Annotated in this window: 55 protein-coding genes, 1 tRNA gene and 1 riboswitch (2 of these 57 running past the window's edge); of the genes, 31 read left to right on the forward strand and 25 right to left on the reverse strand. The window is 64.7% G+C overall.

Annotation, left to right across the window (positions count from 1 at the left end; all coding sequences use genetic code 11):
* The 4 genes from OU999_09640 to pal all read left to right on the forward strand — a co-directional run.
* Positions 1-93, forward strand: partial view of an ExbD/TolR family protein gene (locus OU999_09640; GenBank protein ID WAC22032.1) — the 3' portion only. 366 nt of this gene lie to the left of the window's left edge; 93 of the gene's 459 nt are visible here — the last part of the coding sequence; its start codon lies off the left edge, out of view; its stop codon occupies positions 91-93.
* 33 nt (positions 94-126) lie between these two features.
* The gene (locus tag OU999_09645) at positions 127-1,074 is read left to right on the forward strand and encodes a cell envelope biogenesis protein TolA (GenBank protein ID WAC22033.1); all 948 of its coding nucleotides are present in this window, start codon (positions 127-129) and stop codon (positions 1,072-1,074) included.
* A gap of 3 nt (positions 1,075-1,077) precedes the next feature.
* On the forward strand, positions 1,078-2,409 hold the full coding sequence (gene tolB / locus OU999_09650; protein WAC22034.1) for a Tol-Pal system beta propeller repeat protein TolB: 1,332 nt from the start codon (positions 1,078-1,080) through the stop codon (positions 2,407-2,409).
* A gap of 184 nt (positions 2,410-2,593) precedes the next feature.
* Positions 2,594-3,112, forward strand: coding sequence for a peptidoglycan-associated lipoprotein Pal (pal, locus tag OU999_09655; GenBank protein WAC22035.1), 519 nt, complete (start codon positions 2,594-2,596; stop codon positions 3,110-3,112).
* 80 nt (positions 3,113-3,192) lie between these two features.
* Here the strand turns inward: pal and OU999_09660 are convergent, their stop codons facing one another.
* Positions 3,193-4,509, reverse strand: a complete 1,317-nt coding sequence (locus OU999_09660; GenBank protein ID WAC22036.1) for a dicarboxylate/amino acid:cation symporter — start codon at positions 4,507-4,509, stop codon at positions 3,193-3,195.
* Positions 4,510-4,699: 190 nt separating this feature from the next.
* On the opposite strand from OU999_09660, the gene OU999_09665 reads away from it, so the two are divergent.
* Positions 4,700-5,323, forward strand: coding sequence for a hypothetical protein (locus OU999_09665; GenBank protein WAC22037.1), 624 nt, complete (start codon positions 4,700-4,702; stop codon positions 5,321-5,323).
* 12 nt (positions 5,324-5,335) lie between these two features.
* Here OU999_09665 and OU999_09670 read toward each other — a convergent pair whose 3' ends face one another.
* The 3 genes from OU999_09670 to OU999_09680 all read right to left on the reverse strand — a co-directional run bounded on the left by OU999_09670 (position 5,336) and on the right by OU999_09680 (position 8,607).
* Positions 5,336-5,812: a DUF3828 domain-containing protein gene (locus tag OU999_09670; GenBank protein ID WAC22038.1), complete on the reverse strand. Its 477-nt coding sequence runs from the start codon at positions 5,810-5,812 to the stop codon at positions 5,336-5,338.
* Between the two features lie 1,103 nt (positions 5,813-6,915).
* Entirely contained in the window at positions 6,916-7,380 is a 465-nt protein-coding gene (locus OU999_09675; protein ID WAC22039.1) for a DUF3429 domain-containing protein, read from the reverse strand.
* A gap of 9 nt (positions 7,381-7,389) precedes the next feature.
* Positions 7,390-8,607, reverse strand: a complete 1,218-nt coding sequence (locus OU999_09680; protein WAC22040.1) for an argininosuccinate synthase — start codon at positions 8,605-8,607, stop codon at positions 7,390-7,392.
* A gap of 203 nt (positions 8,608-8,810) precedes the next feature.
* On the opposite strand from OU999_09680, the gene OU999_09685 reads away from it, so the two are divergent.
* Entirely contained in the window at positions 8,811-9,887 is a 1,077-nt protein-coding gene (locus OU999_09685; GenBank protein ID WAC22041.1) for a tetratricopeptide repeat protein, read from the forward strand.
* On the opposite strand, the gene OU999_09690 is transcribed toward OU999_09685, so the two are convergent.
* Positions 9,888-10,460, reverse strand: a complete 573-nt coding sequence (locus OU999_09690; GenBank protein WAC22042.1) for a TMEM165/GDT1 family protein — start codon at positions 10,458-10,460, stop codon at positions 9,888-9,890.
* Positions 10,461-10,485: 25 nt separating this feature from the next.
* Positions 10,486-10,666: riboswitch (yybP-ykoY riboswitch) on the reverse strand.
* 38 nt (positions 10,667-10,704) lie between these two features.
* Between OU999_09690 and OU999_09695 the strand changes: the two genes are divergently transcribed.
* Entirely contained in the window at positions 10,705-11,151 is a 447-nt protein-coding gene (locus OU999_09695) for a DUF1801 domain-containing protein (protein WAC22043.1), read from the forward strand.
* Positions 11,148-11,423 (forward strand): ribbon-helix-helix domain-containing protein, encoded by a 276-nt coding sequence (locus tag OU999_09700; GenBank protein ID WAC22044.1) that lies wholly within the window; start codon positions 11,148-11,150, stop codon positions 11,421-11,423. Before OU999_09695 ends, OU999_09700 begins: the two co-directional genes overlap by 4 nt.
* A gap of 112 nt (positions 11,424-11,535) precedes the next feature.
* Here OU999_09700 and murA read toward each other — a convergent pair whose 3' ends face one another.
* Entirely contained in the window at positions 11,536-12,819 is a 1,284-nt protein-coding gene (murA, locus tag OU999_09705; protein WAC22045.1) for a UDP-N-acetylglucosamine 1-carboxyvinyltransferase, read from the reverse strand.
* Between the two features lie 28 nt (positions 12,820-12,847).
* Between murA and OU999_09710 the strand changes: the two genes are divergently transcribed.
* Entirely contained in the window at positions 12,848-14,530 is a 1,683-nt protein-coding gene (locus OU999_09710; protein ID WAC22046.1) for a patatin-like phospholipase family protein, read from the forward strand.
* Here the strand turns inward: OU999_09710 and clpS are convergent.
* Positions 14,527-14,931 carry an ATP-dependent Clp protease adapter ClpS gene (gene clpS, locus OU999_09715; GenBank protein WAC22047.1) on the reverse strand — a complete coding sequence of 135 codons (405 nt, stop codon included), beginning with the start codon at positions 14,929-14,931 and terminating at the stop codon, positions 14,527-14,529. The genes OU999_09710 and clpS overlap by 4 nt on opposite strands.
* Before the next feature lie 148 nt (positions 14,932-15,079).
* On the opposite strand from clpS, the gene obgE reads away from it, so the two are divergent.
* The 3 genes from obgE (at position 15,080) to OU999_09730 (ending at position 18,318) form a co-directional block, all read left to right on the forward strand.
* Positions 15,080-16,138 carry a GTPase ObgE gene (gene obgE, locus OU999_09720; GenBank protein ID WAC22048.1) on the forward strand — a complete coding sequence of 353 codons (1,059 nt, stop codon included), beginning with the start codon at positions 15,080-15,082 and terminating at the stop codon, positions 16,136-16,138.
* Positions 16,139-16,267: 129 nt separating this feature from the next.
* Positions 16,268-17,407: a glutamate 5-kinase gene (proB, locus tag OU999_09725; GenBank protein ID WAC22049.1), complete on the forward strand. Its 1,140-nt coding sequence runs from the start codon at positions 16,268-16,270 to the stop codon at positions 17,405-17,407.
* Positions 17,404-18,318 (forward strand): NAD(P)H-binding protein, encoded by a 915-nt coding sequence (locus OU999_09730; protein WAC22050.1) that lies wholly within the window; start codon positions 17,404-17,406, stop codon positions 18,316-18,318. The genes proB and OU999_09730 overlap by 4 nt, the downstream gene beginning before the upstream one ends.
* Here the strand turns inward: OU999_09730 and OU999_09735 are convergent.
* Positions 18,308-18,895, reverse strand: coding sequence for a DUF5706 domain-containing protein (locus OU999_09735; GenBank protein WAC22051.1), 588 nt, complete (start codon positions 18,893-18,895; stop codon positions 18,308-18,310). The two genes, OU999_09730 and OU999_09735, sit on opposite strands and share 11 nt — an antisense overlap.
* A gap of 155 nt (positions 18,896-19,050) precedes the next feature.
* Here OU999_09735 and OU999_09740 point away from each other — a divergent pair, with 155 nt between their 5' ends.
* A complete protein-coding gene (locus OU999_09740) occupies positions 19,051-19,290 on the forward strand; it encodes an acyl carrier protein (GenBank protein WAC22052.1) in 240 nt (79 codons plus the stop codon).
* Positions 19,291-19,336: 46 nt separating this feature from the next.
* A complete protein-coding gene (locus tag OU999_09745) occupies positions 19,337-20,536 on the forward strand; it encodes an aminotransferase class I/II-fold pyridoxal phosphate-dependent enzyme (GenBank protein WAC22053.1) in 1,200 nt (399 codons plus the stop codon).
* 19 nt (positions 20,537-20,555) lie between these two features.
* Here OU999_09745 and OU999_09750 read toward each other — a convergent pair whose 3' ends face one another.
* On the reverse strand, positions 20,556-21,563 hold the full coding sequence (locus OU999_09750; protein ID WAC22054.1) for an inorganic phosphate transporter: 1,008 nt from the start codon (positions 21,561-21,563) through the stop codon (positions 20,556-20,558).
* A gap of 18 nt (positions 21,564-21,581) precedes the next feature.
* On the reverse strand, positions 21,582-22,706 hold the full coding sequence (locus OU999_09755; protein WAC25399.1) for a DUF47 family protein: 1,125 nt from the start codon (positions 22,704-22,706) through the stop codon (positions 21,582-21,584).
* A gap of 191 nt (positions 22,707-22,897) precedes the next feature.
* Between OU999_09755 and putA the strand changes: the two genes are divergently transcribed.
* Positions 22,898-26,383, forward strand: coding sequence for a bifunctional proline dehydrogenase/L-glutamate gamma-semialdehyde dehydrogenase PutA (gene putA / locus OU999_09760; protein ID WAC22055.1), 3,486 nt, complete (start codon positions 22,898-22,900; stop codon positions 26,381-26,383).
* Positions 26,384-26,419: 36 nt separating this feature from the next.
* On the opposite strand, the gene OU999_09765 is transcribed toward putA, so the two are convergent.
* Entirely contained in the window at positions 26,420-27,067 is a 648-nt protein-coding gene (locus OU999_09765; protein WAC25400.1) for a PadR family transcriptional regulator, read from the reverse strand.
* A gap of 128 nt (positions 27,068-27,195) precedes the next feature.
* Here OU999_09765 and OU999_09770 point away from each other — a divergent pair, with 128 nt between their 5' ends.
* Positions 27,196-28,518: a replication-associated recombination protein A gene (locus tag OU999_09770; protein WAC22056.1), complete on the forward strand. Its 1,323-nt coding sequence runs from the start codon at positions 27,196-27,198 to the stop codon at positions 28,516-28,518.
* Here OU999_09770 and OU999_09775 read toward each other — a convergent pair.
* Positions 28,515-28,838, reverse strand: coding sequence for a hypothetical protein (locus OU999_09775; protein WAC22057.1), 324 nt, complete (start codon positions 28,836-28,838; stop codon positions 28,515-28,517). The two genes, OU999_09770 and OU999_09775, sit on opposite strands and share 4 nt — an antisense overlap.
* 394 nt (positions 28,839-29,232) lie before the next feature.
* On the opposite strand from OU999_09775, the gene OU999_09780 reads away from it, so the two are divergent.
* The 4 genes from OU999_09780 to OU999_09795 all read left to right on the forward strand — a co-directional run bounded on the left by OU999_09780 (position 29,233) and on the right by OU999_09795 (position 32,379).
* Complete coding sequence (locus OU999_09780) at positions 29,233-30,510, forward strand: serine hydrolase (GenBank protein ID WAC22058.1); 1,278 nt, start codon at positions 29,233-29,235, stop codon at positions 30,508-30,510.
* Between the two features lie 5 nt (positions 30,511-30,515).
* Complete coding sequence (locus OU999_09785) at positions 30,516-31,409, forward strand: hypothetical protein (GenBank protein ID WAC22059.1); 894 nt, start codon at positions 30,516-30,518, stop codon at positions 31,407-31,409.
* A 32-nt stretch (positions 31,410-31,441) separates the two neighbouring features.
* Positions 31,442-31,517 (forward strand) — tRNA-Thr (locus tag OU999_09790).
* A gap of 58 nt (positions 31,518-31,575) precedes the next feature.
* Positions 31,576-32,379 carry a hypothetical protein gene (locus tag OU999_09795; protein ID WAC22060.1) on the forward strand — a complete coding sequence of 268 codons (804 nt, stop codon included), beginning with the start codon at positions 31,576-31,578 and terminating at the stop codon, positions 32,377-32,379.
* Here the strand turns inward: OU999_09795 and OU999_09800 are convergent, their stop codons facing one another.
* A complete protein-coding gene (locus tag OU999_09800; protein ID WAC22061.1) occupies positions 32,380-32,955 on the reverse strand; it encodes a superoxide dismutase family protein in 576 nt (191 codons plus the stop codon).
* Positions 32,956-33,090: 135 nt separating this feature from the next.
* Between OU999_09800 and OU999_09805 the strand changes: the two genes are divergently transcribed.
* A complete protein-coding gene (locus tag OU999_09805; GenBank protein ID WAC22062.1) occupies positions 33,091-33,549 on the forward strand; it encodes a PaaI family thioesterase in 459 nt (152 codons plus the stop codon).
* A 5-nt stretch (positions 33,550-33,554) separates the two neighbouring features.
* Here OU999_09805 and OU999_09810 read toward each other — a convergent pair whose 3' ends face one another.
* Complete coding sequence (locus OU999_09810; GenBank protein ID WAC22063.1) at positions 33,555-34,346, reverse strand: DUF1499 domain-containing protein; 792 nt, start codon at positions 34,344-34,346, stop codon at positions 33,555-33,557.
* Between the two features lie 160 nt (positions 34,347-34,506).
* Between OU999_09810 and OU999_09815 the strand changes: the two genes are divergently transcribed.
* Genes OU999_09815 through OU999_09830 form a run of 4 tightly spaced genes read left to right on the forward strand, consistent with a single transcriptional unit; the run spans position 34,507 to position 37,450 of the window.
* A complete protein-coding gene (locus tag OU999_09815; GenBank protein ID WAC22064.1) occupies positions 34,507-35,025 on the forward strand; it encodes an N-acetyltransferase in 519 nt (172 codons plus the stop codon).
* A 60-nt stretch (positions 35,026-35,085) separates the two neighbouring features.
* A complete protein-coding gene (locus OU999_09820; protein WAC22065.1) occupies positions 35,086-35,667 on the forward strand; it encodes a DUF1285 domain-containing protein in 582 nt (193 codons plus the stop codon).
* Positions 35,664-36,254 (forward strand): CoA pyrophosphatase, encoded by a 591-nt coding sequence (locus OU999_09825; protein WAC22066.1) that lies wholly within the window; start codon positions 35,664-35,666, stop codon positions 36,252-36,254. The genes OU999_09820 and OU999_09825 overlap by 4 nt, the downstream gene beginning before the upstream one ends.
* A complete protein-coding gene (locus tag OU999_09830; protein WAC22067.1) occupies positions 36,251-37,450 on the forward strand; it encodes a CCA tRNA nucleotidyltransferase in 1,200 nt (399 codons plus the stop codon). The genes OU999_09825 and OU999_09830 overlap by 4 nt, the downstream gene beginning before the upstream one ends.
* On the opposite strand, the gene OU999_09835 is transcribed toward OU999_09830, so the two are convergent.
* The 3 genes from OU999_09835 to OU999_09845 all read right to left on the reverse strand — a co-directional run bounded on the left by OU999_09835 (position 37,451) and on the right by OU999_09845 (position 42,425).
* Positions 37,451-39,097 carry a bifunctional diguanylate cyclase/phosphodiesterase gene (locus OU999_09835; protein ID WAC22068.1) on the reverse strand — a complete coding sequence of 549 codons (1,647 nt, stop codon included), beginning with the start codon at positions 39,095-39,097 and terminating at the stop codon, positions 37,451-37,453.
* Positions 39,098-39,264: 167 nt separating this feature from the next.
* Positions 39,265-41,568, reverse strand: a complete 2,304-nt coding sequence (gene parC, locus OU999_09840) for a DNA topoisomerase IV subunit A (GenBank protein ID WAC22069.1) — start codon at positions 41,566-41,568, stop codon at positions 39,265-39,267.
* A 95-nt stretch (positions 41,569-41,663) separates the two neighbouring features.
* Positions 41,664-42,425: a crotonase/enoyl-CoA hydratase family protein gene (locus OU999_09845; protein WAC22070.1), complete on the reverse strand. Its 762-nt coding sequence runs from the start codon at positions 42,423-42,425 to the stop codon at positions 41,664-41,666.
* Between the two features lie 196 nt (positions 42,426-42,621).
* Between OU999_09845 and OU999_09850 the strand changes: the two genes are divergently transcribed.
* Both OU999_09850 and OU999_09855 read left to right on the forward strand, forming a co-directional pair.
* Entirely contained in the window at positions 42,622-43,401 is a 780-nt protein-coding gene (locus tag OU999_09850) for a phosphoribosylaminoimidazolesuccinocarboxamide synthase (protein WAC22071.1), read from the forward strand.
* 129 nt (positions 43,402-43,530) lie between these two features.
* On the forward strand, positions 43,531-46,515 hold the full coding sequence (locus tag OU999_09855; protein WAC22072.1) for an insulinase family protein: 2,985 nt from the start codon (positions 43,531-43,533) through the stop codon (positions 46,513-46,515).
* A 10-nt stretch (positions 46,516-46,525) separates the two neighbouring features.
* Here the strand turns inward: OU999_09855 and OU999_09860 are convergent, their stop codons facing one another.
* Positions 46,526-46,675, reverse strand: a complete 150-nt coding sequence (locus OU999_09860; GenBank protein WAC22073.1) for a hypothetical protein — start codon at positions 46,673-46,675, stop codon at positions 46,526-46,528.
* 175 nt (positions 46,676-46,850) lie between these two features.
* Between OU999_09860 and purS the strand changes: the two genes are divergently transcribed.
* Complete coding sequence (gene purS, locus OU999_09865; protein WAC22074.1) at positions 46,851-47,084, forward strand: phosphoribosylformylglycinamidine synthase subunit PurS; 234 nt, start codon at positions 46,851-46,853, stop codon at positions 47,082-47,084.
* The gene (gene purQ / locus OU999_09870; protein WAC22075.1) at positions 47,081-47,755 is read left to right on the forward strand and encodes a phosphoribosylformylglycinamidine synthase subunit PurQ; all 675 of its coding nucleotides are present in this window, start codon (positions 47,081-47,083) and stop codon (positions 47,753-47,755) included. Before purS ends, purQ begins: the two co-directional genes overlap by 4 nt.
* A gap of 16 nt (positions 47,756-47,771) precedes the next feature.
* Here purQ and OU999_09875 read toward each other — a convergent pair whose 3' ends face one another.
* From OU999_09875 to glmU, 6 genes are all read right to left on the reverse strand, one after another.
* A complete protein-coding gene (locus OU999_09875; protein WAC25401.1) occupies positions 47,772-50,075 on the reverse strand; it encodes an EAL domain-containing protein in 2,304 nt (767 codons plus the stop codon).
* Positions 50,076-50,488: 413 nt separating this feature from the next.
* Positions 50,489-50,884, reverse strand: a complete 396-nt coding sequence (locus OU999_09880) for a GFA family protein (GenBank protein ID WAC22076.1) — start codon at positions 50,882-50,884, stop codon at positions 50,489-50,491.
* A gap of 10 nt (positions 50,885-50,894) precedes the next feature.
* Positions 50,895-52,718 (reverse strand): glutamine--fructose-6-phosphate transaminase (isomerizing), encoded by a 1,824-nt coding sequence (gene glmS, locus OU999_09885; protein WAC22077.1) that lies wholly within the window; start codon positions 52,716-52,718, stop codon positions 50,895-50,897.
* A 14-nt stretch (positions 52,719-52,732) separates the two neighbouring features.
* The gene (locus tag OU999_09890; protein ID WAC22078.1) at positions 52,733-53,098 is read right to left on the reverse strand and encodes a type II toxin-antitoxin system VapC family toxin; all 366 of its coding nucleotides are present in this window, start codon (positions 53,096-53,098) and stop codon (positions 52,733-52,735) included.
* Between the two features lie 3 nt (positions 53,099-53,101).
* A complete protein-coding gene (locus tag OU999_09895; GenBank protein WAC22079.1) occupies positions 53,102-53,347 on the reverse strand; it encodes a ribbon-helix-helix protein, CopG family in 246 nt (81 codons plus the stop codon).
* A gap of 202 nt (positions 53,348-53,549) precedes the next feature.
* Complete coding sequence (gene glmU, locus OU999_09900; GenBank protein WAC22080.1) at positions 53,550-54,908, reverse strand: bifunctional UDP-N-acetylglucosamine diphosphorylase/glucosamine-1-phosphate N-acetyltransferase GlmU; 1,359 nt, start codon at positions 54,906-54,908, stop codon at positions 53,550-53,552.
* Between the two features lie 95 nt (positions 54,909-55,003).
* On the opposite strand from glmU, the gene OU999_09905 reads away from it, so the two are divergent.
* Together OU999_09905 and OU999_09910 are read left to right on the forward strand one after the other, a co-directional pair.
* Positions 55,004-55,693, forward strand: coding sequence for an HAD hydrolase-like protein (locus OU999_09905; protein WAC22081.1), 690 nt, complete (start codon positions 55,004-55,006; stop codon positions 55,691-55,693).
* Positions 55,684-56,100, forward strand: a complete 417-nt coding sequence (locus tag OU999_09910; protein ID WAC22082.1) for a GNAT family acetyltransferase — start codon at positions 55,684-55,686, stop codon at positions 56,098-56,100. The genes OU999_09905 and OU999_09910 overlap by 10 nt, the downstream gene beginning before the upstream one ends.
* Here OU999_09910 and OU999_09915 read toward each other — a convergent pair.
* Positions 56,097-56,531, reverse strand: the 3' end of a protein-coding gene (locus OU999_09915) for a nucleotidyltransferase family protein (GenBank protein ID WAC22083.1). 591 nt of this gene lie beyond the right edge of the window; only the last 435 of its 1,026 coding nucleotides appear in the window; its start codon lies off the right edge, out of view — the gene reads right to left on this strand; its stop codon occupies positions 56,097-56,099. The two genes, OU999_09910 and OU999_09915, sit on opposite strands and share 4 nt — an antisense overlap.

A 56,531-nucleotide genomic window follows, 5' to 3' on the forward strand; every position in this document is an offset into this window, starting at 1 on the left:
TACGGCAAGGTGGCGCTGGTGATGGGCGAGCTGAACCGCGCAGGCCTGAACCGCATATCGCTGGTCACTACCGGTTCATCCGACCGCCCATAACCGGTTGAAGACGAAAGGCTTACGAGCAAGAGAATGGAGAAAAGCGAGCGTCTTGGGCTTTCGGTGGCGGTGGTCGGCCATGTCGCGCTGTTCGCTGCGCTGTCGCTTGGCATTGCCAGCCGCAGCGAGCTGAAGATGCCGGTCAAGCCGATCGAGGTCCAGCTGACCGATGAGGTAGGGCTGGAATCGGAATCGCCCACACCCAATGTCGAAGCGGCAACCGCGACCGCGCCCGAGATCGCGCCCAAGGTCGAAAAGGCCGCGCCCGCCGCGACGAGCGAGCCCGAGCCTGCCCCGACGCCGCCGGTCAAGCGGCCCGAGCCGCCTGCGCCCAAGGCGATCGAGCGCCCCTCGCCGCCCAAGCCCAAAGCTGCCGAAAAGCCACGTCCCGCGCCGGTGCCCAAGCCCGCACGCAGCACGCCGCCGCCGCCCGCCAAGCCTCAGCCCAAGACGGCCGAAAAGCCCAGGCCCAAGGCCCCCGCCGACACCTCCGAGCGTCGTCGCCCGGATCGCCCCAAGGCGAGCCCGGCGGCCAAGCCGTCGACATCCTCGCCCGCCAAGGCCAGCCCCAACACCACCGCGCGCGCGCCGCGCATCGGCAAGGATTTTCTGGATGGCGTGACCGACAAGCCTTCTACCAGCCGCGCCCAGACCCCGCCCGCCGCAACCATCGGCCCTGCCGTCGTCGCATCGCTTCAGCGCGAGTTGCTCCGCCAGGTCAAACCGCACTGGGTGCCGCCCACCGGCGCCGATGCGGAACTTTTGCGCACCAAGGTCGTCGTCCGACTGGATGAGAGCGGCAATATCGTCGGCAGCCCTCAGGCGACCACTACCGGGGTCAATGCCAGCAACCGCGCACAGGAGGCGCTGCACAAGGAACGCGCGATTGCCGCTGTCCGCCGCGCCGCCCCGTTCAAGTTCCCCGCGCAATATTATGCGGAATGGCAGACCATCGAGCCAACCTTCTATCTGGGATTGTAAGACATGCGGAAGACAACGCTTTCCAAAATCGCCCTGATCGCCGCCGCTGGCTGGGTGTTGACCACCCCCGCGCACGCCCAGCTGGCGGTGGATGTGGACAATGCCGGCAGCGCGGACCTGATCATCGCGGTCCCTGCGCTGCCCACCCCGCAGAGCGAATCCACGCTGGCGGGCACCACCGAGGATCTGGGCAACCGCATCAGCGATGTGATCGCCTCCGACCTCGACCGCTCAGGCCTGTTCAAGCCGATCGGCCGCAACGCGGTAAAGCGCATCACCGTCGACGAGGTTACCGCGCCGACCTTCCCCTATTGGCAGGGTCGCAGTGCCGCAGCGCTCATCCAGGGCTTTGTCCGCTCCAATGGCGACGGCAAGATCACCGTGGGCTGCTATCTCTACGATGTCGCGCTGGGCAGCGAGCTGACGCGCCAGGGCTTTGTCGTCGAACCGGCAGACTGGCGCCGCGCCGCGCACAAATGCGCCGACAGCATCTATTCGCGCCTGTCGGGCGAAAGCCCGTTCTTCGACAGCCGTATCGCCTACATTGCCGAGACCGGACCCAAGGGCAACCGCACCAAGCGGCTGGCAATCATGGATTCGGATGGCGCCAACCACCGCTTCATCACCAACGGCCAGTCGACCGCCCTCACCCCGCGCTTTTCGCCCGACTACAAGCAGATCGCGTATCTGAGCTATGTCGACGGCAACCCGCGCATCTATGTCTATGATGTCGGCACCGGGCGGCAGCGGCTGGTGACGCAGAGCCGCAACCCCACCTTCGCGCCGCGCTGGTCGCCCGATGGCAAGTATCTGCTCTATTCGATGGCGATCGGCGGCAATACCGACATCTACAAGATCCCCGCCGAGGGTGGCACCCCGGTCCGGCTGACCGACGGCCCCGGCATCGATGTCGGCGGCAGCTTCTCCCCCGATGGCAGCCAGATCGTGTTCGAAAGCGATCGCAGCGGCGGCCAGCAGCTCTATGTGATGAACGCCGATGGCTCGAACCAGCGCCGCATCAGCTTTGGCGGCGGCCGCTATGCGACGCCCGAATGGAGCCCGCGCGGCGATCTGATCGCGTTCACCAAGATGCAGGGCAATTTCCGCGTCGGCGTGATGAGCCCATCGGGCGGCGGCGAGCGGCTGCTGACCAACAGCTGGCAGGACGAGGCCCCGACCTGGGCGCCCAATGGCCGCGTCATCCAGTTCTTCCGCACCGGGCGCGGCGCGGTCAGCTCGACCGTGTGGCAGGTGGACCTTACCGGCGCGAACGAACGCCGCCTGCCGACCCCGGTCGATGGATCCGACCCCGCCTGGGGTCCGATTCTGCCGTGATGGAGCCTTTTGCTGCGCTCAAGGGTTTACCCTGTCGATGAATGGAGTCAGACTTCCTTCAGGTTAACATTGGTTATGTTTCATTGCGGGGCGTTGACGGCACGATGCCAGAAATCCCGCACTTCCCCCACGGGGCCTAGTCTGTGTCGTCTGTATGGCCCCAACAACAAGAAGGAGACGCTCGATGAGAACTGTCCGCAACACGCTTGTCCTGGCCACGGCCGTCATCGCATTGGGCGCCTGCGCCAAAAAGGCCCCGCCCGAGCTGCCGCCCGCGCCGGGTCCGGCGGTCGACAATTCGACCGGACAGGACAATTCGGGCGTCGGCAATGTCGCCGTACCCGGCAGCCAGGCCGATTTCCTCGCCAAGGTCCGCTCCGACCGCATCCTGTTCGATCTGGATCGCTATAATGTCGATGCCGACGACCAGATCACGCTGCAGAGCCAGGCGCAGTGGCTGTCGCAATATCCCAACAAGCAGGCGATCATCGAAGGCCATGCCGACGAACGCGGCACACGCGACTACAACCTGGCGCTGGGCGAGCGCCGCGCCAATGCCGCGAAGAATTATCTCGTCTCGCTCGGCGTCAGCGAACAGCGCCTGCGCGTCGTCAGCTATGGCAAGGAACGCCCCGCTGCCATGGGATCGGACGAAGCCAGCTGGGCCCAGAACCGCCGCGCGGTGACCGTGACCATCGACTGATCGGCGACATCATCGCCTGAAACACAAAAGGCCAGCCGTGCAGTACGGCTGGCCTTTTTCGTGTTTATCTGCAGCAGGGCTTATTCGCCCGCGGCCAAATCCAGTCCACGCTTGCCATGTTCGGGCGTGTCGTGCGGTGCGGGGGGCAGGTCCATTTCCGCGGGCTCCTCCACCTCCAGCATGCCTTCCCATTTGGTGATGACGCTGGTGGCGACGGCGTTGCCGACGACATTGGTGGCGGTGCGGCCCATGTCGAGGAACTGGTCGATGGCCAGGATGATCGCCACGCCCTCCACCGGCAGGCCGAACTGCGCCAATGTACCGGTGATGACCACCAGGCTGGCGCGCGGTACCGCAGCGATGCCCTTGGAGCTGACCATCAGCGTCAGCAGGATGAGGATCTGCGTGCTGATCGACAGATCGATGCCATAAGCCTGCGCGATGAACAGCGTGGCAAAGCTCATGTACATCATCGACCCGTCAAGGTTGAAGCTGTAGCCCAAGGGCAGCATGAAGCCCGAAATGCGGCGCGGCACGCCGAAGCGGTCGAGCTGTTCGAACATCTTGGGCAGCGCGGCCTCGGACGAGGCGGTCGAGAAGGCGATCAGCAGCGGCTCACGGATATAGCGGATGAGCTGCCAGATCTTCCCGCGCAGGAATATCCAGCCCATGGTGAGCAGGATGATCCACAGCAGCACCAGCGAGGCGTAGAATTCGACCAGCAGCTCGAAATAGGTGCCCAGGATGGCAAGGCCGCTGCCCGCGACGACCTTGGCGATCGCGCCGAACACGGCAAAGGGGGCAAAGCGCATCACATAGCCGGTGATCTGCAGCATCATCTCGGCCAGCGCTTCCGATCCGCGCACCAGCGCCGCGCCCTTCTCGCCGATGGCCGACAGGGCCACCCCTGCGAAGATCGAGAAGACCAGGATCTGCAGGATGTTGTTGGTGGCAAGCGCCTCCAGCGCGTTCTTGGGGAAGATCGACAGCGTGAATTCCCACGCGTCGAGCTTCTTCACCTCGCCGACCATCTTGGCCGCTTCCGCCGCCTCGGGGATCGGCGCGCCGACGCCGGGCTGGAACAGGTTGACCATCAGCAGGCCAAGACCGATCGAAATGAAGCTGGCGGTGATGAACCAGGTCAGCGCGCGCACGCCGATGCGGCCCAGCGCGCTGCTGTCCCCCATATGCGCGATGCCGACGACGATGGTAGACAGGACCAGCGGCGCGACCAGCAGCTTGATGAGGTTGAGGAAGATATCGGACAGCAGCTTGAACGTCTTGGTGAGATATTCGAAGGCCGGGCTGTCCGCCGGAACCCCGACATGGACGCCGTACCCGACCGCAACACCCAGCACCATGCCGGCGAAGATATACCAGGTAAGCTTGCGATCCATGTTCCTGCCCTTTTGTCCCTTTCCAGTGTCCTACCGGGCCGCCGGAAATGCGCAACCCTGCGCGTTACGGGCGCAGCCACGGCTCAACCGGAAAAGCGGCAAAGGCGATCGCCTGCGCCGCGCTGGACGAGGCCCATCGCGCTGGCTAGCGTGGGGCGCCGGACCAGACAGAACCACGTGAAAGGGCCGCATGAGCGCCTTTGAATTCTTCTTCAGCTTTTATGGCCTGCTGCTGGGCCTGTCGGTGGCGGAGCTGGTCGGAGGCTTTGCCCGCGTGCTGCACGAACGCCAACGCGTGCGATTCGGCTGGCTGACGCCGTTGCTCGCTCTGTTCGTCGCGGTGGATCTGGTGACGTTCTGGAACCAGGCCTGGGTCTTCTTCCGGGGCGCACCATTCAACCCGGTGCTGCTGCTGCTCGGCCTGCTGGTCGCCGCAACCTTCTACATCGCCGCCAGCGTGACCTTTCCGCGCGTCACCGCTGAAGGAGTCGAGACACGGATCGATCTGGACGACCATTTCTGGGCGCATCGCGGCGTGGTCTTTGGCTGCGTGCTGGCGGCCAATGCGATGGTCTGGCTGTTGCTGGGCGCGCTCGCCATGGCCGACGCTGCCTGGGCTGCGGTCTGGACGATCCGGCTGATCTTCGGCGTGCTATTGTTTGCATCCTGCACCTTCGCGGCCGCCTTTGCGCGCCAGCGCGGTATCGTCATCGCTGCGCTGCTGGTGGTGCTGGGCTATGCTTTGTGGAACATGGCCCGCGCCGCGATGGGGCTGCTGGCGGCAGGAGCATGGGCCCCTGCCACCGGCGGATGACCAGCCGATCGGCTATTTCAGCCCCTTTCGCAGCTTTGCGGCAAAGCTCGGCGTGGTCGGCGTGACAATATCGCTGACGAACCATGTGCCCTTGATCAGCACCAGATCGACCGAATAGCGCACCGGTCCGCCATTGCGCATCTGGACGGTGACGCGCGCTCCGGTCTTGCCCTGGGCGACGACAGCGCTGCTGACCAGCCTGTAATCGCTGCCGGTATCCTGGCAGTCGCAGAACGGCACGGTGTCGATCACGCAGATGCCGCCCTCGGCCGCCGCGCAGGCATCGTCCCTGGCGATCAGCGCCTTGAGCGCAGGCGCATAGCGGGCGGAGCGATAGTCGAAGTCGCCCGGCAGCTTTGCATAGATGCCTTCGACATAGCGCTTTGCGGCCGTGAGTTCGGCAGCAGTCGCGGCGATGGCAGGCGCAGGCATGATCATCGGCATCGCCGCCAAAGCGGCCGCCATCATGACAGGTTTACGGTTGAGCATCGGTCATATCCCCCCAGTCCAGCTTACGGTCTTGATCAGTCGAGCTGGGCACATTGGATCGTGGCTGCCCTCCGCTGACACGGGCACGAGCCTAGACCGCTTGCTGAGATGCATCAATGCATGTCGCCCGCACAGAAGGCCGGCTGGAACATGGAGCGGCGAGTTCGATCGGCCGGACGCAAAACGGGGGCCGACATTGCTGTCGGCCCCCACTGCGCCTGATCCGATCATCGGGAAGCTTTATCCGAAGCCCGTGAAAGCGGTTTCCCGCTTCAAGATGGTCTGTCTGCCGCGCCGCGAGCGGTGGGGCTGACATATCCGTTCCAGGCTTTCGGTGGTCTTGCGCCCGCATCGCTGCTTCGGCTCCACCCTTGCTCCTGATCAACCTTTCCAGGCGTCCGGCTTCGCGCGAGGCTTGGGTCTCGTGGTCCAAAAACCGTCCGTCCCAAGTCCGCGCTCTGCCTGACACTCCTTCCCTTGCGCATCCGGCTCAGTTCATCCGGCCCCTGCAGCACCGTCCAGAAGGACCATGCGCGTTAACCGGTTGTCCTGACCACGATGGCCTGTTCCGGGGCGTCGCACCGGCTGGCTGCTCCATCCAGGTCTTGCGACCCGCATCTTGCCTGCCTGCCGATCATCATCCGTCCATCCGAACCTTTCGAACCGCCCCATCCGCGCCTTCGCATCGCTGCTCGGGTGCCTCGGGACCATCCTTTCCGGCCTGTGCATAACACCTGCCTTCATTCCGTGCCGTTTGCCGTTGCCAGCGCCCGGTGCGGGCGGTCTCTCTGGCCTTCGAAACCCTGCCCCGCATTGCTGCAAGACCTTGTTTTTGTTGGCTTTCAGTCCGCTTTCCGTCTGTCCTTCCGACCTCTTGAAGGTGTCACGAAGCCCGAGTCGCAGCCAGCGAAAACCGCCAAGTTATCCACAGGCAGCGCCGCTTCGCTGTGGATAAAATGGTGGATAGCAATGGATTAAACTGCGCCGGTTCGATTGTTTCATCAGCGCGTAACAAAACCGGTTTTCGGCCAGGGCAGCCGCCGATCGATTCGCGTCCCCCTTCCGTTTCAGGGCGGGGATTCAGGAGCGCGAGCGCGCGACCGTCAGAAAATCGGGATCGCCCCCATTGGCACCACGGCCAGCGCGACCAGGCACGCCACCACGATTCCCGTGACCCGGCTGCGCATGGTGCCATAGGCGCTGTCGGTCGCGCCTGCGCGCACCGCCTGGCGATCGAGCCACCACAGCACGCCAAAGCCCAGCGCGAACAGCAGCGCCGCCTCGTTGAAGGGCACGAACCACAAGGCCGCGCAAGTGCCCAGCACCACCGCATTGCTGGCGATGAACAGATTTGGGGCTACCCGCTGCGGCGCGACCACCTGGATGCCCCACAGCGTCCCCGCCATGAACATCAGGATGGTGAACGCCCAATAGCAGGTGAGGTTCGCCGCGTTGACATCGCCAAAGCCGATGACATGGCTCACCGCACCCGCGATGAATGGCAGCGCGCCCGAATAGGTCAGGCCCTGCATCAGCAGGCGATTGTTTCCGTCTGCCCGCTCCGCCATTGGCCGCGCTCAGCCCTGCCGACGGCCCAGCAGCCGCAGGCGCAGCGCGTTGAGCTTGATAAAGCCTTCCGCATCCTTCTGGTCATAGGCACCGGCATCATCCTCGAACGTCACCACCTTCTCGCTGTACAGCGAGTAAGGCGACTTGCGGCCGACGACCCAGGCATTGCCCTTGTACAGCTTCAGCCGCACCGTGCCGGTGACATGGCTCTGGCTGTGGTCGATCGCCGCCTGCAGCATCTCGCGCTCGGGGCTGAACCACAGGCCGTTATAGATCAGCTCGGCATAGCGCGGGGCGAGTTCGTCCTTGAGGTGGGCAGCGCCACGATCCAGCGTCAGCTGCTCGATGCCGCGATGCGCGATGTGATAGATCGTGCCGCCGGGCGTTTCGTACATGCCGCGCGACTTCATGCCGACGAAGCGGTTTTCCACCAGATCGAGCCGTCCGATGCCGTGCGTCTTGCCGAGCTCATTGAGCTTGGCGAGCAACGTTGCGGGGCTCATGCCCTCGCCGTTCAGCGCGACGCCATCGCCGCGTTCGAAATCGATCGTGATATACTCGGGGGTATCCGGCCCCTCTTCGGGGTGGTTGGTGCGCGAATAGACATAATCGGGGACCTCATCCCACGGATCCTCGAGCACCTTGCCCTCGGACGAGGTGTGCAGCAGATTGGCATCGGTCGAGAACGGCGCCTCGCCGCGCTTGTCCTTCGCGACCGGGATCTGGTGCGCCTCGGCGAATTCGATCAGCCGGGTGCGGCTGGTCAGGTCCCATTCGCGCCAGGGTGCGATCACCTTCACATCGGGGTCGAGCGCATAATAGCCGAGCTCGAAGCGTACCTGATCGTTGCCCTTGCCAGTCGCGCCATGGCTGACGGCATCGGCACCGACCATCTTCGCGATCTCGATCTGGCGCTTGGCGATCAAGGGCCGCGCGATCGAGGTGCCGAGCAGATAGGTGCCTTCGTACAGCGCATTGGCGCGCATCATCGGGAAGACATAGTCGCGCACGAACTCTTCGCGAAGGTCGTCGATGAAGATATGCTCGGGCTTCACGCCCATCATCTGCGCCTTGGCGCGCGCCGGCTCCAGCTCTTCGCCTTGTCCCAGGTCTGCGGTGAAGGTGACGACCTCGCAGCCATAGGTCTGCTGCAGCCATTTCAGGATGACGCTGGTATCCAGACCGCCCGAAAAGGCCAGAACGACACGGTTTACGGATTGAGTCATGCGCGCGGACTTTCTGCAAGAAAGGGTGTTCGCGCGCCGCCTATCAGTGCGACCCCGCAGGGGCAAGTGGGCTGTGCGTCCTGGATGCGCGAATGCGCCCGTGTTGACTTGGTCAGGCGGCACGAATAGTCTTGCCCCCAAGTCGCGGACCACCACCCAGCCTTGTTGCTGGCGTTCAGGATACCGCGCCCATGCCCTCCCGATTGTCCCGTTTTTTCGCCATGCTTGGCCTGACTGCCGTATTGGCAGCGCTGCCCGGCCCGCTACTGGCCGGCTCCGCCCCAGATCCGCAGCGGCTGCACCAGTCGCGCTCCAACTGCCATATTGCCTATGATCTGCTCAGCGAGGCGCTGGAGAAGAATCAGCCGATATCGAACGCGGATATCGCCTGGGCGCAGGCGCATGAGCTCGCCGCCAAGGCCAAGTCCCCCTGCCCCGCGCCAAGCGCTGACCTGGCGCAGCGCGCCACCAACCGCATCATCGCGACCCCCGACGGACTGGCGGTCGCGCGGTCCTATATCGATGGCCAGAATGATGCGGGCGCGATGATGGAAGTCGGCCTGTCGATGTATTCGGGCTATTTCAGCGACCTGACCAAGCAGCAGGGCCTCGACATGGTCAAACGCTCGGCCGAGGGCGGCGACCCGATGGGCATGTATTTCTACGGCGTCGAACTTGCAGGCGGCTCTTATGGGGCGAAGGACATCAAGGGTGGCGTGGCGTGGATGGAAAAGGCCGCTGCTGCCGGGCATATCGACGCCATGCACCGCGCCGCCATCCATTATCACGAAGGCTTGGGCGTGAAGAAGGACGAGAAAAGGGCATTTGCGCTGTTTCGTCAGGCCGCCGAAAACGGGCACGTCTATGCCACCGTCATGGCCTTCACCATGATCGATGAGGGGCGTGGCACCAAGAAGGACTTCGGCCTCGCCTATCGGCTTTCGCGCAACATGGCCGAGCAGGGTGAGGTATATGGCGCGGTGATGGCGGCCTCTGCGCTGCTGCAATCGAAGGACGCCCTCAAGCACGAGACCGAAGTGCTGTACTGGATGGATTATGCGACCCGCAACGGTGACGAAAAGATCCGGTCGATCATGACGCCGCTACGCCCGCAGGTGGCGGCGATCTACAACCGGCCCGCCCCCGTTTCCGCGCCGCGCGACTTCCGCCCGCGGCCGTTCAAGGCTTGCCCGATGAAGACCACCTGCGTCGTCAACCATTATAGCGGACTGAAAAGCTGCACCACCAACAAGGATTACTGGAACGACTGCGACGGATGATCACACCCAGCCCGCCGTCTGCGCCGCGACCCACAGCCCAAGCCCCGCGAACATGATCGCGGCACCGATCTGCAGCGCGCGGATCGGCAGGATGCGCTCGATGCGGTGGCCCAGCAGCACGGCAGGCACATTGGCGACCATCATGCCCAGCGTGGTCCCGGCGGTGACCGCAACGACATTCTGGTAATGCGCGCCCATGGCCACGGTGGCGACCTGCGTCTTGTCGCCCATTTCCACCAGGAAAAAGGCGATCAGCGTGGTGACGAACACCCCGGCCTTGCGCGATTTGGGCTCGTCATCCTCGTCGAACGTGTCGGGGATCAGGGCCCAAAGGCCCATGCCGACAAAGCCTGCGGCAATGGCATAGCGGAAAGCGGGGCTGTCGATCAGCCCGGCGACCTGCTGCCCCACCAGGGCGGCGAGAAAGTGATTGGCCAGAGTCGCGGCAAAGATGCCTGCGATGATCGGCACCGGCTTTTTGAGGCGCGCGGCGAGCAGGATAGCGAGAAGCTGAGTCTTGTCGCCCATTTCGGCGAGCGCGACCAGCGACAGCGAGGCAAGAAAGGCTTCCATCCGACGAGACTTTCAGGGCCGGGCAGCGGGCATGGACACAATGGCACCTTCGCCCCTGCCCGGCCGGACATTGGGTTCAGGTGTCATCGGTCTTGCCGGAAGCCGGACCTTTCGCAAGGCTCCGGAAACCCGCGCACCATGGCCTCTCGGCCAAGTGTGTTGACGCGCGGACCGGTGGCTCCACCGGTTGGCTACTCCCCATCAGACGTGCTAGCCCTTAGGCCTTGATCACGGGGGATGCAAGATGGCGAACACGGGCAACACAACCACGGCAACCGATGCCGATGTGACGGATTATATCGAAGGGCTTGAGCCTGACCGGCGGCGCGAGGAGGCGCAGGTCCTGCTGGCGCTTTATGAGAGAGTCACCGGCGAGCCTGCCAAGATGTGGGGGCCGAGCATGATCGGCTTTGGCGAGTATCACTATACCTACGACAGTGGGCGAAGTGGCACGGCAATGCGATCGGGCTTTGCGCCGCGGAAGGGCAAGCACAGCATCTACCTGATGTGCGGTGATCTCGATCAGGCTTCCGCTGCGCGTTTCGAGGCGCGGCTGGCCAAGCTGGGCAAGCACAAGATGGAAAAGTCATGCCTTTATGTGAACCGGCTCGACCAGATCGATATGGCGGTGCTCGAAGAGATCATCGCCGACAATATCGCTGAGATGAACCGGCTGTACCCCCCTAAGTGACCACGACGGATGATCTCTATCGCGGCCCGGTCAAGCGCAGCATCCAGATTGCCGGGCACCTGACCTCGGTCAGCCTGGAACCCTTGTTCTGGGACTTGCTGAAAGCCGCAGCAGAGGCGCGCGCGCTGCCGTTGAACGCGCTGGTCGCGCAGATCGATGTCGAGAGGATCGCAGCCGACGATCCGCCGAACCTGGCCAGCGCGATCCGGCTTTGGCTGGTGCGGGATCTGGTGGACTATGTCTCCCCTCCCGCTGGCGGGAGGGGTGGCTGAGGCGGAGCCGCAGCCGGGGTGGGAATGACCGCCGGTTGTGCTCCCAGCCCACCCCGGTCCGGCTGGCCGGACCTGCCCCTCCCGCAAGCGGGAGGGGAGAAATTTCAGCTTATCAATCGCCGCCGACGCGTTCGATATCCGCGCCGACCGCCTGGAGCTTTTCCTCGAGCCGTTCATAGCCGCGATCGAGGTGATAGACCCGGTTGACCTCGGTCTCGCCCTCTGCCGCGAGCCCGGCAATAATCAGGCTCATAGAGGCGCGCAGGTCGGTGGCCATGACCGGTGCGCCGACCATCCGCTCGACGCCATGGACCACCGCGGTGCGGCCCTTGACCTCGATATGCGCGCCCATTCGGTTGAGTTCGGGCACGTGCATGTAGCGGTTCTCGAAGATCGTCTCGGTGAGCACGCTGGCGCCCTGCGCCATGCACAGCATCGCCATGAACTGCGCCTGCATGTCGGTGGCAAAGCCGGGGAACGGCGCGGTCGACAGCGTCAGCGCCTGCAGCTTGCCGTTGGGCCGCACCGCGATGCCGTCGGCGATTTCCTCGCAATGGACACCCGCCTGGCGCAGCGCGGCGATGGTGGCTTCCATCTCGTCCAGCTTCGCGCCGATCAGGTCGAGCGGGCTGCCGGTGATCGCGGCGGCGCAGGCATAGCTGCCCGCCTCGATCCGGTCGGCCATAACGCGATAGGTCGCGCCGTGCAGCCGGTCCTTGCCATGGATGACCAGAGTCGATCCGCCAATCCCCTCGATGTTCGCGCCCATTGCGACCAGCAGGTTGCACAGGTCGACAATCTCGGGCTCGCGCGCAGCATTGCGCAGCGTCGACGTGCCCTTGGCGAGCACGGCGGCCATCAGCGCATTCTCGGTCGCGCCGACCGACACCACGGGAAAGCCGAAATCGCCACCGGGCAGCCCGCCCTTGGGCGCGCGCGCGGTGACATAGCCTGCGGTAATCTCGATCTCCGCGCCCAGGGCTTCCAGCGCCTTCAGGTGCAGGTCGATAGGCCGGTTGCCGATGGCGCAGCCGCCGGGCAGCGACACGGTCGCCTCGCCCGCGCGCGCCAGCAAGGGACCGAGGACCAGGATCGAGGCGCGCATCTTGCGCACGATGTCATAAGGCGCGACGGTCGCGGTAACCCGGCCCGCGCGCAGCGTCATCACCCGGCCGAAATCCTCGGGCCGTGCACCTTCGATCATCGTCGAAACGCCCAGTTGGTTGAGCAGATGGCCAAAGCTGTCGACATCGGCCAGACGCGGCAGATTGCGCAGCGTCAGCGGCTCATCGGTCAGCAGCGCGCAAGGCAGCAGCGTCAGTGCGCTGTTCTTGGCCCCTGAGATGGGAATACGGCCGGAGAGCGACTTGCCGCCGCGGATGATGATCTTGTCCATCGCCGCTGTTTAGCGTCTGGACGGGCAGGTGCAAGAGGGCGCGGGCGCCCTGCACATCCCGAAGGCGCAACGCCGCTGCGATCGAATATTGCGTCGCCCCATTGAATCATCGCAAGCCGCTTCGTGCTTGTATAAATACAGAAATGGACGCACCATTATTTTTTCTTTTCTACGCGGGGGTAGAATGATGAAATATGCGGCCAAATGCACCGTGGGTCTGCTGGCGCTGATGACTGGTGGTTGTGCAAGTCTCGGCATCAAGTCCGTGCCATGGCCGACATATACGGCAGTCGTCGACAATCTCGACGTCAAGTTCGCGCGCAGCAATCCGAAGATCGACCCGGCACTTGCCCCCGGATTGCACACCAGGGACATGGCCGCCGATGGCAAGCTGATCGGGCTTGCCGTGTCGGGCGGCGGCGCCAGGGCGGCCAGCTACACGCTCGGCGTTCTCGCCGAACTGCAGAAATTGCCTGCAGGATCGAAGGGCAGTGCGCTCGACCAGATCGACTTCATCTCCTCGAACTCGGGCGGAAGCTGGGCGGTCGCAACATGGCTGGCACAGGCTTCGGCCAACGGCGGGGCGTACAGTCTGGCTGACAACAAGATCACAATTCTGAAAAAATTCAAAAATTTGACCAAGAAAAGAGTAACCTGCCTCAGCGCCATGCTCGGAGAAACGGCCATTGGCACCGGCAATTTCGGCGATATCTACAAGGCTGGCGCACCCGGGAAATTGCCCGCGGTTTTCTTCAACGCTGCGCTGCTTCCCGCCCAGGCGCCGTTTGTCTTCACCGACGGCTTTTTGAAGCATTATCAGGTCGAGAGCATCACGACCTGCAAGCAGAGCGGCAAAACCCCTGCCCGCTCGCTGAAGGAAGTGTCGATCGCGATTGCCGCCGCCTCCAGCGGATCGGTGCCCGGCTTTTACGCCGCATTTGCCGAGACCCGGCTCTGCCAAAAGCAGAGCCCCTGGCAGGGATCGTCATTCTGCCGCAGCAAGGCAGCTTCCGACCCTGTCGCCTATATCCGCATTGCCGATGGCGGCATCTACGACAATATCGGCTACAAGACCGGCTACGAGATCATGCACAGCCTGAAAAAGGACGCGGGCATTGCGCATCGCGGCATGATCATCGTCAACTCCAATACATCGATTGACGAGAAGATCGTGAAGAAGAGCGCTCGAACGAGCAATTTCCTCGGCTCGATGGCCGCCAATGGCCTGTTTGCGGTTCAGGACTCCACCTTCGACAGGATGCGGCACCCGCTGTTCGACGCGGTGGGCGTATCCGATATCGCCTTGCTTGATTTCTTCAGTGTCTCAGGATTCGGCGGATCGCAGGATGACGTCAGGGTGCTGAAAGACCTGAAATTTCTCGCCTATTACGCTGCCAGAAATGTGGGCTGCCTGAAGGCAGACGGTCAGCTCGACAAAGGAGACCAGTCCGACTGGCCAAGCGATGACAAGATACCCGAAGTATCCGATAGCCTGAAACAGCTGACAGACAGGCCGGGGGATTGTTATTCGGAAAATTTCTATCGGGCCGGCAATCGGAACAAGACGACCTATAAATTCAGCTGGGTGCTTTCAAACGCGATGTGGGAACTTGGCCAGCTTACCGTCCGCAAGAACTGCCCCGCGATCCTGAAGGCCACCGGCACGCCCGACGCCGAGATTGCGCCCGCTTGCGCGAAGCTAATCGCTTAGACCTTTTCAAGCGTGCATTGCAGCGGGTGCTGGTTCTGCCGCGCGAAGTCCATGACCTGATTCACCTTGGTCTCGGCGACCTCATAGGTGAAGATGCCGCACACGCCGACGCCCTTCTGGTGGACGTGCAGCATTACCCGCGTCGCCTCGTCCATGTTCATGCTGAAGAAGCGCTTGAGCACGAGCACGACGAATTCCATCGGCGTGTAATCGTCGTTCAGCATCAGCACCTTGTACTGGCTGGGCTTTTTCGATTTGGCGCGGGTCTTGACCGCAATCCCGATATCGGGCGGGCCGTCATCCTCGCGATCAGGCCCCGCGCGCACCACGGGACCGGCATCGCCCGCCACAGGAGTAGCGGGACGCCGGGTCGGCGCGAAAAGGTTGGTCGGGGTGGTCATAGATATACCGGAATATCGTATTTCGCGCCTGTCAGGCAAGGGGGCGCTGTGAAATTGCAACGCGACGCTGGATCGCCCTGACGCAGCCGCTCTCTGCCGGAATCGGTTGCTCTGGCCTTTCGCGCCACTTTCCGTTAGGGGCGCGGCCATGCATTTTCTCGATCAAGCCAAGATTTTCATACGTTCCGGTGCGGGCGGACAGGGCGCTGTGTCCTTTCGCCGCGAAAAATATGTCGAATATGGCGGCCCTGATGGCGGCAATGGCGGCAAGGGCGGCGACATCATCTTCGAAGCGATCAGCGGTCTCAACACCCTGATCGACTTTCGCTACACCCAGCATTTCAAGGCCCAGCGCGGCTCCGGCGGCATGGGCCGCAACCGGACCGGCGCGGGCGGCGACGATCTGGTGATCAAGGTGCCCGTGGGCACCCAGATCCTGAGCGAGGACAAGGAAGAGGTGCTCGCCGACTTCACCCATGCTGGGCAGCGGATCACCCTGCTGCGCGGCGGCGATGGCGGTCGCGGCAACCTCAGCTATTCCAGCAGCACCAATCGCGCCCCGCGCCAGCACGGCCCCGGCTATCCCAGCCGCGAGATGTACGTCTGGCTGCGCTTGAAGCTGATGGCCGATGCGGGCCTTGTCGGCCTGCCCAATGCCGGCAAGTCGACCTTCATCAACCAGGTGACCAACACCCAGGCGAAGGTCGGCGATTATCCGTTCACCACCTTGCGCCCGCAGCTGGGCGTGGTGCAGCACCGCAACCGCGAGTTCGTGCTGGCGGATATTCCCGGCCTGATCGAGGGCGCGGCCGAGGGTGCGGGGATTGGCGACCGGTTCCTTGGCCATATCGAGCGCTGCCAGGTGCTGATCCATCTGATCGACGCGCATGGCGACGATCCGGTCGAAGCGATGCGCATCGTGGACGCCGAGCTGGAAAATTACGGTGCCGGGCTTGATGAAAAGCCCAAGCTGGTTGCGCTCAACAAGGGCGATCTGCTCGACGACGAGTTGATGAAGCATTTTGCAGCCGAACTCATCGCCGCCGGAGCGGACCGGGTGTTCCCCGTCTCGGGCGCCACCGGCGCGGGTATTTCGGACCTGTTCGACGCGCTGCTCGAATATCTGCCGCACGATACCGCGACCGAGAAGCCCGAGGGCGTGGACCCGAACGCAGACCGTGAACCGGGGACATGGTCGCCGGTCTGAATTCAACCACGCGCACCCGTCTCTTCCGTCACCCCCGCGCAGGCGGGGGTCCCGCTAGACGGGCAGCCCCAGGTGACAAAGCGGGATTCCCGCTTTTGCGGGAATGACGGGGAAGGAAGAATTGGATTAATGACCGCACCGCCCTTGCCTGCCTCCCCGCTCTCCCCCGCCACCTGCCCCGTTCTGGTCGTGAAGGTGGGCTCTGCGCTGCTGGTCGCGCCGGAGGGCAAGGTGCGGCGCGAATGGCTCGCGTCGCTGGTCGCTGATATTGCCGCGCGGATCGCCGCAGGGCAGCGGATCGTGATCGTCTCGTCGGGCGCGATTGCGCTGGGTGCGCGGCGGCTGGGCCTGCCCAAGGGTGGCCGCGCCAGCCTGGAGGACGCGCAGGCTTCCGCTGCGACCGGTCAGATCGCGCTCAGCCAGTGCTGGGCCGAACTGCTCGGCGAACACGGGATCACCGCGGCGCAGATGCTGGTGACGCTCGACGATCTGGAAGACCGCCGCCGCTTCCTCAACGCCTCGGCGACGCTGCGGCGGCTGATCGCGCTCGATGTCGTGCCGGTGATCAACGAGAATGATTCGGTCGCGACCGAGGAAATCCGCTTCGGCGACAATGACCGGCTGGCCGCGCGCATCGCCCAGGCAGCAGGCGCAGGCGGCGTGGTGCTGCTGTCCGATGTCGACGGCCTCTATACTGCCAACCCGAACAGCGATCCCGATGCCAGGCTGGTCGAGAGCGTCGCGCGGATCGATGCGCGCATCCGCGCCATGGCCGATGGCGGCTCGGCCTCCGGCATGGGCTCGGGCGGCATGCTTTCCAAGCTGGAAGCCGCGCGGATCGCGACCAGCGCAGGCGCGCATCTGGCCATCGCCAATGGAACGCACGATCATCCGCTCGAGCGGCTCGAAACGACCGGGCGCTGCACCGTGTTCACCGCCGGTAAGCAGGGCAAGGGCCGCAAATTGTGGCTGGCGGGCCGCATGACCGCACGTGGTCGGATCCTGGTCGACGCAGGCGCGATGCAGGCGCTGGCCAAGGGCTCCAGCCTGTTGCCCGCTGGCGCCACCGCCATCGAGGGCCGGTTCGCACGCGGCGATGTGATCGAGATCGCGTCCATCGGCGGCGAGATCATCGCCCGCGGGCTCAGCGAATATGACGCTGCGGACGCCGCGCGGATCATCGGGCTGCGCAGCGACGCGATTGCCGAGATACTGGGCTATGCCCCGCGCAGCGCGCTGGTCCACCGCGATCAGATGGTGCTGCTATGAGCGTGATCGCGATGACCGGGGGCACCGGCTTTGTCGGCGGTGCGACCATCGAGGCGGCGCTGGCCCAGGGCCATGCGGTGCGCGCGCTGACCCGCAGGTCCCAGCAAGAGCGCGAGGGTGTCACCTGGGTCGAAGGCGCGCTGGACGACCCGGCGAGCCTCGAGCGGCTGTGCGCGGGCGCGGATGTGGTGCTGCACATTGCCGGCGTGGTCAACGCGCCCGACCGCGCGGGCTTTGTCGCGGGCAATATCACCGGTACAGAGAACATGCTTGCAGCGGCAAAGGCTGCGGGCGTCGGCCGCTTCATCCATGTCTCGTCGCTGGCCGCGCGCGAGCGCAACCTCTCCAACTATTGCTGGTCCAAGGCCGAGGCGGAGGACCGGGTCACCGCCTCAGACCGCGACTGGATGATGGTGCGCCCGCCCGCAGTTTATGGTCCCGGCGATACCGAGATGCTCGACCTGTTCCGCATGGCGGCAAAGGGGCTCGTCATGCTTCCCCCCAGCGGGCGGATGTCGGTGATCCATGTCGCCGATCTGGCGGCCCTGCTGGTGCGGCTGGCAGGCGGCGCGGGCGATATTCACGCGATCTACGAGGCCGATGACGGAACACCGCAGGGCTGGAGCCATGAGGGCTTTGCCGATGCGCTGGGCCGGGCAGTGGGCCGCAAGGTGCGCACCGCGCGCGCGCCGAAGCTCGGCCTGTTCATGGCAGCGCGTGCCGACCGCTTCCTGCGCGGCAAAAAGGCGAAGCTGACGCCAGATCGCGCCCGCTATATCGCGCATAGCGACTGGACGTCGGACCCGCTGCGCCGCCCGCCGCGCGATCTGTGGCAGCCGGACATCGCCACGCCCAAGGGGCTGGCCGAGACCGCGCGCTGGTATCGCGCTAAGGGCTGGCTCAAACCCTGATGATCGGGTGGCCCAGCGCCATTTCGACGATGAACAGCGCAAAGGTGATCGTCAGGCCGATCAGGAACAGCCGATAGGCGAGGCCCAGATAGCGATATTTCTTGTGCTGCAGGATCATGCCGTTCTGGTGGATATCGCGCAGCATCGTGCGGAAGATCGTCTCGTCCATGTGCAGCTGGTCGATCACCAGATCGGCAAAATCATCTTCGGTCATCTGCGAGAAATTGCCGAAGAACATGAAGTTGGTGGACCCGGGCGGTACATCGGCCCTGGGCTTGGGGGTGCCGCGCACCGATGGCAGGATCGCGAAAACCGCGCACATGGCCGAGAGAAAGGCAAACAGTGCCAGCACCATCAGCGGCAGGCTGACATTGCCGCCGCGCGCCTGACCGACCGCGATGGTGAACACGACAAAGGTCGCGCCCATCAGAATGCTCGCCTTCTGATCGGCCATCTGGCTGAGCGAAAGGTTGGTCTGCACCGATGTCCGGACAAGGTGGATGGCGTGCGGCGAAAAGGTGTGCGGCGTCTGCGGCCAGGGGCTTGGGATCGCCGGACGGCCTGGATCGACTCGCATTTTCGTGACACCCTCTTCCATGACAGATTGATGACATAGCAGCACTGCGCTTGACAAGCGCCACCGCACTGCCCTTCTGGCTGCAACAAGCTGCCGCGATTGTGCCGCAATCGCGCGGCATGGGCACAAGCAACCGTTCCGCATGAAAGCAAGCCATGACCGACACCGCCATTTATGACCGCATCGCTGCGCAGATCGAGCCTTTCAACAAGAAGGGCGTTGCGCTGACCGAGAGCACCACCTTCGCGTCCGACCTGGAATGGGACAGCCTGACCGTCATGGATTTCGTCGCGGCGATCGAGGACGAATTCGACATCATCATCACCATGAACATGCAGGCCGAGATCGAGACCGTCGGCCAGCTGGTCGCTGCGGTCGAGAAGCTGACCGCCTGACCTGCGCTATCTTGCGCCCCCTCCCCAGCCTTATAGAGACCCCCAGATGACCGACCTGTTTTCCAAGTTCGACGCCCTGATCGGCGAGCGCGAGGCCCTGCTGTCCACCGGCGTGCGCGATCCCTTCTCGCTGGTGATGGAATCGGTCAAATCGCCGACAGTGGCGATGTGCAACGGCAAGGAGACGATCCTGCTGGGCACGTACAACTATATGGGCATGACCTTCGACCCCGACGTTCTGGATGCCGGCAAGACCGCACTCGACAATTTCGGATCGGGCACCACCGGCAGCCGCGTGCTCAACGGCACCTATGCCGGGCACCGCGAGTGCGAGGAAGCGCTGAAGGAATTCTACGGGATGGACCATGCGATGGTCTTTTCCACCGGCTATCAGGCGAACCTGGGCATCATCTCGACCATGGCGGGCAAGGAGGATTACATCATCCTCGATATCGACAGCCATGCCTCGATCTATGATGGCTGCGCGCTCGGCAATGCCCAGATCGTCGCCTTCCGCCACAATGATGTCGAGGCGCTGGAAAAGCGGCTGAAGCGGCTGCCCCCCGAGGCTGGCAAGCTGGTGGTGCTCGAAGGCGTCTATTCGATGCTGGGCGATATCGCGCCGCTCAAGGAAATGGTCGCCGTGTCCAAGGCTGCTGGCGCGATGGTGCTGGTGGACGAAGCGCATTCGATGGGCTTTATCGGCGAGCATGGCCGGGGCGTTGCCGAAGCTGCAGGCGTGATCGACGATGTCGATTTCATCATCGGCACCTTCAGCAAGTCGGTCGGCACCGTCGGCGGCTTCTGCGTGTCGAACCACCCGAAGTTCGAGGTGCTGCGCCTGGTCTGCCGCCCCTATGTGTTCACCGCCAGCCTGCCGCCGAGCGTGGTCGCCACCGCCGCGACCAGCATCCGCAAGCTGATGCACGCCGGCAACAAGCGCGCGCATCTGTGGGAGAATTCCAAGCGCCTGCACCAGGGCCTGCGCGATCTGGGCTTTGCGCTCGGTACGCCCGAAGCGCAGAGCGGCATCATCGCGGTGATCATGCCCGACATGCTTAAGGGCGCGCAGATGTGGGAAGCGCTGCTCGATCGCGGCCTGTACGTCAACCTCGCCCGTCCGCCGGCAACCCCCGCCGGCATGACGCTGCTGCGCTGCTCGCTATGCGCCGAACATTCGGCCGAGCAGGTGACGCAGATCCTGGGCATTTTCGAGGCTGCAGGCAAGCAGGTGGGCATCGTCTGATCGCCAGCCTCTGAGCCGATCAGCCCCAGATCGTCGTCAGCCAGTAGAAGAGCGCACCGACCGCCGCCGAGGCGGGGATGGTGATCAGCCACGCGACAACCACGCGGCCGGCAACGCCCCAGCGCACCGCCGAGGCGCGGCGCGCCGCGCCCACGCCGACCACGCAGCCGGTAATGGTGTGCGTGGTCGAGACGGGAATGCCGAACGCGGTGGCGGCAAACAGCATCACCGATCCGCCGGAAGAGGCGCAGAAACCCTGCTGGTGCGACAGCTTGGTGATGCGCGTGCCCATCGTCTCGATGATCTTCCATCCGCCCGACATGGTGCCGAGCGCAATCGCGATATAGCAGCTCAGCACCACCCATTGCGGCACGGCAAATTCGCCTTCCAGCATGCCCTGCGAATAGAGCAGCACGGTGATGATCCCCATCGTCTTCTGCGCATCATTGGCGCCGTGGCCCAGCGAATAGGCGGCGGACGAGACCAGATGGAGCCGCTTGAACACGCTCTCTGCCCGGTTGGCGGTGGCCCGCACGAATATCCAGGATGTCGCGATCACCAGCAGGATCGACAGGATCATGCCCAGCGTCGGCGACAGGATGATGGCAGACGCGGTCTTGAGCACGCCCGACCAGACGATGCCGTCCAGCCCTGCCCGCATGATGCCCGCGCCGATCAGCCCGCCGACCAGCGCGTGGCTCGACGAGGACGGGATTCCCTTCCACCAGGTCACCACGTTCCAGAACATCGCCCCGACCAGCGCGCCGAAGATCACCTGCGGATCGACGATATCGGCATCGATAATGCCCTTGCCGATGGTCTCTGCCACCTTCAGCCCGAACACCCAATAGGCGGCAAAGTTGAAGAATGCGGCGAACAGCACCGCATGCACGGGCTTGAGCAACCGGGTCGACACGACCGTCGCGATCGAGTTCGCCGCATCGTGCAGGCCGTTGAGGAAATCGAACGCCAGTGCGAGCGCGATCAGCGCGATCAGCAGCGGCATGGCGATGATGGTCGTTTCCATGGGATCGGTGCTGGCGCGTCAGGCGTGATCGATGACGAGGCCGTCAATCTCGTTGGCGACATCCTCGAACCGGTCGACCACCCGCTCGAGATGCATGAACAGCTCGCGACCGACGGTGAACTGGATCGGGCTGGTCGCGCCATGCTCCTTGTAGAGCGCCTTCAGGCCGCGCGCATGGATCTCGTCGGCATGGCCTTCCATGATCACCAGCCGCTCGGTCAGCTCGTGCAGCCGCTGGGCATTGCGGTTGACCTGGCGCAGCAGCGGCAGCGCCTCGACCGTGATCCGCGCGCAATCGACGATGATCGCGGCGATATCCTTCATTTCCTGCTTGAACTCGGTCACCTCATAGAGGTCTATCGCACCGGCGGTCTTCTGCATCTCGTCGATGGCATCGTCCATCGCGCCGATCAGGCTGGTGATCGCGCTGCGGTCGAACGGGGTGAGGAAGGTGCGGCGAACGGTCTGCAGCACCTCGCGGGTGATCTGGTCCGCCTCATGCTCGCGCTCGACCAGTTCCTGGACATGGTCGGCCATGCCCGGCCCGCCATTGAGCAGCCGTGCCAGCGCGTTCGAGCCCGACAACAGGGTGAGCGCATGCGCCTCGAACAGTTCGAAGAAATTGCCCTGCTTGGGCAACAGGGCCTGGACCCATTGGAAAACCGCCATCTTGGGTGATGCCTTTTGCGTGTCTGGAAGGAAGCCGGTCTTGGCAATGCGGCGATCGGATTCGCTCGCGCGGAAACGGCGGATCAGTTCGGCCAGCTCGGGTTCGTCGACCATCTGCGCGGCCTCTTCCAGCGAGAACCACTGCCGGTCGCGCTGATCCTGCTCTTCCCATTCGTCGAGCACATCGGTCACCGAAAACGGAAACACCTCAACGGTGACGTTGAGCATCGCGCCGTTCTTGCGCTTCTTGCGGTAGCGATAGCTGCCAAGCGGTGTCGGACAGGCCGCGCCCTTGACGCCAGCCTCTTCCTCCGCCTCGTGCGCGGCGGCGGCATGGGGCTGCAGTCCCTCGATCATATTGCCTTTGGGCAGCACCCAGCGCCGCGTCTCGCGCGAGGTGACGAGCAGGACCGTCACCGGCGCGTTCACATCATCGCGCGCGGTGCGATAAGGCAGTGCAGCTATCTGGCGAATGGTGGATCCCCCGTAACAAAACGGTCGCATATCTGTAACAAATGCCGGTGCAAAGCGATTTTTGCGGATTTTGGGGCCATGCGAGACGGCTACCCACGGCTTTGTGACGCACGACCGCTTGCAAGGCTTCAATTGGCTGCAAATATCTGTAAGGGCACCGCCATGGTCCTCCCCGGAAAAGGCCGCAACCCATGACCGAACTGCTTGCGCTGCGCGATCGCGTGCGCGCTCATCACCGTGCCGACGAAGGTGCGGTGCTCGATTATCTGATGACCAGCTACGCCCCCTCGCCCGAGCTGCGCGCGCGCATCCGCGCCCGCGCCGTGCGCGTGGTCGAGGATGTCCGCGCGGCATCGGGCCCGACGCTGATGGAAAGCTTCCTCGGCACCTATGGCCTGTCGAGCGACGAAGGCCTGGCGTTGATGACGCTGGCCGAGGCGCTGCTGCGCGTGCCCGATGCCGAAACCATCGACGAGCTGATCGAGGACAAGATTTCCCCTGCCAACTGGCGCGAGCATTTCGGCAAGTCAGAAAACACGCTGGTCAATGCCAGCACCTTCGCGCTTTCCATGACGCAATCGGTGCTCGAAGGCCCGTCGAGCAAGGGCCCGCTGGATGCACTGCGCGGTGCGATCAAGCGGCTGGGCGAGCCCGTGATCCGCGCCGCCGTGCGCCGCGCGATGAAGGAGCTGGGCAACCAGTTCGTGCTCGGCGAGGACATGGACGAGGCGCTCAAGCGCTCGCGCAAATGGGCGGCGGAAGGCGCGACCTTCAGCTATGACATGCTGGGCGAAGCCGCGCTCACCTTCCCCGATGCCGACCGCTATTTCGCATCGTACATGCACGCGATCCGCGCGATCGCCGATGCCGCCAAGACCGACGACATGCGCACCAATCCGGGCCTGTCGATCAAGCTCTCCGCGCTCTATCCGCGCTACGAGATGAGCAAGGCCGACGAGTGCGTCCCCGCGCTCGCCGACCGGGTGCTCGAACTCGCCCGCGCCGCGCGCGATGCGCGCATCGGGCTCAACATCGATGCCGAAGAGGCCTATCGGCTCGGCATGTCGCTCGACATCATCAAGCTGGTGCTGAACGATCCGACGCTCGCCGGATGGGATGGCCTGGGCGTGGTGGTGCAGGCCTTTGGCCGGCGCGCCAGCTTCGTCATCGACTGGCTTTACGGTTTGGCGGAAAAACTCGACCGCAAGATCATGGTGCGGCTGGTCAAGGGCGCCTATTGGGATAGCGAGATCAAGCGCGCGCAAGTTGATGGCGTGCCCGATTTCCCGGTGTTCACCAGCAAGGCCGCGACCGACATCTCGTATATCTGCTGCGCTGCGCAGCTGCTGCGACTCACCGACCGCATCTATCCGCAATTTGCCACGCACAACGCGCACAGCGTCGCCGCGATCCTGGAAATGGCCGGCAACCGCGACGATTTCGAGTTCCAGCGGCTGCACGGCATGGGCGAACCGCTGCACCATGCGCTGCTGCGCAACGAAAAGGTTCGCTCGCGCATCTATGCGCCGGTCGGGCGTCACCGTGAGCTGCTCGCCTATCTGGTACGCCGCCTGCTGGAAAACGGCGCGAATTCGTCGTTCGTCAACCAGCTCGCCAACCATGCCGTGCCCGCCGAGGCGATCGCCGCCGATCCGTTCGAGCAGCTGGAGGCCGCGCGCGCCGAAGCCGATGCGAAGATCATCCGTCCCGCCGCGATCTACGCGCCCTCGCGGGTCAACTCGCGCGGCTGGGATCTCGCCAACCGCGCCGATCTCAACGCATTCCTCGAAACGCGCGCTGCTTTTGTCGACCATCAATGGCAGGCCGCGCCGATCCTGGCGGTCGACGCTGGCAGCAGTGCTGCACCGCGCGCCGTTTTCAGCCCTGCACAAACCGACCGGCGTGTCGGCACAGTGACCGATGCCAGCGAGGCCGAGGCGCAAGCCGCGATCGCCGCAGCCCGCATCTGGGACGCGCCCGTTGCCGATCGTGCCGCCGCCCTCAGCCGCGCGGCCGACCTGTTCGAGGCCCATCACGGCGAAATCTTCGCGCTGCTGTCGCGCGAGGCGGGCAAGTCCGCGCCCGATGCGATTGCCGAACTGCGCGAGGCGGTCGATTTCCTGCGCTATTACGCGGCCGAAGCGATGGCTGCGCCGGGCTCCAGCCCGCGCGGGATCATCACCTGCATCTCGCCTTGGAACTTCCCGCTGGCGATTTTCACCGGACAGATTGCCGCCGCGCTTGCCATGGGCAATGCCGTGCTCGCCAAGCCGGCGGAGCAATCACCGCTGATCGCGCATCTGGGCACCCGGCTGCTGCACGAAGCCGGCGTTCCTGCCTCTGCGCTGCAGCTGCTGCCGGGATCGGGCCGCGTGATCGGCGCTGCGCTGACCAGCAACCCGGCCATTGCGGGCACCTGCTTCACCGGATCGACCGCGACCGCGCAGGCGATCAATCGCGCCATGGCAGAGCATTGCGCCCCCGATGCGATGCTGATCGCCGAGACCGGCGGACTCAATGCGATGATCGTCGATTCGACCGCGCTGCCCGAACAGGCGGTGCGCGATATCGTGGCTTCCGCGTTCCAGTCGGCAGGCCAGCGCTGTTCGGCGCTGCGCATGCTCTACGTCCAGCGCGACATCGCCGAATCGCTGAAGGAAATGCTGTTCGGCGCGATGGATGCGCTGACGCTTGGCGATCCGTGGTGGCTGGCAAATGATGTCGGCCCGGTGATCGACCAGTCGGCGCGCGAAAAGATTGCCGCGCATATCGAGACCGCGCGGCGCGAAGGACGGCTGCTCAAGCAACTCGAAGCGCCAGAGACCGGATGGTTCGTCGGCCCGGCGGCCATCTCGGTCAATGGCATCGAGGATTTGGCCGAGGAAATCTTCGGCCCGGTGCTGCATATCGCGACCTTCGAGGCGGGCGAGATCGACGATCTGGTCAACCGCATCAACGCGCGCGGCTATGGCCTGACCTTCGGGCTGCAGACCCGCATCGACAGCCGCGTTGATGACATTACCGCGCGCATCCACGCGGGCAACATGTACGTCAACCGCAACCAGATCGGAGCCGTGGTCGGCGCGCAGCCCTTTGGCGGCGAAGGCCTGTCCGGCACCGGTCCCAAGGCAGGCGGACCGCGCTATCTGCCGCGCTTTGGCCTGGCAGAAGCGCCGCAGTTCGACCTGCCGCCGCTGACCCGCATCGCCGCACGCGCCGAGGTCGAGGCTGCGCTCGCCGCGTTGCCGCGCGTGACCGAACTGCCACTCGACAGCATGACCATGCCGGGGCCGACGGGCGAATCGAACATATTGTCCACCTTCGCGCGGGGCCGGGTGCTGTGCCTGGGTCCGACGATCGAGGCAGCGATGCAGCAGGCGGAGATCGCGCGGGGCGAAGGCTGCGCGGCGTTGATCGTGGTGCCGGGCGCCAAGGGACCGCACGCGCTGGACGGCTTTATAGAGCGCGCCGACCTGGCCCAGATCGAAGGCTTCGATGCCGTCGCCATCTGGAGCCAGACCGAGGACCAGCGCGCGATCCGCAAGGCGCTCGCCGCACGCGACGGTGCGATCCTGCCTTTGCTCACCGAACGCCACTTCGCCCCGCGTTGCGTGCACGAACGCCATGTGTGCATCGACACGACCGCCGCCGGCGGAAACGTCTCGCTGCTGGCGTAGAACATTCTCCCCTCCCGCGAGCGGGAGGGGACAGGATTACAGCCGCTCGATCTTGCGCGCAGCTTCGTCGAGGATTTCGGCGACCTGGTGCTTGAACTCGGCGTCCGTCTCACCGCTGGCCAGACGATGCGCCATGGCCGCCATCAGGTTGCCGACCGCGCGGCCGATCTGCGGGCCGCCGGCGCGCTGTTCACGCTCCTCGCCCGCCTCGCTCAGCCGAGCGAGCAGTGCATCGGCCTCGTCGCGCTTTTCCACCAGCTCCGCCACGCCCGCATCGGTGATGCGGAACGCCTTGCGCGCGCCCTCGGTCTCGGCCGAGGCGATCAGGCCTGTATCTTCCAGCAGACTGAGCGTCGGATAGACCACGCCCGGGCTGGGGGCATATTCGCCGCCGGTCAACTCCTCGATCGCCTTGATCAGGTCATAGCCGTGGCGCGGCTCCTTTTCGATCAGCGCCAGCAGCACCAGGCGAAGTTCGCCGCTGTCGAACATCCGGCGACGCCCCCGGCCGCCGCGACCACCGCCGCCACGTCCGCCCCGGCCACCGCCGTCAAAGCCCCAGTTGCCGAAATCCCAGTCACCACCCCAGCTGCGACCACCGCCGCGACCAAAGCTCATGGCGATGAACGGCTTGCCGCCCTCGCCCCAGTTTCCACGCGGGCCACCGCCCATTTTGAAACGCATACTCATGTCGATTCTTACTCCCGTGTATCTCGATGGCTCTAAGATATATCTTAATGCATCTTCGTCAAGAGGTGAATTGAACGCTCCCGCCCTTCCCCCGCTGCCCATGAACCGCTAGCGTCAAGGCGATGAGCGATTTATTCGATACCTTGGCAGCATCCGGAACCTCGGCCGAAGCCGCGCCCGCAGCGGATGCACCGCTGGCCGACCAGCTGCGGCCCCGCTCGCTGGCGGAGATCATCGGCCAGGATCATCTCACCGGCGGCGAAGGCGCGATCGGGCGCATGGTGGCCGCCGGAAAGCTGTCTTCGATGATCCTGTGGGGGCCGCCCGGCACCGGCAAGACCAGCATGGCGCGGCTGCTGGGCGAGGCGACGGGAATGCGCTTCGTCGCCATTTCTGCCGTGTTTTCGGGCGTCGCAGACCTCAAAAAGGCCTTTGCCGAAGCCGAGAAAATGGCGGGTGCGGGCCAGCGCACCTTGCTGTTCGTGGACGAGATCCACCGCTTCAACCGCGCGCAGCAGGACGGCTTTCTGCCCTTTGTCGAGCGCGGCACGGTGGTGCTGGTCGGCGCCACGACCGAAAACCCCTCGTTCGAGCTCAACGCCGCGTTGCTGAGCCGGGCCCAGGTGCTGATCCTGCGGCGGCTCGACGAGGCGGCGCTGGGCGAACTGATCGCGCGCGCCGAACGGCTGACGGGAAAGCTGCTGCCGCTGAACGGGGATGCCCGCGCCGCGTTGATCGCCTCGGCTGATGGCGATGGCCGCTTCCTGCTCAACCAGGTCGAGACCCTGCTGTCGATCACCGTCGAGCAGCCGCTCGATCCGGCAGGGCTGGCGGCGCTGCTGCACCGCCGGATGCCGGTGTACGACAAGGACCGCGAGGGGCATTACAACCTCATATCCGCGCTGCACAAGGCGATGCGCGGCTCCGATCCGCAGGCGGCGCTCTATTATCTCGCGCGGATGCTGGTGGCGGGCGAGGAGCCGCTCTATGTGCTGCGCCGCATCACCCGCTTTGCCAGCGAGGATATCGGCATGGCCGATCCGCAGGCCTTGGTGCAGTGCCTCGCCGCCAAGGATGCCTATGCGTTCCTCGGCTCTCCCGAGGGCGAGCTGGCCATCGTGCAGGCGTGCCTGTACTGCGCGACCGCCCCCAAATCGAACGCCGCCTATGCCGCGCAAAAGGCCGCGTGGAAAAGCGCGCGCGCAACGGGATCGCTGATGCCGCCGCCCAATATCCTCAATGCCCCGACCAAGCTGATGAAGGATATCGGCTATGGCAGGGGCTATGCCTATGACCATGACGCGGAGGAAGGCTTTTCCGGCGCGAATTACTGGCCCGATGAGATGGAACCGCAGCGTTTCTACCAGCCGGTGGAACGCGGCTTTGAAGCCCGCATCGCCGAACGCATGCGGGTATGGGAGGATTTGCGCAACAAGCGGGGTTAGGCGGCTTTGGAAATGATCTCGAACAGGTCTTTTACCGCCCCGATGGCATCGCCCTTATACCGATAGGCGACTGTGCTCTGCCCGATCACCGCGCCCGACTTGTCGCTCAAAAGCCAGCGCCATTGGTCGTCAGGGCCGCGAAACAGCGAAAAGCCCGCGCGCTTTTGAAGTTCCGAAACATCGTTGAACGCCGCCCATTCGGGATCGTTCTCGATCGCGCGCTCGATGTCTTCTTCGGTCATCGCGTCCAGCCGCGCCCAGTCTGTCAGCGACTCTCTAGGTGCCTCGCCCAAACGCATTCTGGTAATCTTTTCGCTCATATCGCCTTGCTCGCCTCAACGAGATGATCCGGGTTACGCCGGCACGCATGGTATATACCACAGCGACGATGCGATCGTCATGGTTTATCGTGCCAATGGCCGTCACACGGCGTTCGCCATGCCGGGATTCGATAACGTAGTGATCTAGTCGCGGCCTCGCCCAAACCTCGCCTACATCGACAAAATCGATCTGGTGCTTTTCCAGATTGATCAAGCGCTTGGCTTCGTCCCATTCAAATTCCATAACGCCTCGACCACACTGGAGTTCTTGATGATGCCAAAGCCGTTCCGCCATGCTCGCCGCTTGCAAGCTATCGCGCGTTTCGCTGTGGCCATAGCGCTGATTAGCACGCCGCTCAGCGCGCAGCCGACAACGCCGACCGAACCCAGTCGCATGGATCTGGCAGAAGCCGCCGGGTACAAGGCGCAATTCCTGTGTTCGGGGCTGTGGAACGGCAACAAGACGGTGGCCGACATTGAGGCGGACGAGCTGACCGGCATCTACCCGCATATCGCGCCGATCGTACCGGGCCTGAAGGCCGAGATCGACCACGCCGCGCATCAGGTCAGCGTCGCCTGGACCGAGGATATGCCGCCGCGCGTCGCCCGGCACAATCCGGTCACCGGCTGCACCTCGATGCCGATCGGCTGGACCAATGACGGCCGCCGCCTGCCCGCCGAAGCGCTCGAACGCGCCGTGCCGGGCAGCCTCGACAGCCGCCCCTGGCCGATGGGCGATGCCAACGCCAGCGACCCGCGCATCATGATGATCACGCCGTTCGATCAGCTGATCGAAAGCGCGTTCGACGCGAAGGCCTTTGGCGGCAAGACCAGCGGCGTCGTGATCGTCCACAAGGGCCGCATCGTGCAGGAACGCTACAAGCAGGGACATGACCTGCACACTGCACAGCGCACCTGGTCGGTCGCCAAGTCGATGGCGGGGACCTATGTCGGCTTCGTCCGGCAAAAGGGCTTCACCATTCACGACAGGCCTGTGCGCGAATGGAATGTCGAGGGCGATCCGCGCCGCGCGATCTCGGTCGATCACCTGCTGCGCATGGCCAGCGGCCTCTCCAGCGACACATCGGGCAACCGCACCGATGCCGTTTACATGGGCGCAGGCGAGGTGCGGCAGTGGACGACATTGTGGCCGATGCTGCATCAGCCGGGCACCAGCTTCCGTTATGCCAATAACGACATCCTGCTGGCAACGCTGGCGGCACGCGATGCCGCGCCCGATCTGCACCCGCATCAGATGTTCGACGCGCTGGGCATGACGCGCACCTGGGCGGAGACCGACTGGCAGGGCAATTACATCCTGTCGAGCCAGGTCTGGACCACGGCGCGCGACATGGCGCGGATGGGGCTGTTGTACCTGGGTGACGGGATGTGGGACGGCAAGCGCATCCTGCCTGCAGGCTGGCGCGACTATGTGACCAGGCCATCCGGGCCGCAGCCCGAAGGGCCGTTCGGCTACGGCGCAAGCTTCTGGCTGATGAACAGGAGCGAAGGCGTGCCGGCGGATGCCTTTGCGGCCTTTGGCAATCGCGGCCAGTATCTGGTGGTCATCCCCAGCCGCGACCTGGTGATCGTGCGGCGCGGCTATGACAGCGCTGGCGAGCAGTTCGACATCGCCAAATTCACCGCCGAGGTGTTGAAGCAGATCCGCTGATACCGATGCGCCGCTTTCAGCATTATGCCTGTTTCGACTGGTCCGGCCAGGCGGTGGCCCGGCCCAGGGGAGTGGCGCTGGCAACCCTGGCGGCGGACGACGATGCCCAGCCGGTGCTGGTGCGTCCGGACGGCGGCTGGTCGCGCGGCGCGGCGCTCGAATGGCTGCTCGCGCATGCCGAGGCCGGGACGGACATGCTGATCGGCATGGACCTGTCGCCGACCTTTCCGTTTGTCGATGCAGGCGGCTATTTCCCCGGCTGGGAGCATAGCCCGGACCATGCGCGCGCGCTCTGGGCGCTTGTCGACCGGCTGTGCGAACCCGACGAGCATCTGTCGGCGAGCAGCTTCGTACGGCATGCAGAGGCGCGGCGCTATTTCCGCCACGGCAAGGGCGACACCGGCGACCGCTTCGGCTCGCTCGGCACCGGGCGGATGCGCGCGGTCGAGCATCACCAGCGGCTGACGAAGCAGGCCAATAGCGCAAGCTGTTTCAACCTGGTCGGTGCCGCGCAGGTCGGCAAGTCCAGCCTGACCGGCATGCGCGTGCTCCACCGCCTGGCCGGGCGCGTGCCGATCTGGCCGTTCGATCCGCTGCCGGACACAGGCCCGGTCATCGTCGAAATCTATACCAGCATCGCAGCCCGCGCCGCCGGAATCGGTGCCGGGCGCAGCAAGGTGCGCGATGCCGAAGCGCTGCACCGGGCGCTCGGCGTGCTCAACACGCGCGCCCCTGCCCCGCTGCTGGCGCATGACGACCACAGCACCGATGCGCTGATCACGGCCGCCTGGCTGCGCGATGCCGCGCGCGATCCGGCACTGTGGCACAGCCTTTGGCATCCGCCCGCGCTCGATGCGGCCATCCGCCACACTGAAGGCTGGACCTTTGGCGTCAAATAGCGCATGGCACGCCGCGCAAACGCGCTGGTCACGCCGCTTTAGCTCAGCTGGTAGAGCAACCGCCTTGTAAGCGGTAGGTCGTTGGTTCGAATCCGACAAGCGGCACCACAAGCAATGCAATCAGGGGCTGGGGGGCCGCAATCGCACGAAAGCTAGCCTGTCGCTGATGGACCTTTTCCCCGCCGAAACCTCTTCCGATGCACCCACCCGTTTTGCGCGCCTGCGCGAAGGGCTGAGGTCGCGCCTGGGCGAGCGCGCAGGCGGCGTGCTGCTGGCGCTGATCGCCGAACTGCTGTTCGTGCTGGCGCTGCTGTCGCTGTCGATTGCACCGCCCGGCGAGAAACGCGAGGAATCGCTGATGACCGTATTCGGTGTCACCCCCGAACCGACGGCGGAGAAGACCGAGCAGGACAGCCCCAAGCCCGCCGAAAACGCATCGCAATCGCCCGAGCCCACCGAGCAGGAGGAAAGCCCGGTCGAGACGCCCAGTCCCGTGGTCGCACCACAGCCATCGCCGATCCCGCCACCGGTTATCGCCATGCCCTCCCCCCAGGCTGCGCCTGCCGCGCCGCCCGCGCAGCCCAAGGCCAAGGCCGTGATCAAGCCTGGCCGGGTCTATGGCCCCATGGACAAGGGCACGCCGGGCGACAGCGAGCGGGTCGGCTCGGGCCCCAATGGCGAGCCACTGTTTGCCGCCGCCTGGTATCGCGAACCCTATGACGACGAGCTCAAGGGCTATCTTTCCACCGCGCGCGGCCCCGGGTCCGCGCTGATCGCATGCCGCACCGTGCCCGATTACCGGGTCGAGGATTGCTACGAAATCGGCGAATCGCCGCAAGGATCGGGCATCGGCCGCGCGGTGCTGGCCGCAGCCTGGCAGTTCCGCGTGCGGCCGCCGCGCGTGGGTGGGGTATCCAAGGTCGGTGAATGGGTGCGCATCCGTATCGATTACGGCGTGCGCGGCCGCTGATCAGTCGACCGCAAACACGCCGCACGCCACCCGGTCGCCGCTATCGCCCGAAGGGTCGGTCTTCTGGTCATCGGCCTTGGCATGCACCACCAGCGCCGCGCCATCGGCGTCGAGCATCTCGGCAAAGCGGGTTTCGCGGATCGTATAGTCCATCTTGCCGCTGCCATCGCTGGCGACAACCAGATTGGGCATGTCGCCATGATGCTGGCCCTGCGGATTGCTGAGGCCATGCTTGGCTCCGGAAGGGTTCCAATGCCCGCCCGCGCTTTCGAACTTCGGCCCTTCGCACTTGCCGGTCATGTGCACGTGAATGCCGTGCTCGCCCGGCGTCATTCCGGCGGCGCTCACCGCGATCAGGATGCCATCCTCGCGCTCGGTCGCAGTGACCGTGCCTGCGTCCTTGCCATCGGCGGTCTTCAGCATGGCGGTCGCCGTCATCGGGACGGCATCGGCGCGGCTCTCGGCTGCGGGCGCGGGTGCCGGGGCTGCAGTCTGATCGGTATCGCTGCCGCAACCGGCCAGGGCAAGGCCGCAGGAAAGGCTGGTCATGGCAAGCAGGTATCGGGTCGTGATCATGCAGAAAGCTCCTGTGTTTGCGCACTTACCCGGCAATGCTCATGGCGGTTCCACGGGGCCGCACCGAAAGTCCGTTTGACATTCGCCGCGTCAATCGGTTGGCTGGCGCCGACAACCAGAACCGCCAGGAGAGCCATGACCACCGCCGATACAGCCCCCCGCCCGTCTGACTCCGGTCCGTCCGATCTCAACCAGTCGCTGGGCTTTGTGCGCATTGTCGAGCTTGACCCGGCAGGTCGTGCGGCCATCGAATATCGGGCCGGCATGCACATGTGCCACTCGGGCGGCGTCGTACAGGGCGGGTTCGTCACTGGCTGGATCGACGCCGCGATGGCGCACGCAGCGATGGCGATGACGGGTCCGGACGTGGTGCCGATGTCGCTCGAGCTGAAGGTCAGCTTCTTCGCACCTGCGCGCCCTGGCCTGCTGACCGCCAGGGCCTGGGTCGAACGACGCGGGCGCAGCACCTGCTTTTTCGAAGGACAGCTGCTCGATGCGACGGGCAAGGTGCTGGCCAAGGCCAGCTCCACGCTGATGCTGGCTGACCGGGGCCGGATCGAACAGGCCTCCAGCGCCGCCCTGGCGGGCGGCTAACGCTGTCAGCCCTTGGGCGCTGCGGCCTGCAAGTCCTTCAGGAAACCACGGATCCGCTGGGCGTTGACGCCAAGGTCGCTGCGTCCGACGCGCGAGACCGAACGGACATCGACCTCGCTGGTCAGTCCGCCGGGGCCGGGCTGTACCCGCACTACGACATCGTCCTTGAACTTGAACAGCGAGACGGTGTCGGTCGCTTCCAGCCGGCCCTCTTCGGGCTTGGCCAGTGCCACCTCCCAGCCCCGCTCGCGCGCCACTTCCTCGGCCAGCGTCACGGTCTTGTCGACCGGAAGCTTGATGACCACGGTTTTCAGATCGGCATAGGCGCCGCGGTGCAGCACCTTCCAGCGCTCCTTGGCGTCCATCCCGGCATATTGCGGCTCACCGCGGCCCGGAATGTCGGCAAAGTCATCGGGGCGCAGCTTGAGCACCTGGAACTGCGGAGGATTGTCGAGATTGGTGGTGATGTCGTGGATCTGCGGCACGCTGCGGCCGACATTCACCCAGTAACCGATGAACCCCAGATAGGCGACCGCGCAGATCAGGCCCATGATCGTCAGGTCACGGATGCGCTTGCCCTTCTTGCGATAGAGCAGCAGCACGATCAGCGAGAAGACGAGCGCAACCAGCGCCAGGACCACGGCAGCACCGACAAAGCTCAGGCCGTCAAGCTTGCCCCACCAGTCCTGGCCCGCGCCGATCGCGCCGGTCATCGCCATGACGATGGAGCCTGCGCCCAGCAACAGGCACAGCCGCGCCAGCCAGATCGATCCATGCGGTTTTGCGCTCTCGTCCATGAACTCCCCCTGTTGCGTGCAAGACACACATAGGAAAGCCGTACCGCTTTGGCAAACCCTATGCCGCATCCGCGCACACATGCGAATTGCGCTCGACTCAGCGCCCCCCCACCCCTAAGGGCGCGGGCATATACACCCCTTCAACTATCCGTCTGGACCGATGACCGAATTCAACATTATCCCGCTGGATCAGGTGGATAGCGCCTGGGTTGAAGAGCTGCTCGATCTGGTGTTCGGACCGGAACGCAAGAGCCGCACGATCTACAAGGTGCGCGAGGGGCTGGAGCATCTGCCTGCGCTCAGCTTTGCGGCGGTCGATGCCGATGGCTATCTGGTCGGCTCGATCCAGTGCTGGCCGGTCTCGCTCACCGATCCCGATGGCCTGGCCTATCCGATGATTCTGGTCGGTCCGGTCAGCGTCGCGCCCGATCATCAGGACCAGGGCATCGGCCGGGCGCTGATGGCGGCGGTGTTCGGCGCGATGGGCGTCGGCGAAAAGCTGCCGCTCGTGCTGCTGGGCGATCCCGAATATTATGGCGCGCGGTTCGGCTTCTCGGCCGATCGCACCGGGGGATGGTCGTTGCCCGGACCCTATGAGCAGCACCGCCTGCTGGCGCTGGCGCGACCCGATTCGCTGATGCCCGAGCGCGGCATGCTGGGTCCCTGGCGGCTGAGCTGATGCCGAGGGGGCGGCATCGCCCTTTGCATCGCCGGGCCGCCGTGCTTATCTGGCAACCCCATGCCTTATGATCCGCCCCCCGAACTCAAGGACCTTTCGCTCGCCGATATTGCCGGGCTGGTCGCCGCGCGCAAGCTGCCGCCGGTCGAACAATGGACCCCCGCCCATCAGAGCGACAGCCATATGCGGATCGCCGCCGATGGCCGCTGGTATCACCAGGGCGGGCTGATTTCGCGCCCGGCCATGGTGCGGCTGTTTGCCAGCGTGCTGCGCCGCGATGCCGATGGTCGCCATGCCTTGGTCACCCCGTTCGAGCAGCAGTGGATCGAGGTCGAGGATGCGCCGCTGCTCGCGGTCGAACTGAAGTCCGAGGGCCAGGGCGATCAACGCCGCCTCGCGTTCCGGCTGAACACCGACGAGCTGGTGGTCGGAGGGCCCGACCGTCCGATCATCATGCGCGGCGATGCCGATGAACCCCGGCCCTATCTGGGCCTGTGGCGCGGGCTGGAGGCGCGGATCGAGCGCGCGGTCTATTACGACCTTGTCGAACTGGCGCTCGCGGAGACCGATGATCCGGAAGCGGGCCTGCCGATCTGGAGCGACGGTGCCTGTTTCCGGCTCGACCGGACCGAGGCCGCATGAGCCTGTTCGACCGACTGGCCGACGCACTTGCCGCAAGCCAGGGCATGGAATCGACCGATGAGGCGCATATCCGGCCCGACCGGGGGATGCACATTCCCGCAGCCGTGCTGATCGCGATCACCGAACGGCCCCAGCCCGGCGTCATCCTGACCCAGCGGCCCGACTATCTGCGCAGCCATCCCGGCCAGATCGCCTTTCCCGGGGGCAAGATCGACCCCGAGGACAAGGACGCCATCGCCGCCGCGTTGCGCGAGGCGGATGAGGAGCTTGGGCTGTCCCCCCACCATGTCCGCGTGATTGGCCCCGGCGATGTCTATCGCAGCGGCAGCGGCTTTGCGATCACGCCGGTGCTGGGCGTCATCCCGCCCGATCTCAGCTATTCCCCCAATCCCGGCGAAGTCGCAGACTGGTTCGAGGTCCCGCTCGATTTCGTGCTCGATCCCGCCAATCACGCGCGCCACTCAACCTTCTGGAAAGGGGCCGAGCGCCAGTATATCGAGATCATGTGGGGGCAGAGACGCATCTGGGGCGTGACAGCGGGGATCATCGCCAATCTCTCGCGGCGGCTGGAGGGGGTGCTGGCATGACGCGGATCGCGGCGGAATGGACCAGGCGCGACGATCTCAACGCCATGCTCGCGGCAATCGACCCCGATGCGGATCAGTGCCGCTTTGTCGGTGGCGCGGTGCGCGATGCGCTGCTGGGCATCGAGGCGGCCGATATCGATATTGCCACGCGGCTGCTGCCCGATGAAGTGATGGCGAGGCTGGAGGCGGCAGGCATCCGCGCCGTGCCGACCGGCCTGGCGCATGGCACCGTAACCGCAGTGCTGCCCGGCGGCCCGGTCGAAATCACCACCCTGCGCCGCGACGTCACCACCGATGGCCGCCATGCCGAGGTCGCCTTTACCGACGACTGGCGGGAAGACGCCGCGCGGCGAGACTTCACCATCAACGCGCTGTTCGCCGATCCGGTAACGCTCGAGGTGACCGACTATTTCGGCGGCCTGGCCGATCTGGATGCGCGCCTGGTGCGGTTCATCGGCGATGCGGGCGAGCGCATCCTGGAGGACCATCTGCGCATCCTGCGCTATTTCCGCTTCCACGCGCGCTTTGGCGGGGCTGCCGATCCGCTGGCGCTCGCCGCCTGTACCGGGCATGCCGACCGGCTGAAGGCGCTGTCGCGCGAACGCATCGCGCGCGAACTGCTGTTGCTGCTGGGCAGTGCCGATCCGCTGGCTGCGGTCGGGTTAATGGCCGATTGCGGGATCTGGCCCGTGATCCTGCCCGAGATGCAGGATGATGGTGCCCGGCGACTGGCGGCGCTGCTGGACCGCGAAGCGGCGGTCGCCGCCGCGCCGAACCCGCTGCTGCGCCTCGCCGCCTTGCTGCCCGAGGATGCCCTGATCGCCGATACGGTCGCCGCACGGCTGCGCCTGTCGAAGGCGCAGCGCCTGGCGATGACGCGCTTTGCCGCCCCCTGGCCGGTCACCGGCAGTGCGCGGCAGGTCGCGGCGCAGGTTCAGCCCGAAGAATTGGTCGCCCCCTGGCTGCTGCTGCGCGCGCCCAGGGCGATGCTGGTCGATGGCTGGCACAGCCTGAAGGGCTGGCAGGTGCCCGAATTTCCGTTGAGCGGTCGCGATATTCTGGCGCTGGGCATCCATGCCGGGCCCGATGTCGCAAGGGCGCTTGGCGAGATCAGGCGGCGCTGGGTGGCAGAGGATTTTCCAGACGATGCGCGTATTCGCCAGATCGCCAGCGAGGTCGTCCAGGCCGCTGCCTGATCAGCTCATCCGTTCGATCATGAAATCATACGCGCGCGAGGCGGGGACTGGCGGCGAATAGAAATAGCCCTGGCCATAGGAGCAGCCGAGCGCTGCGAGCGTATGCGCAATTTCCAGCGTCTCGATGCCCTCGGCGGTGGTTTCCATGTTGAGCGCGGAAGCGAGCGAGAGGATCGCGCGGACGATGGCCACCTTGTCGCGTTCCTGCAGCATATGGGTGACGAAGCTGCGGTCGATCTTCAGCACGTCGATCGGCAATTGCTGCAGATAGGCCAGGTTCGAATAGCCGGTGCCGAAATCGTCCATCGCCAGCGATACATCGAGCGCGCGCAGCGCGTTCATCACCTTAGCGGCGCGCGCGGGATCGCTGACCACGACCGATTCGGTCAGTTCCAGCATGATCCGCTCGGGCTTGGTCTTGTTGGCGCGCAAAATACCCGAGACCATGTTGGGAATGTCATCGCGGGCGAACTGCGCGGCGGACACGTTGACGCTGACCTTGAGCGGCAGCACCTCGCCCGCCTTGGCGTCCCATTCGTTCAGCACCTGGCATGCCCGGTCGAGCGCCCAGCGCCCCAGCGGCAGGATGAGTCCGCATTCCTCGGCCACGGGGATGAATTCTGCCGGAGAGATCATACCGTAATCGGGGTCCTTCCAGCGCGCCAGCGCCTCGAACCCGGTGACGAAGCCGTTGCTCAGATCGATCAGCGGCTGGAAATACAGCTCCAGCCGGTCGAGTTCGATCGCCTTGCGCAGCTCGGTTTCCAGCGTGAAGCGGCGGCGCGCCTTGTCGAGCTCCTCGGGCGTATAGATTTCCGCCTGACGCGTCTGCTTGGCGCGCTTGAGCGCAATCTGCGACTGGCGGATGTAATTGGCGCAATCAGCCTGGCCGAGCTTGCTCAGCGCGATGCCGATCGCGCCGTCGATCTGGATTTCGAGGTCGGACAGCCGGTAGGGATCGGCAAAGATGCCGCGAATGCGGTTGACGATCCGCATCAGCTCGCGCTCGTTGGTGCCGCGCATCGGCACGAACAGCGCGAACTCGTTGCCGCCGATGCGCGCGACGATGTCGGTCTTGCGCATCCGGCCCATCAGGCGGCGCGCAACCGTGATGATCAGCTCGTCGCCGACAATGCTGCCGGCGCATTCGTTGATCTGGCTGAACCGGGCGATGTCGAGCGTGATGACGGCAAAGGCATTGAGCGCCGCACGGCCGCCCGCAGGCGCATCTGCGAGCCGGCTTTCGACCTCGTCCTCAAAGCCTGCACGATTGGGCAACCCGGTCAGGCTGTCGCGCATGGTTTCACGGCGGAAGCTGTCGTGAGTCTCGATCTCGCTGGTACGGTCGATCAGGCTCACAAGGAAATGCGGCCATTCCATCCCGCGCAGGTCCATCCGCGCGACGGTCACGTCATAACGGCGCGGCTTGACCGGATCCTGCAAGGTCCAGGGCTTGACCGCCTTGCCGCTGTCATTGCGGTGGGCGACCGAAACCAGCTCGGTCAGCAGCCTGATATCGAGGCCGCCAGGTTCGGTCGGCGTGAGGCCGCGCTCCAGAAACGCCTTGTTGGCCGCCATGAGCTCGATCTCGTCGCCCGCGCGCATCACCATCGCCGCCGGAATCGGCAGCGGATCGAGCGCAGCCATCACCAAAGGGTGCGAACGCGCGGCAAGACCCGCTCCGGGACGATCCGGAACGGCCCTGTTACGCGCGTTGGTTGGCGGTTTGGGACTGACCATGGTTAGCACCGGCTAACCGGGAAAATGTAAAATTCACTTAAAGCCCAAGAAAAAGATTCGGACCCAAGAGAAAATCACCCATCGAATTTGTTGTTCCGGGGGAAGCCATTGGGCGGCAGTCGTCCCGCCGCGCCGCGCGCAACGCGCCACAGGCCCATGTCCTTTTCGGTGCGCACGCGTCCGCTGTCGCCACCCATGGTCCAGCTCAGGCCGTCTTCCAGCCTGAATGTCGTAGCGTCAGACAGCGATCCGTCGCGATAGCGCTGCAGCTGCACGCCCTGTCCGCGCGCCATCACCGGCAGTTCGCCAATGGGGAAGACCACCAGCTTGCGATTCTCGCCCACCACCGCGACATGATCCGCGCTGGCAGGGACGGTGCGAATCACCATCAGCTTGACGCCGGTCTTCAGGTTCACCACCTGCCGCCCCTTCCGCGTCTCGGCGATCAGCTCACGCATTTCGGCCAGGAAACCGCGCCCGTTCGATGCGGCGAGCAGCAATTTGCCCTCGGCCTCATAGGGCATCAGCGCGATGATCTGCGCATCGGCATCCATGTCGAGCATGCCGCGCACCGGCTCGCCAAAGCCGCGCGCGCCAGGCAGCTTTTCAGCACCCAAAGTGTAGAAGCGGCCATTGTCGAGCGCGATCAGCAGCTTGTCGGTCGACTGCGCGTGGAAGGCAAAGCCGGGGCCATCGCCTTCCTTGAACTTGGTGAGCTCGGCTGCCGACAGATCGGCATGGCCCTTCATCGCCTTGATCCAGCCGCGCCGCGACATGATGACGGTCACCGGCTCGCGCTCGATCATCGCCTCGAGCGGAATTTCGCGCGCGGGCGCGGCTTCCTGAAGATCGGTGCGGCGGCGGCCCAGCTCGGTCGTCTCCGAATAGAGCGCGCGCAAGGTTGTCAGGTCCTTCTTGAGCCGCGTGCGCTGGCGCGCCGGGCTGTCGAGCAGCTTGAGCAGCTCTTCCTGTTCCTTGATCAGCGCATCATGCTCGCGCCGCAGTTCCATTTCCTCAAGCTTGCGCAAGGACCGCAGCCGCATGTTGAGGATCGCCTCGGCCTGACGGTCGGTCAGCTCGAACTCGGCCATCATCACCGGCTTGGGCTCGTCCTCGGTCCGGATGATCTCGATCACCCGGTCGAGGTTGAGATAAGCGATGATATAGCCGCGCAACAGCTCCAGCCGCGCCGCGATCTTTTCCAGCCGGTGGCGGCTGCGATTGGTGAGGATCAGGATCTGGTGCCGCAGCCAGGATTCGAGCAGCGGCTTGATGCCCATCACCCCGGGCGTGCGGGTCTCATCCAGCACATTGAGATTGAGCGGAAAGCGGATTTCCAGGTCGGTCAGGCGATAGAGGCTGTCCTTGAGCACATCGACATCGACATTGCGGCTCTTGGGCTCGAGCACGATGCGGATGGTCTCGTCCGATTCATCGCGGACATCGGCGAGGATCGGCAGCTTCTTCTCGGCGATCAGGGTCGCGATCTGCTCGATCAGCTTGCCCTTCTGCACCTGATAGGGGATTTCGCTGATGACCAGCTGCCAGGTGCCGCCGGACAGCTTCTCGATGCCGGTCTGCTCCCAGTTGCCATCGGCTTGCCTGCCGGTCGAATAGCGCGCGCGCAGGCGGAACGCGCCGCGCCCGGTGCGATAGGCCTGCGAAATGCTCTCGGCGCTGTCGACCAGAAGGCCGCCGGTGGCGAAGTCGGGACCATGGAAATGCTCCATGATCGCCTCGTGCGTCGCCTCGGGCTGGTCGATCAGCAGCATCGCCGCGTCGATTACCTCGGCGACATTGTGCGAGGGGATGGAGGTCGCCATGCCCACCGCGATGCCGCTGGCGCCATTGGCGAGCAGATTGGGGAACAGGCCGGGGAAGACCTCGGGCTCTTCCTCCTCGCCATTATAGGTGGGCTTGAAGGCAACCGTGCCTTCGTCCAGCCCCGCCATCAGCTCGATCGCTGTGCGCGTCAGCCGCGCTTCAGTGTAGCGATAGGCGGCCGCGTTATCGCCATCGATATTGCCGAAATTGCCCTGCCCGTCGACCAGGGGATAGCGCAGCACGAAATCCTGCGCGAGGCGGACCATCGCGTCATAGACCGAGGCATCGCCGTGCGGGTGGTACTTACCGATCACGTCGCCGACGACGCGGGCGCTCTTCTTGTAGCTGCTCGCCGGGTCGAGCTTCAGCTGCCGCATCGCCCAGAGCAGGCGGCGGTGAACGGGCTTCAACCCATCGCGCAGATCGGGCAGCGAGCGCGCAGTGATCGTGGAGAGCGCATAGACAAGATAGCGATCCGACAACGCACGGTCGAACGAGGTATTCTCGATTTCAGGAATGTCGTCGCCCGGAGGAGCGCTCGCCTCGTCTGCCATGCTTCAGGCGCGTAGCAGCGCCAAAGCGTCAAGGCGAGAGGGTCGGCCCGGTTTTCTGGGGAAAATTTGTAGCCGGAGCACGGAAAATCCGGCGATCAGAACACGCCGTGCCGCCCCTTGCCCTGGGCAAAGCTGGTAGCACCGCTCAACGTCTCGCCGCTGGAGATCGTCTCGCGCCCCAATCTGGCCTCCAGCGCGATGGCATCGGCCTCGCCCAGCGACCATTGGGCCAATGCACTTGCCCGGTCGTTGCGCAGGCATTTTTGCGGAAAGGCTGCGATCTGCGTCGCCAGCTCGACCGCCAGCTCCAGCGCCCCGCCATGCCGCGCGACGCGGTTGGTCAGGCCCATGTCCTGCGCCTCTGCCGCGCCGACCTCGCGCCCGGTGAGCATCAGGTCCATCGCGCGCGAATGGCCGATCAGACGCGGCAGGCGGATCGTGCCCATATCGACCAGCGGCACCCCGAAACGGCGGCAGAACACGCCCATCCGCGCAGTTTCCGCCATCACCCGCATGTCGCACCACAAGGCAAGCTCCATGCCGCCTGCCACGGCATAGCCCTCGATCGCGGCAATCACCGGCTTGGTCAGCTCCATCCGCGTCGGCCCCATCGGGGCCATGCCGGCATCGGTCACCGGACGCTTGTCGCCTTCACTCAAGGCCTTGAGATCGGCGCCGGCGCAGAAATGCCCGCCCGCGCCGTGGAGGATCGCCACATGCACCGAGTCATCGGCATCGATCGCAGCGAAGGCGTCGTGCAGCGCCTGCGCAGTGGCGGCATCGACCGCATTGCGCCGGTCAGGCCGGTTGATGGTGACGATCGCCACCTGCTGCTTGTGATCGACCTTGACGTTCATCGTCCTCTCCCCTGGCTGCACGGATCGGTGCAGCAACCATCCCCCTGTCCGGTTTCATGACAGTAAACATGCGTGCCCAGACAGCGCAATTGCGTGCGACCACCCAAGCGGCTATAGGGGCGCTGAGAGACGCCCCGGCCCTGCGTGCATTGGTTGCCGCACCGGGGCGTCCTGCTTTCTATCGGAGATACGTGCCATGACCCGCCGCCGCCAGATTTACGAAGGCAAGGCCAAGATCCTCTACGAAGGTCCTGAGCCGGGCACGCTGATCCAGTATTTCAAGGATGATGCCACCGCGTTCAACGCCCAGAAAAAGGGCACGATCAACGGCAAGGGCGTGATCAACAACCGCATCAGCGAATATGTGTTCACCCGCCTTGGCCATATCGGCATCCCCACGCACTTCATCCGCCGCCTCAACATGCGCGAGCAGTTGGTGCGCCAGGTGGAGATCGTGCCGATCGAGGTTGTCGTGCGCAATGTCGCCGCCGGTTCGATCTGCAAGCGCCTAGGCCTGGAAGAAGGCCAGCCGCTGCCACACACGCTGATCGAATATTGCTACAAGGACGACAGCCTGGGCGATCCGCTGGTCGCCGAAGAGCATATCGCCTGCTTCGGCTGGGCCAGCCAGGAGGAGATGCAGGACATCTCGTCGATGGCGATCCGCATCAACGATTTCATGTGCGGCATGTTCGCGGCGATCGGCATCCGCCTGATCGACTTCAAGCTGGAATTCGGCCGTCAGTTCGACGGCGATTTCTCGCGCATCATCCTGGCGGACGAGATCAGCCCCGATGGCTGCCGCCTGTGGGACATCGAGACCGGCGAGAAGCTCGACAAGGACCGTTTCCGCCGCGATCTGGGCGGAGAGGTCGAGGCCTATCAGGAGGTCGCGCGGCGTCTGGGCCTGCTCAACGAAGGCGGCGACAACGAGGTGCTCGACCTCGACAGCCACCGTCGCCGCAAGGGCAAATAAGCACGATCTTGACTGGCGGACGCTTGACGCGTCCGTCATCTTGCGTGGTCCTTTCGGCCATGCAACATTTCCGCCACACAACAGTAAAAGTGGGTGGAGATGGATCGAGGCGGAAGGCTTCCCACAACCGTGGCGAAATCGGCGCTGGCTGGAATGGCCGCTGCCGCGCTTGCGCTGCTACCGGCTCCGCTTCTGGCGCAATCGTCCGCGCCCCCTGATCCCGATTCGACCAGCACTCAAACGCCCCTGCCCATCCGCGACGAGGCCGCTATTGCCGCTGCCTGGGGCTATGCGACGAGCGACCTTGCGCCTGACCCTGCAGTGCGGCTGGGCGTGCTGCCCAACGGCATGCGCTATGCCATCCGCAAGAATACGACGCCGCCGGGCACCGCGGTGATGCGGCTGCTGATCGATGTCGGATCGACGGCGGAAGCCGAGGATGAGCGCGGCCTTGCCCATTTCATCGAGCATATGGCGTTCAACGGCACCACCAACGTGCCCGAAGGCGAGATGATCAAGATTCTCGAGCGGCTGGGCCTCGAATTCGGCGCGGATACCAACGCGTACACCAGCTATGATCAGACCGGCTATCTGCTCGACCTGCCCAATGTGAAGGCCGAGACGGTCGACACCGCCCTGTACCTGTTGCGCGAGACCGCGAGCGAGATCCGCTTCGCCCCCGCCTCGATCGACCGCGAGCGAGGGGTGATCCTGTCCGAACTGCGTACCCGCGCCAACTTCGCGCAGCGCAACCGCGAATCGCTGTTCGAATTCACCGTGCCCGATACGCGCATCGCCACCCGCTCACCCATCGGCGACAAGAGCGTCATCGAGACCGCTCCGGCCGAGCGCTTCCGCAGCTTTTACGAGCGTTATTACACGCCCGGCCGCAGCACGCTGGTGGTGGTCGGCGATATCGACGTGGCCGAGATGGAGGCCAAGATCCAGGCGCGCTTCGCGAACTGGTCTGCCAGGCATGGCGAGGCACCGGACGTGCCGCTGGGCCGCATCGACACCGCGCGCACGGACCGGGCCAACATCTTCACGCATCCCGCGATCGACGAGGTGGCGACCGTCGTGCGCTTCTCTCCCTATGTCGAGGAGCCCGACAGCAAGGCGACCCGCCGGGCCAAGCTGACCCGCGCGCTGGCCTATAACATCGTCGGGCGCAGGCTGGGCCGCATCGCGCGGCAGGAAAATGCCCCCTTTGTCGGCGCATCGGTCGGACGGTCGGATGTCTACAAGATCGCCAACCAGTCGGTGCTGAACGTTGCGACGCGCGATGGCGAGTGGCAGCGCGGACTGGAGGCAGCCGAGCGCGAGCTGCGCGCGGCGCTGCGCTATGGCTTCACCAAGGCGGAACTCGCCGAACAGCTGGCCAATTTCACCACCGGCTATGAAAATGCGGTGCGCGGTCAGGAAACGCGGAGCAACGACCAGCTTGCCGACCAGATCATGGGCATGGCCAAGGACGGGATGATCGTCACCACGCCCGAAAGCCAGCTCGAACGCTTTGCCGCGCTGCGCGATGCGCTGACGCCGAAGATATTGCTCAAGGCATTGCGCGAGGATTTCGGCACGCTCGACAAGCCGCTCATCCACCTGGCGACCAAGGTCGATCCGGCAGGCGGCGCGGACGGGGTGCGCACCGCCTTCGCACAGGCGCAGAAGACCAGGGTCGCCAAGCCCGAAGCCCGCGATGCGCAGGCCTTTGCCTATCAGGACTTTGGCGCGCCCGGCACCGTGGTGGCGGACAGCACGATCGAGGATCTGGGCATCCGCACCATCCGCTTTGCCAACAACGTGCGGCTGAACCTCAAGAAGACCGATTTCGACAAGAACCGGGTGCTGGTGTCGCTGCGCATCGATGGCGGCGATCTGCTCGCCTCGCGCGACAAGCCCGAAGCCACCAGCCTGATGAACATCTTCGTGCGTGGCGGGCTGGAGGCGCACAGCCTCGACGATCTCTATTCGATCTTCGCCGGCCGCGCGGTATCGCTCAATTTCGGATCGGGCGAGGATTATCTCGGCGGCTATCTCGCCACCACGCCCGAGGACCTGAAGCTGCAGATGCAGGTGCTGACCGCGTTCACCACGCATCCGGGCTATCGCAGCGAGGCGATCAACCAGTATCGCAGCTATCTGCCCAATTTCTACGCGCGGCTCAACGCGACGCCCGAAGGCGCGATCGGCAGCCAGATCGGCGCGATCCTGTCGGACAATGATCCGCGCTTTTCGCTCGCCGACAAGGCGGTGTTCGAACGGCTGACCTTTGACGACCTCAAGGCCGCGATCGGCGACCGGCTGGAGCGCGGGGCGATCGAGATCGGGCTGGTCGGCGATTTCGACGAGGAACAGGCCATCGCCGCGGTCGCGGCCACCTTCGGTGCGCTGGCAGAGCGCGAGGCGGAGTTCCGCGATTATGGCGAGGCCCGCACCCGCCAGTTCACGCAGAACCGCGCCCCGCGCATCCTGCACCACAAGGGCGAGGCCGATCAGGCGATCGTCGAATTCTACTGGCCGACCACCGACGACCGCGATTATCGCGAGGATGTCCGCCTGCGCCTGCTGGCCGAGCTGCTGCAGATCAAGGTGACCGACCAGATCCGCGAGCAGCTGGGCGCGAGCTATTCGCCGGCGGCGCGGTCGTTCACGTCATCGATCTATCCCGGCTATGGCTATATCCAGATCAGCACCAATGTCGCGGCGGGCGATGTCGACAAGGTGACTGATGCCGTGCGCCATATCGCAGCCGAACTGAGCGCCCCTGCGCCGCTGGCCGGATCGCCTTCGGTCCCCTCGCCGATCGCAGCCGACGAACTGGCCCGGGCACGCACGCCGATCCTGGAGAACATCGCCAACAGCGTGAAGAACAATGGTGCGTGGCTGGGTATCGTCGATTCCGCCCAGAGCAAGCCGGCCAAGCTCGACCGCTTCCGCAGCGGCGGCACCGCGTTCGGCAAGGTGGATGCCGATGAACTGCTGACGCTCGCGCGCACATATCTGGCGCCCGACCGGGCGGTGCTGGTGCAATCGCTGTACGAAGGCACGCAGACCGGCACCGCACTCGCCGCGCGTCAGTCGCCTGTCGCGGCCAATGCGACATCGGAATGACCGGCGGGACTCAGCCCCGCGCGCGATAGCCGCTGATGATCCCGAAGAGGAACGCCATGAACAGCGCGAGCTGAACATGGCCTTCCGGATCGCGCCATCCCAGCATCTCGTGCCCGAAGCCGAACAACCCGATGAACATCGCCAATGCCAGGCCAGCCATGTTTCCCCCGTTCTTGTGATGAACAAAAGGCTATGCTTCATCCGTTGACAGCGCTTTGTTAGGAAAGGTTAACGCAGGGGCGGGCAGCGCGAACCAAAATGCAGGGGCATAGGCCCTTGCCCCTTCGTCGCCGCGCGCTATAGGGCAGGCCATAGATTCTGGCAGGAGGACGCCGATGAAGGCCCGCATCCATGTGACCCTGAAAGACGGTGTGCTCGATCCCCAGGGTCGCGCGATCCACCATGCGCTGGAAGGACTGGGCTTTGGCGGCGTGCAGGATGTCCGCGCCGGCCGCCTGATCGAACTCACCCTGGCCGATGGCACCAGCGACGAGGATATCGACGCCATGTGCCGCAAGCTGCTCGCCAATATGGTCATCGAAAACTACCGGGTCGAGAAGGTCGCATGAAATCGGCGGTCATCACCTTCCCCGGATCGAACTGCGACCGCGATCTGGCGGTGGCGATCGAGCGGGTGACCGGGCATGCGCCGATCCGGCTGTGGCACGGCGAGCAGAGCCTGCCCGAGGGGCTGGACCTGATCGGCGTACCCGGCGGATTTTCCTATGGCGACTATCTGCGCTCCGGCGCGATGGCGGCCCGCTCTCCGGTGATCGGCGCGGTTGTCGCCGCCGCAGAGCGCGGCGTTGCGGTGCTGGGCATCTGCAACGGCTTCCAGATCCTCACCGAATCCGGCCTGCTGCCCGGTGCGCTGATGCGCAATGCCGGCATCCGTTTCGTCTGCCGCACGGTGGAGCTGAAGGTGGAAAACGCCGACAGCCGCTTCACCCGGCTGTACAGCCAGGGCGAGACGATCCGCATTCCGGTCGCGCATCATGACGGCAACTATTTCGCCGACGATGCGACGCTCGACCGGATCGAGGGCGAAGGCCAGGTCGCGTTCCGCTATGCTGAACCCGTCAACGGATCAGCGCGCGATATTGCAGGCGTTCTGAATGCAAAGGGCAATGTCCTGGGCATGATGCCGCACCCCGAGCGGGTGGTCGAACCGCAGCATGGCAATACCGATGGCGCGCGGTTGTTCGAGGCACTGGCTCAATCGGTGCTGGAACGGGCCTGACACCTGATCGGGCGGTTCAGCCGTATTGCGCGGCCTGGTGATCGCCGAACAGGGTGGCGACATCGTCAGCAGCCATCGGGCGGCCATAGAAATAGCCCTGGATCTTCTTGCAGCCCAGGCCGCGGATTACCTCAACCTCATGCTCGGTCTCCGCGCCTTCGGCGGTGGTGGACATGCCCAGGCTTTCGGCCATCGCGACCACGGCGCGGATGATGGCGATGCTTTCCTGCGCGCCCTTGGCCGCGCCCTGCACGAAGCTGCGATCGACCTTGATGGTGGTGAAGCGGGTCTTGCTGAGATAGCCGAGCGCAGAATAGCCGGTGCCGAAATCGTCGAGCGACAGGCCGACGCCCAGCGCCAGGATACGGTCGAGCGTCTCACCCGCGCGTGATCCTTCGCGCAGGAACACGCTTTCGGTCACTTCCAGCTCCAGTCGCTGCGGCGGCAGGCCGGTTTCGGAGAGCGCCTCGACCACCGTGTCGACGAAATCGGGCTCGTACAGCTGCTCGGCCGAGACGTTGACCGCCACGCGCACATTGGCGGGCCAGGTTATCGCCTCGCGGCAGGCGCGATGCAGCACCCAATTGCCGATCGGCACGACCAGCCGCGCATCCTCTGCCAGCGGAATGAACCGCGCGGGCGACACCTGGCCGAATTCGGGATTGCTCCAGCGGATCAGCGCCTCGAAGGCGACCAGCGACTCGCTGGCAGCATCGACCACCGGCTGGAAGGCGAGCGAGAATTCGTCCTTTTCCAGCGCCTTGCGCAGCGCCATTTCCATGACGCGGCGTTCCTCGGCATGGCTGTGCAGCTTGGGCTCGTAGACATTGTGGCGGCCGCCGCCCTCGTCCTTTGATCGATAGAGCGCAAGGTCTGCGCTGCGCATCAGCGTTTCGACCGTGCGCCCGTCGCGCGTGCCGGTGGCCGAACCGACGCTCGCGCCGATGAACAGCGTGTGCTGGTCGACCTCATAGGGCCGCGACAGGACATCGATGATGCGATCCGCCAGATCGGAAATGCGCTGTCCGTCGCCGGTATCGCGCATCACCACGGCAAATTCGTCGCCGCCCAGGCGTCCGCACAGCTCGTCCTTGCCCATCAGCGAGCGCAGGCGGAGCGAGACCTGCGCCAGCAGCCGGTCGCCGACCAGATGGCCGAGCGTATCGTTGACCGACTTGAACCGATCGAGGTCGATCATCAGGAAGCCGCAGCGGCAGTTCCACTGTTCGCATTCCTTCAGCGCGCGGTCGAGCGCCTCGGTGAGCTGGAGCCGGTTGGGCAGGCCGGTGAGCGTATCGAAACGGGCCAGACGCGCGATCTTCTCTGCGCTCTCGCGGCTTTCGGTAACGTCCGAACCGACGCCGCGAAAGCCCATGAAACCACCATTGTCATCATAGCGCGGCGAAGCGGAAAGCTCCCACCAGAAGGTCTTGTCCTCGCCCTGGACCTTGACCACCAGATTGGAAAAGCTCTCGCGCTTGGTCAGCTTGTCGGAGAGGATGTGAAGGCTGGGGGGCAGATTGCCGCTTTCCCAGTGCTTGCCCGCGATCAGCTGGGTCAGCGGCATGCCCTCGATCTCGCTGGCCTCGCGCCCGGCGGCAAAGGCAAAGCGCGGGCTGGCAGCAATGATGCGGCGGGCAGCGTCAATCTGCCAAAGCCAATCGGCATCGCCTTCCTCGAACTCGCGCAGCAACAGGCTGACCACCTCGTCCTTTTCGGCAAGGCCATGTTCGGACAGCTTGAACATCAGATAGGCGCGGGCATTTTCAAAGCCCGACAGCGCCAGCAGGATCGAGAAGCACGCAATCGCGCCGACGGTGACGATATTGCCGTCCTGCCAATAGGCGATGATCGACGCGGTCATCAGCACCAGGTTGAACATGAAGGCGCCAAGCGGCAGCGCGTTGAGCAGCAAGGTTCCGCCCACCACCAGCGCGGCGAGGATCGTCCATACCGTCGCCAGTTCCATCTCGCCCGCCTTGGGCGCGAAGACCAGGATCGGCACGCACCAGACCAGAGCGATCAGGCTGGTGGCTGCGACCAGCTGCAGCACGAAGCGGCGCGCCACATGGTCGTGATTGACCATGCCGCTGCGCTTGTAGAGGATCGAGGGAAAATAGAGCGCCGCCCCCAGCATCCCCATCCAGCCGGCAAGCTGCCACAAGGGCACGTGACCGCTGAACAGCTGGCAGACCATGAGGCCCAGGACCAGGTTGGTGACAACGCGGAGAACCGCATAGCGTGCAAGCCCGGTATATTGAATCGCGCGGAAGTGATCCCAATCGCCGTCGGCGGGGTCGCACAGGCCAAGAATGGCCATGACCGGCAGATCGCGCGCGGACGAAGGTTTGGGTCGGGTCTTGCTCACCCGGGCGGCATAGCGAAACAAAGTTAGCGAACGGTAACCGCTGCGCGCCACAATTTACGGGTAAAGTCTATGGTGTGCGGGCCGCACCTTGCCTGCAACCGGCGCATTTTCGCGGGTTGCAGGCGATGGCGAACCGGCCTGCCGCCAACAGGTGCTGACGGCGTATCAAAATCAGATAACGGCCAGCATGATGACGGCGCTGCTGACAAAGGCAGCGGCCAGATTGAATGCAATACGCATGACGAACTCCTGTTGAACTGGGGAATTGGCCGCGCAGACATCCTGCTCTCTATGTCAGGCTAAATAGGTCATAATTGCTGTCATACAAGTGCAATTGCTTTCCGTGCACATGCATGAAATGCAAATTACTCGTCGGTTAGGGCAGCGCGCGCCTTCTCCCAGTTGCGTCCATCAAACTCTTCGGTTTCTGCAATGATATCATGATCTTGGTCGAGACATCGGAAGTCCACAGACCAGCAATCCGGGTGCGATCGTGGCTGGTAGAAGCTGCGGATGCCACAGATATTGCAGAACAGATGCTCCGCCGCGCCGGTGCCGAAGCGATAGCTTGACAGCCTCTCTCCACCCGCCAGCAGGCGGAAATCGCCATGCGGCACGATCATGTGCAGAAAGCCGGTCTTGGCACACATCGAGCAGTTGCACGCGAGCAGGCGCACCGCGCGCGGCACATCCGCCTCAAAGCGGACCGCGCCGCAATGGCAGCCGCCCTGCACCTTCGTGCAACCCCCGTCGGACTGCATCGCGCGATCCTTATTCCACCGTCACCGATTTGGCGAGGTTGCGCGGCTGATCGACATCGGTGCCCTTGGCGACCGCGACATGATAGGCCAGCAACTGCACCGGAATCGCATAGACCAGCGGCGCGATCAGCGGGTGGACGGTCGGCATCTCGATCGTCGCAAGGCAGCCCTCGCCCGCTTCGGCCAGGCCCTCGGCGTCACTGATCAGCACGACCTTGCCGCCACGCGCGCGCACCTCCTGCATGTTGCTCACCGTCTTTTCGAACAGCGGGCCAGACGGCGCGATGACGATGATCGGCACCGCCTCGTCGATCAGCGCAATGGGTCCGTGCTTCATCTCGCCTGCAGCATAGCCTTCGGCGTGGATATAGCTGATTTCCTTGAGCTTCAGCGCGCCTTCCAGCGCCAGCGCGTAATCGGGACCGCGGCCCAGATACAGCACGTCGCGCGCCTGCGCGATGGTGTGCGCCATCGCCTCGATATCGGCGTCATGCGCCAGCGCGGCGTTGATGGCAGCGGGTGCCTCGATCAGGTGGCGGACGATCTCTGCCTCTTCGGCCGCATCAAGCTTGCCCTTGGCGCGCGCCAGGTTCACCGCCAGCGCTGCCATCACCGCCAGCTGGCAGGTGAACGCCTTGGTCGAGGCGACACCGATCTCGGGCCCGGCATGGGTGGGCAGCAGCAGATCGACATCGCGCGCCATCGAACTGGTCGGCACGTTGATGATGCCCGCCGTGGTGACCCCGCCTGCCTTCATATGGCGCAGCGCGGCCAGAGTGTCCGCCGTCTCGCCCGATTGCGAAACCACCACTCCGAGCATGTTCGGGCTCAGCACGGGGTCGCGATAGCGGAATTCGGATGCGACATCGACTTCGACCGGAACGCGGGCGAGCTGTTCGATCCAGTATTTGCCGATCAGCCCGACATAAGAGGCCGTGCCGCACGCGATGATCGTCACCCGCTCGATATCCGACAGCTCGAAATCCATCTGCGGCAGCGACACCTTCTGCTCGACCGAGCGGATATAGCTTTGCAGCGTCTGCGCGACGACGACCGGCTGCTCGAAGATTTCCTTCTGCATGAAGTGGCGGTGATTGCCCTTGTCGATCAGCGCGCCGGTGACGCCCGACAGCGTGACCTCGCGCTCGACCGGCTGGTTGTCGGAATCATAGACCTGCGCGCCTTCGCGGGTCAGCACCACCCAGTCGCCCTCTTCCAGATAGGCGATCCGCTGCGTCAGCGGCGCGAGCGCCAGCGCGTCCGAGCCCAGATAGGTCTCGTCATCTCCATAGCCCAGCACCAGCGGCGAGCCCAGACGCGCGCCGATCAGCAGATCGGGATGCTGGCGGAACGCGATCGCAAGCGCAAAGGCACCGCGCAGCTGCGGCAGCACCGCCTTCACCGCATCCTGCGGGCTGTCGCCGGCCTCAATCCGTTCGCTCACCAGATGCGCGACCACCTCGGTATCGGTCTCGCTTTCGAAACGCCTGCCACGCGCGATCAGCGCGTCGCGCAGCGGCTTGAAATTCTCGATGATTCCGTTGTGCACCAGCGCCACCTCGCCCGTGGCATGCGGATGCGCATTGGCCGTGGTCGGCGCGCCGTGCGTGGCCCAGCGCGTGTGGGCGATGCCGACATGGCCCGGCGCGGGATCCTTGGCCAGCACTTCGACCAGGTTGCGCAGCTTGCCCTCTGCGCGCCGGCGCACCAGCTGGCCGTCGTGCACGGTACACACCCCGGCAGAGTCATAGCCGCGATATTCCATCCGCTTCAGGCCATCGACCAGATCGCCCACGACATCGCGCCGGGCGAGGATTCCAACGATACCACACATTTACGAGAGGCCTTTCAAAGCTGATAGGGAACGCGGATGCCGGGCATCTCTGCCGGGAAATCCTTGGTATTTCGTGTAATCAGTATGACTCCGTTCACCTGGGCGGTGGCCAGGATATAGGCGTCCATAAGCTTCATCCTGGTGCGATAACGGATGTCCGCTGCTGCTGTCGCAATACGCTGATCAATTTCGACCACATCGAAATTGGACAAAGCGTCCTGAACGGCGCGGCGATCTTCAAGCCTTTCACCTGCGAGCACTTCGGTCCAGACGATCCTGCTCATGCGGTGCGAGGGATAGCGCTGGATTTCGGCATAGGCTTGGGGTCGCCGTCGAAGCCAATCGATAATGATGTTCGTGTCAAAAAATGGCGCGGACATCCGTCAGATGTCTTCATACGGACGACGATCTTCACGCATGGCGCGCTGATATTCAACCGCATCGCCAATATCTTCGCGGTCCGCCCACAGGCCATAGCCGCGGTCGATCCAGCTGCGATCGTCGCCATTGTGAACCAGATAAAGGGTCACCGCGTCGCGAATGGTCGCAGCACGCGACTTGTTGCCTTTGGCAGCAATGGCATCGAGCTTCTCGATATCTTCATCAGGAATTTCGGTCAGAATGCGCATGATCTAGTCACCTGGAATGCGGCCATGATATACTGATATCATATCATGATATCATGTCAAGGCATCATGCACTGGCCGAAACGAGCGACCGAACTCATCATCCCGCCAGATGCCTCGCAAGCAACCACGCGCCAGACCATCAACCCGATGCCAGCGAGCAAGATCAGACATCCCGCAAAAATTATCAGGAGCGGATGCCCCCTCACTTCCCCTCGCGCTTCTTCTTGCGCATCGCGTCGTGGAAGCGGTCGGCCCAGCCGGGCTTGACCAGCTGCTCGGCGCGGACCAGGCGCAGTTCGCCATCGGCGACATCGCGCGACACCGCGCTGCCTGCCGCGACGATCGCATCGCGGCCGATCTTCACCGGCGCAATCAGCGCACTGTTCGATCCGATGAACGCGTTTTCGCCGATCACGGTCTGATATTTGAAATAGCCATCGTAATTGCAGGTGATGGTGCCCGCGCCGATATTGGCATTCGCGCCGACCGTGGCATCGCCCAGATAGGTCAGGTGGTTGGCCTTGGCGCCCGGACCCAGCACCGCCTTTTTCATCTCGACGAAATTGCCGACCTTGGCCCCTTCGCGCATGTCCGCGCCGGGGCGCAGGCGGGCAAACGGGCCGACCGTACATCCGCTGGCAATGGTCGCGCCCTCGATATGGCTGAAGGCGTGGATGACGACATTGTTGGCGATGGTCACGCCGGGGCCGAACATGACATTGGGCTCGATAACGACGTCGCGGCCGACCACGGTATCATGCGCGAACCAGACGGTCTCCGGCGCGATCAGCGAAGCGCCGTCGGCCATCACCTGCGCCCGGCGGCGCGCCTGCCAGATGCTTTCGGCTTCGGCCAGTTCGGCGCGGCTGTTGATGCCGATCAGTTCGTCGGGATCGGTTTCGACCACGACGGCGCGGTCACCATCCGCCAGAGCCAGCATCACGATATCGGGAAGATAATATTCTCCGGCGGCATTGTCGTTGCCCACCCGCTCGAGCAGCGGCCACAGGTCTGCAGTCCGCACCGCCGTGACGCCCGAGTTGCACAGCTTCACCGCGCGCTCGGCCTCGGACGCGTCCTTGAATTCGACCATCTTGGCGATCGAACCGGCCTCGTCGGCGATGATGCGGCCATAGGCCTTGGCATCATCGGGCACGAAACCCAGCACCGCGATGCGCGGCGCATCATCGGCGAGCAGCCGGTCTTTCAGCCGCGCAATGGTATCGGGCCGCAGGAACGGGGTATCGCCGAAACAGACGATCGCAATGCCGTCAAATCCGGCAAGCGCCGCCCTGGCCTGCAGGGCTGCATGCGCCGTGCCGAGCTGTTCTGCCTGATGGGCGATATCCACCCCGTGCGGCGCGACAGAGGCCTCCACCTGTTCGCGCCTCGCCCCTACCACGACCACCTGACGTGCGGCCCCCGCCGCCTTCAGGCTGTGCAGCAGATGATGCAGCATGGGCAGGCCCGCCACCGGATGAAGCACCTTGTGCAGGTCCGATTTCATGCGCGTACCCTGGCCCGCTGCCAGAATGATTGCTGCCAGCGGCTGCTCAGCCATGTCGTAACGTTCTCCGCGTTTCCCAAAGCAGATCGTGTTTACCCTTGGCACGAACTGCTTGCATCCGCCACCTTTTTCGGGCGATGCCTTGCCCCATGACAGACTTTCCCTACCAAATCATTGGCTTTGATCTCGATGGCACGCTGCTGGATACCAGCCCCGAACTGACCGTCTCGGTCAACCACACGCTGGCGCTGGCGGGATTGCCGCCGCTGGGCCAGGACGAGATCAAGCCGATGGTGGGCCTGGGCGCCAAGCACATGTTGCAGGTGGGGCTCGAGCGCGCGGGCAACAGCGACCCTGAGGCGCTGCGCGAATATCTGCCGATCCTGCTCGATCATTATGGCGAAAACCTGGGGACAGGATCGCCGCCCTATCCCGGCCTGCTCGACGCCATGGCACGCTTCGATGCGATGGGCGTGCAAATGGCGATCGTCACCAACAAGTACGAGCGGTTCGCGGTGAAGCTGCTGACCGAGGTCGGGCTGATCGACCGATTTGCCTGCGTCATAGGCGGGGATACCATGGGCAAGGGCAAGTCCAAGCCCGACCGCGCGCCGATCGACGAGATGATCCGCCGCTGCGGGGGTGAGCCGGACGCCACGCCAGCCGCGTTCATCGGCGACAGCATCTACGACGTGATGGCCGCGCACAATGCCGGCATTCCGTGCGTTGCGGTGAGCTTCGGCTTTCTGCACCAACCGGTGCACGAGCTGGGCGCGGACGCGATCATCGACCATTATGACGAGTTCATCCCGGCGCTGGAGCAGCTGGCGTGCCGATAGCCATCAGGCGGTTCGATTCGGGCGATTTTGCCGGCGTCGAAGCGCTATGGAACGCCTGTTTTCCCGACGATCCGCCGCACAACCGGGCTGCCGTCGCCATCCCGCAAAAGCTGGCGTTCCAGCCTGACCTGTTCTGGGTCGCGCTGCTGGACGATCGCGTCGTCGGCAGCATAATGGCAGGCTATGACGGGCATCGCGGCTGGCTGTATTCGGTGGCGGTACTGCCGGGCGAGCAGCGCCACGGCCTGGGCACGCAGCTGGTGCGGACGGCGGAGGCGGCGCTGCAGTCGCTGGGCTGCAGCAAGGTGAACCTGCAGGTCCGCGATACCAACCGCGCGGTGGCAGCCTTTTACGCGCGGCTGGGCTATGCCGAAGAGCCCCGGATCAGCATGGGGCGCAGGCTCTAGACCTGGCTGCGATGCCCCTTGCGCCACTTGGTCCACAAATGGCGCGCGAGCATCGCCGGCGGCATGCGCAGCAGGTGCGACCGGATATAGAAGCCCTGGCGGGTGAGCTTGCGCGTCTTGCGACCCCAGCCATCGACGGCGGTGATCCGGCGCAGGAACAGGGCATCGGCCGTGCCCGGGCGGATCGGCCAGATCGCCGGCGTGCCGAACAGGCGATAGGCCAGCCGCAATGCGCGGGCGACCGCATCGTGCAGTTGATGCAGTTTCGCCCGCTCTTCCAGCTTCTGGGCGAAACCTGTGTCCTCTTCCACGAACTGGCGCACCAGCCGGTCAATGTCCCACAGGTTGCGCATGCCGCCAGAAAGGTCGCCATCGGCGATCAGATGCGCGGCGGCATGGCAGATCATGTCGGCGGGCGAGAGCGTGTACAG

The sequence above is a fragment of the Blastomonas sp. SL216 genome (assembly GCA_026625625.1).
In the GTDB taxonomy this organism is placed as follows: domain Bacteria; phylum Pseudomonadota; class Alphaproteobacteria; order Sphingomonadales; family Sphingomonadaceae; genus Blastomonas.

Bases quoted from the DNA above. Each gene is read 5' to 3' on its own strand.
- OU999_09645 (WAC22033.1), top strand. From the start codon at position 127: ATGGAGAAAAGCGAGCGTCTTGGGCTTTCGGTGGCGGTGGTCGGCCAT.
- tolB (WAC22034.1), top strand. From the start codon at position 1,078: ATGCGGAAGACAACGCTTTCCAAAATCGCCCTGATCGCCGCCGCTGGC.
- pal (WAC22035.1), top strand. From the start codon at position 2,594: ATGAGAACTGTCCGCAACACGCTTGTCCTGGCCACGGCCGTCATCGCA.
- OU999_09660 (WAC22036.1), bottom strand. From the start codon at position 4,509: ATGGATCGCAAGCTTACCTGGTATATCTTCGCCGGCATGGTGCTGGGT.
- OU999_09665 (WAC22037.1), top strand. From the start codon at position 4,700: ATGAGCGCCTTTGAATTCTTCTTCAGCTTTTATGGCCTGCTGCTGGGC.
- OU999_09670 (WAC22038.1), bottom strand. From the start codon at position 5,812: ATGCTCAACCGTAAACCTGTCATGATGGCGGCCGCTTTGGCGGCGATG.
- OU999_09675 (WAC22039.1), bottom strand. From the start codon at position 7,380: ATGGCGGAGCGGGCAGACGGAAACAATCGCCTGCTGATGCAGGGCCTG.
- OU999_09680 (WAC22040.1), bottom strand. From the start codon at position 8,607: ATGACTCAATCCGTAAACCGTGTCGTTCTGGCCTTTTCGGGCGGTCTG.
- OU999_09690 (WAC22042.1), bottom strand. From the start codon at position 10,460: ATGGAAGCCTTTCTTGCCTCGCTGTCGCTGGTCGCGCTCGCCGAAATG.
- OU999_09695 (WAC22043.1), top strand. From the start codon at position 10,705: ATGGCGAACACGGGCAACACAACCACGGCAACCGATGCCGATGTGACG.
- murA (WAC22045.1), bottom strand. From the start codon at position 12,819: ATGGACAAGATCATCATCCGCGGCGGCAAGTCGCTCTCCGGCCGTATT.
- clpS (WAC22047.1), bottom strand. From the start codon at position 14,931: ATGACCACCCCGACCAACCTTTTCGCGCCGACCCGGCGTCCCGCTACT.
- obgE (WAC22048.1), top strand. From the start codon at position 15,080: ATGCATTTTCTCGATCAAGCCAAGATTTTCATACGTTCCGGTGCGGGC.
- proB (WAC22049.1), top strand. From the start codon at position 16,268: ATGACCGCACCGCCCTTGCCTGCCTCCCCGCTCTCCCCCGCCACCTGC.
- OU999_09730 (WAC22050.1), top strand. From the start codon at position 17,404: ATGAGCGTGATCGCGATGACCGGGGGCACCGGCTTTGTCGGCGGTGCG.
- OU999_09735 (WAC22051.1), bottom strand. From the start codon at position 18,895: ATGCGAGTCGATCCAGGCCGTCCGGCGATCCCAAGCCCCTGGCCGCAG.
- OU999_09740 (WAC22052.1), top strand. From the start codon at position 19,051: ATGACCGACACCGCCATTTATGACCGCATCGCTGCGCAGATCGAGCCT.
- OU999_09745 (WAC22053.1), top strand. From the start codon at position 19,337: ATGACCGACCTGTTTTCCAAGTTCGACGCCCTGATCGGCGAGCGCGAG.
- OU999_09750 (WAC22054.1), bottom strand. From the start codon at position 21,563: ATGGAAACGACCATCATCGCCATGCCGCTGCTGATCGCGCTGATCGCG.
- putA (WAC22055.1), top strand. From the start codon at position 22,898: ATGACCGAACTGCTTGCGCTGCGCGATCGCGTGCGCGCTCATCACCGT.
- OU999_09765 (WAC25400.1), bottom strand. From the start codon at position 27,067: ATGCGTTTCAAAATGGGCGGTGGCCCGCGTGGAAACTGGGGCGAGGGC.
- OU999_09770 (WAC22056.1), top strand. From the start codon at position 27,196: ATGAGCGATTTATTCGATACCTTGGCAGCATCCGGAACCTCGGCCGAA.
- OU999_09775 (WAC22057.1), bottom strand. From the start codon at position 28,838: ATGAGCGAAAAGATTACCAGAATGCGTTTGGGCGAGGCACCTAGAGAG.
- OU999_09780 (WAC22058.1), top strand. From the start codon at position 29,233: ATGGATCTGGCAGAAGCCGCCGGGTACAAGGCGCAATTCCTGTGTTCG.
- OU999_09785 (WAC22059.1), top strand. From the start codon at position 30,516: ATGCGCCGCTTTCAGCATTATGCCTGTTTCGACTGGTCCGGCCAGGCG.
- OU999_09795 (WAC22060.1), top strand. From the start codon at position 31,576: ATGGACCTTTTCCCCGCCGAAACCTCTTCCGATGCACCCACCCGTTTT.
- OU999_09800 (WAC22061.1), bottom strand. From the start codon at position 32,955: ATGATCACGACCCGATACCTGCTTGCCATGACCAGCCTTTCCTGCGGC.
- OU999_09805 (WAC22062.1), top strand. From the start codon at position 33,091: ATGACCACCGCCGATACAGCCCCCCGCCCGTCTGACTCCGGTCCGTCC.
- OU999_09810 (WAC22063.1), bottom strand. From the start codon at position 34,346: ATGGACGAGAGCGCAAAACCGCATGGATCGATCTGGCTGGCGCGGCTG.
- OU999_09815 (WAC22064.1), top strand. From the start codon at position 34,507: ATGACCGAATTCAACATTATCCCGCTGGATCAGGTGGATAGCGCCTGG.
- OU999_09820 (WAC22065.1), top strand. From the start codon at position 35,086: ATGCCTTATGATCCGCCCCCCGAACTCAAGGACCTTTCGCTCGCCGAT.
- OU999_09825 (WAC22066.1), top strand. From the start codon at position 35,664: ATGAGCCTGTTCGACCGACTGGCCGACGCACTTGCCGCAAGCCAGGGC.
- OU999_09830 (WAC22067.1), top strand. From the start codon at position 36,251: ATGACGCGGATCGCGGCGGAATGGACCAGGCGCGACGATCTCAACGCC.
- OU999_09835 (WAC22068.1), bottom strand. From the start codon at position 39,097: ATGGCTGCGCTCGATCCGCTGCCGATTCCGGCGGCGATGGTGATGCGC.
- parC (WAC22069.1), bottom strand. From the start codon at position 41,568: ATGGCAGACGAGGCGAGCGCTCCTCCGGGCGACGACATTCCTGAAATC.
- OU999_09845 (WAC22070.1), bottom strand. From the start codon at position 42,425: ATGAACGTCAAGGTCGATCACAAGCAGCAGGTGGCGATCGTCACCATC.
- OU999_09850 (WAC22071.1), top strand. From the start codon at position 42,622: ATGACCCGCCGCCGCCAGATTTACGAAGGCAAGGCCAAGATCCTCTAC.
- OU999_09860 (WAC22073.1), bottom strand. From the start codon at position 46,675: ATGGCTGGCCTGGCATTGGCGATGTTCATCGGGTTGTTCGGCTTCGGG.
- purS (WAC22074.1), top strand. From the start codon at position 46,851: ATGAAGGCCCGCATCCATGTGACCCTGAAAGACGGTGTGCTCGATCCC.
- purQ (WAC22075.1), top strand. From the start codon at position 47,081: ATGAAATCGGCGGTCATCACCTTCCCCGGATCGAACTGCGACCGCGAT.
- OU999_09875 (WAC25401.1), bottom strand. From the start codon at position 50,075: ATGGCCATTCTTGGCCTGTGCGACCCCGCCGACGGCGATTGGGATCAC.
- OU999_09880 (WAC22076.1), bottom strand. From the start codon at position 50,884: ATGCAGTCCGACGGGGGTTGCACGAAGGTGCAGGGCGGCTGCCATTGC.
- glmS (WAC22077.1), bottom strand. From the start codon at position 52,718: ATGTGTGGTATCGTTGGAATCCTCGCCCGGCGCGATGTCGTGGGCGAT.
- OU999_09890 (WAC22078.1), bottom strand. From the start codon at position 53,098: ATGTCCGCGCCATTTTTTGACACGAACATCATTATCGATTGGCTTCGA.
- OU999_09895 (WAC22079.1), bottom strand. From the start codon at position 53,347: ATGCGCATTCTGACCGAAATTCCTGATGAAGATATCGAGAAGCTCGAT.
- glmU (WAC22080.1), bottom strand. From the start codon at position 54,908: ATGGCTGAGCAGCCGCTGGCAGCAATCATTCTGGCAGCGGGCCAGGGT.
- OU999_09905 (WAC22081.1), top strand. From the start codon at position 55,004: ATGACAGACTTTCCCTACCAAATCATTGGCTTTGATCTCGATGGCACG.